This is a genomic window from Nocardia sp. NPDC059180 (genome assembly GCF_042754945.1).
Classification (GTDB): domain Bacteria; phylum Actinomycetota; class Actinomycetes; order Mycobacteriales; family Mycobacteriaceae; genus Nocardia.
Window position 1 is genome coordinate 320,912 of sequence record NZ_JBHZBU010000006.1, and the last position, 57,671, is coordinate 378,582.

The following is a 57,671-nucleotide window of genomic DNA, read 5'->3' on the forward strand; positions in this document are numbered from 1 at the left end:
GCTTGGATCGAGAGGCCCTGCACGATGGTGGCGTAGTAGCGTGCGACGGCGTCGATGTCGGTTTCGCCCGCGGCGAGCTCACCTTCGTCGATCCCGCGTTGCAGGCGATCCCTTATCGCGGTGAGCTGGGAGCGCCGAATGTCGGCCAGAAACTCGCGGATGGGCTCGTTCTCGATCGCTCCGGTGGGGGCAGCGAGGATGAGCATGCAGTAGTGCGGAGCGTCAGATCGCGTGATCTGGTCGACGGTCGCGCGCAGCATCGCGTGAATCGCCTCCCGGACGGCAGGCTGCTCCTGAAGTGCGTTCCGTGGCGGTGCGCCGGCAGTCGCGCCATAGCGGTCCATGACCTGGCGGAAGAGGCTCTCCTTGCTTCCGAAGTAGGAGTAAATGCTCGCGGAGGCGATCCCCATCGCCCGAGTCAGGTCGCTGAGCGAGGTGCCCTCGTAGCCGCGCTCCCAGAACACCTCGAGCGCCCGCTGCAAGGCGGTGTCAGGGTCAAACGTGAGCGGCCGCCCGCGACTGGCCATTTCGGTGCGCCTCCGTGCTTTGTTTGTCGTTCGATCAAGATTAGCTTGACCGGCTCCCGATCACCGTGGCAAGGTTTGTTTGTCAATCAGCAAACAAATCAGATCGGATGACCATGAGCATTCCTGCCTCGATGCGCGCTTTGCAGCAGTCGTCCCTGGACGGCCCCAAGGATCTACGCCTTGTATCCGATGCGCCGGTCCCGACTCCCGGCCCGGGCGAGGTGCTGATCCGAGTCGGAGCAGCCGGGGTCAACTTCGTCGACGTCTCGCAGTCCCGTGGAGTGTTCGCGGGTGGGCCGCAGCCTCCCTACTTGGCCGGCATTGAGGCTGCCGGCGAGGTTGTGGCGCTCGGCGAAGGAGCCGCCGGTGTCGAGCTCGGTGCTCACGTCATCGGCGTCACGATCATGGGAGGAGCCTTCGCGGAGTATGCCGTTCTGATGGCAGCTGGGACTGCGCCCTTGCCGCCCGGTTGGACCGACGAGCAGGCGCTCGGGATGGTCGTGTCCTGGCCGACCGCTTTGGCTGCGCTGAAACCGTTGGGGCAGATCGAAGCGGGGCAGACGGTTCTGATCCACGCGGCCGCCGGCGGAACCGGCCAGGTGGCCGTGAAGCTGGCCAAGCACTATGGGGCGACGGTGATCGCCGCGGCATCCCCCGACAAGCACGAGGCGGTCAAGGAGTTGGGTGCGGACTACCTCCTCGACTCGCACAGCAGCGAACTTGCTGCCGATGTCCTTCGCCTGACGGAAGGCGAAGGCGTCGATCTCGTGCTGGAGTCGGCTGGGGGCGCTACCTTCGAGGCGAGTTTGGCCGCCACTAAGCGGGTCACCGGCCGGGTCGTCGTGTTCGGCCTCGCCGGCGGCGAGGCCTCGATCACCAACTGGGACCTCGTTTACAAGCACCAGGTCCACCTCATCGGGCTGAACATCGGCATCCTGATCCAGTCCGCACCGCACATCTTCGGCCAGGTGATGGGCGAGATGTTCGGCCTTATCGCGAGCGGGGTCCTCGGCCCAGGCACTCCGACAATCCGCGAATTGTCAGACGGCCCGCAAGCGCTCCAGGACCTCGAGGCGCGCACCACATTGGGGAAACTCGCGCTCGTGCCCTCAATATCACTCTCGGCGTGAGCCCTCAGCGGGGGTGAAAGAACCGTTCCATGACGCACAAGAACGCGCCGTCGACTCCGGAGGGCCGCCGGCGGCTTGTGGAGCGCTTGCCGCACGCGCCCGATCGCTCATGTAGGGGACGAGATGAGAGTCTCACGTGCAACTGCATCGAAGTGGGTGAACCGTCACCGGAAGTTCGGCGAACTCGGGCTGCTTGATAGCTCATCTGCTCCGGGCCGACAGCCGACCGCGACGCCTGGGCAGCTTGTCAAGCGGATCGAGTCGATGCGACGCGATCGCAAGTGGTCGGCATCCCGCATCGCTTTCGAGCTTCACCAGGACGGCACTCCGATCAGCCGCCGCACGATCACGCGGTTGCTCGCGCATATCGGCTTGAATCGTCGGAAGTTCATCGACCCGAACGGCGTAAGCAACCGCGAACCGCAGAAGATCATCGCCGAACGGCCCGGCCACATGATCCATATCGACGTGAAGAGGACCGGCCGTATCCCGGACGGCGGCGGCTGGCACGTGCACGGCAAGAACAGTGCCGAGGCCAAGGCTGTGGCCCGAACGAAGACGCGCGGCGCGAAGGCCGGATACGTGTTTCTGCACTCCGCGATCGACGGCTACTCCCGGCTGGCCTACACCGAGGCGCTGCCCGATGAGAAAGCAGTCACAGCCGTCGCTTTCCTCGACCGGGCGAGGTCTTGGTTCGCCGCGCACGGCATCACCCACATCGAGCGCATCGTGACCGACAACGGCGCCTGCTACCGCGCGAACGCCTTTGCAAACGTGATCGGCGAAAGCCGCCATAAACGCATCACGCCGTACACGCCGCGCCGCAACGGGAAGATCGAGCGGTACAACCGCATCCTTGCCGAAGAGTTCCTCTACGCCCGGACCTGGCGCTCAGAACAGGAGCGAGCTGCCGCGCTGGACCTCTGGAATCGGCACTACAACGACCACCGGCCCCACGGCGCTCACGACGGGATGCCGCCAGCATCCGCGACGCCATCACGCGTCAACAACGTCCTGGCATCCTACAGCGAGCGGCGCTGGAAGTTCATGCCTGCCACGGGGTGCTGATCCCAGAATGTCGCCGAAAAACCCTCTGAACTGATCTTCGGCCACCTCGGTGAATCCTGGATTCCGCCCGGATTACCCCTGTGGCGGGATGACACCGGGCTGGTCGGTGGCCGGGGGAGTGCCTTCGGGGATCGGACCGGTGATGCCGGGTTGCCCCGCTGGGTCCGGTAGTGGGAGTGGTGGGTTCTCGGGTCCCGGGATCGGGGGTTGGGGCGGCGCTTCTGGTTGCGGGGGTGGTTCGACCGGAGCGGGTGGGGTCGGCGGCTCCGGGGCGGGCGCCGGCGGCTCGACCGGCGGGACGGGTACGGGGGGTTCTGGTGTTTGGGGAACTGGGAGCGAGGGATCGGCCGGGGGTGGTAGGGGTACTGGTGGCTCCGCCGGTGGGGGCACTGGAAGTGGGGGATCGGCCGGCGGGGGTACAGCGGCCGGTGGCTCTGTCGGTGAGACCTCCGGAATAGATGGTTCGGTAGGAGCCGGGGCTTCGGCAGACGGTGGCGTGGGGGCCGATGGCTCGGCCGGGGGCTGGACCGGTGCCGGTGGTTCGGCCGGCGGTGGGACGGACAGTGGGGGAGCCTGCTGGGTCGGAGGCGTGGACGGTGTGCCGTTCGGTGCGGCTGTATCCGGTTCGGCCCGCAATTGCTGCTGCGGTGGGCCGCCCAGCGGTGGCTGGGTGCCGGGTGCTTCCGGTGGCGCCGGCAGGGCGGGGACACCGGTGCCTGCCAGTCCATACGCCGGCTTGTAGATCATGTTCATCGCCAGGACGGCTTCCTGGCGCAACGCCTCCTGGGCCATCTGTGCGTCGATGACGTTGGCGGCTTCCAGAAGTTTGGCGATGGCGCCGATGGGGCCCGATCCGCCTGGCGGTACGACGGCCAGTTTGACCGCTTCCGCTGCGGCGGCGACCCCGCCGATCCTGGCACCGACCTGGCCGAGGACTCCGGCCAGCTCATCCACCGAGGCGGCGAAACTGCGGGCGCTGGCGTGGGCGGCGTCGGCGGCGGCGCCTTCCCAGTCCATCGAATCCATCACCCGATCCACACTGTCGCGAGTGAGTGGGAACGACGTCGACAGCCCTGCCGCGGCTTCCAGCCAGGCGGCGGAGGTCTGCAGGATCGCGGCCGCGTCGATCTCCTGGGTTTTGGCGTAGATCTCCTCGTGCCGCATCGACTCGAAGTGTTCCATCGCGCTGATGTATTCGGGGTCGGTGCCGCTCATCGGGGCAGCCTCGACTCGATGGCGCGGATCGCGGCGGCATTGGCGGCGTCGGCTTCTTCGTAGAGTCCGCCGCTGATCAGGAACGCCTCTTTCATCCGGTAGGCGGCCTCGATGTAATGGTCGAGCAGTGCGGCGGCATCGCGGGCCTTGTGACCGAATCCGGCCTGCAGCTGCTGCGCCGAGACGAATCCGCCGAAACCACGCGGTTCGGCCACCGATTCCAGCCGTTGTTGCAGGTGTAGCAGGCGATCGAGCTGATGGTCGTAGAGTTCGGCGCAGCGTCGCGCCGCGGCTGGATCGAACTTGACAGTGCCCGCGTGCGCCGCGTGCCGAAACCGGGCGATTTCGGTTCGGCTGGTCTCGATCGTCATCGCTGTCCCCTCCGTCGGTCCGATTCAGAGTAGCCGCAATCGAGGTCGCCGGTCAGGGGTCATGGCATCAGGAAGGCACCCGCTTCTGCAGTTGTGCGGCCAGTTGTTCGGCGCCCGCGGGCACGATATGCACCGTGTCACCGGCCTTGATCAAGTAGCGGCCGTCGCCCTCGACATCGATCCAGGTGTAGTGGACCGGTGGGGGCGGAGTCGGGCGGTCCAGGCGCGGCTCGATCCGGATATGTCCTTCGGCGGTGTGGGGTTTCAGCAGCAGCCGCCGGATCGGCAGCGCCGCCCGCGCGGTGGCGATGACGACCTCGTCGTCACGGATCGCGTCTGCCGCCGCGGCGCGTGCGGGTTCACGCCCGGCAGGCGTCTTGGGGAGCAGTGCGGCGATCCGCGCGCCGAGTTTCGCGCTGTGCCCGATAGAGATCCGCACCTGCCCACCGAAGTCCGGTGTGCGGCCGGGTTCCTGGACCGCGAGCACCGCGCGATCGAAGACCGCGGCGGCAAGCAGCCGGATCTCGCTGCCCGCGGAATGTCCACCGCCGACCGCGACGATTCTGGTGTGCGGTGCGGCGAGAATGCGCAGGCAGGCCGACAGATCCGGGTCCGTGCCCCGTGGCAGCCGGGCAGCCAGCTCGGCGCGCAGCGCCTCGGCCTCGTGTTCGGTGCGCGGTGTCTCCAGGATGCGCAGCGGATACGGATGACGGTCCTGGCCGGTGTCGCGCCAGATATGGGCGAACTCGTCCGGGGTGAACGTCCAACTCACGACCCGATCACATCCTCACCGCACCCACCGACGCTGTCCGACAGCTTAGTGGGCGCGACGGGTGAGGGCGCGATCGAAGCCGGACGGCCGGGCACTGTGGGGGCACTCGAGGATTGTGGGCTAACACCATGGTCAATTCTCGGATATACAGACAATGCTCGGATTAACTCGGTCGCGGGCCCCGCGACCGCGGGGCCCGAGAATATGAGCTGCCCGGCACTGACCGGGAGCGATGGGAGGAAGCGTGCAGCTGCTCGGACCGTGGACCGACTCGGGGGCCGTCACGGCCTTGGCAGGCGGTAAGGCCCGCGGATTGCACACCCTGCACAACAGCGGTTTCGCGGTGCCGGAGTGGACGGTGCTCGGCACCGATGTCTTCGACGCGTTCGTCGCCGGTGCGGGTCTGAAGGAGCAGATCGCGGAGTTCACCGCCGCCGACACGCCCGAGGCGGCATCGGCCGCAGGCGCGTCGTTGCGGGCGGCGATCGAATCCGCGGCCCTGCCCGCCGACGTCGCCGAGCTGATCGCCGACGGTTATCGCAGTCTCGGCGGCGCGGCGATCGCGGTGCGATCTTCGGTCGCGGCCGAGGACGGCCCAGCGCATTCCTATGCCGGTCAGTTCGATTCGTTCCTCAACGTCAACGGCGAGGACGCGGTGGCGAGACAGGTGCGGGCCTGCTGGGCCTCGGCGTTTTCGCAGCGGTCGATCCAGTACGCGTTCGCGCACGATCAGCCACCGGTCGCGGCCGTGGCCGTGGTGTTGCAGCGGCTGGTCCCTGCGCGGATCAGCGGGGTGATGTTCACGGCCAACCCGGCGAGCGGTTCGGCCGACGAGCTGGTGATCAGCGCCGTATACGGCTTGGGCGAGGGTTTGGTGTCGGGTGCCGTTGACGCCGATTCGGTGGTCGTGGACCGCTCGGGCGCGGTGCTGGATACCGTCGTCGGCGACAAGGACCGGGCGTTCCTGCCCGACGACGTCCAGGGCTCCACGACCAGCGAGGTCGACCCGCAGCGCCGCGCGCGCCTGGCCCTGACCGAAGCGGAGATCGCTACCCTCGCCGAGCTCGGCCGCAAACTCGAGGCCGCGCTCGGCGCACCGCAGGACATCGAATGGGCTATCGACGACGACGGCATCTGGTTCCTGCAGGCCCGTCCCATCACCACCGCATTGGCCGCTGTGGCGGAGGACCGGGCGGTGGTCGAGGCTGCGCTGATCCGTGGCGCCGGCGAGGATGTTGCGGACGGCGAGGCACGGATCTGGGACAACTCGAACATCATCGAAAGCTTCAGCGGCATCACCTCACCGCTGACCTACACCACCGCCGCAGACATCTACGGCCGGGTGTATCGCGGCTACGCCGAATCGCTGAAGGTGCCTGCCGAACAGTTGCGTCAGACCGACGAGTGGACGCCGGTGCTGCTCGGCTATTTTCACGGCCGCGTGTACTACAACTTGTTGCACTGGTATCGGATGGTCGGTATCGCGCCCGGCTACCCGCTCAATCGCAAGGTCCTCGAGGCCGCGCTCGGTGTGGACGAGCCGCTCGCGGACGAGATCGCGAAAACGCTGCGGCCGTATTCATTCCGCACCGGCGCCGCACGGGTCCGGTCTCGAACGGTCACCACCGTCACCTATCTGCGCAGACTGTTCGGCATCGACGAGATGGTCGAGCAATTCTTCACCGAGTTCTACCGCGTCTACGACGAATACGAGGCCATCGACTACACCACGCTGACCGGTGAGCAGGCCTACGCCGCCTACCGCCGGGTGGATCGCGACCTTGTTCAGCGCTGGGGGCCGCTCATGGTGCTCGACGCGATCCTGCTCACCTGCACGGGCGCGATGTTCCTGCTCACCAAGCTGTTCCTGCCGAAGGCGCCGGAATGGTTCCTGTACGCGGTAGTCGGACCGGGCGCCGACGTCGAATCGGCGGAACCGGCACGGGCGCTGACGGCGATGGCCGAGACCGTACATGCCGACCAGGAACTGACGACGCTCATCAATTCGACCGAGCCGCAACAGATCTACCAGAAGCTGCACACCTCCGACGCCTACGCCGGATTCCGCGCCGAGGTCGACGCCTACATCGACCGCTACGGCTACCGCAGCCTGGACGAACTGAAACTGGAAACTCCCGATCTGCGTGAGGACCCGGCGAGCCTGTTCGTGATGCTGCGCAGCGCCCTCGGCCGGGTGGGGCAGGCGGGGCAGCAGCCCGATCGGGGTGCCGAGGCCGACGACTACCTCGACGCTCATCTCAACGGGTTCCGCAGGCGGATCTATGAAAAGCTGCGCGCCAAGGTATCTCGGTGCGCGGCACACCGCGAGCGGTTGCGTTTCTGCCGGACCAGGGCGTTCGGCATGGTGAAGCGGATGATCCGGGTGATGGGTCGCGACCTCGCCGCGCGCGGAGTCATCGACGAGTTCTCCGATGTGTTCTACCTGACGGTCGAGGAGCTGCGCGGAAGCTACGAGGGCGCCGATACGGCCGGCCTGCGCGATCTGGTCACCGCGCGAAAGGTGCTGCGCGCCAAGGATGCCGAACTCGTGGCTCCGGCGCGGTTCACCACGATCGGATCCACTTTCAGCCGACAGGAGCTGACTTCCCAGGGCTGGGTTCCGGTGACCGACACTCCGCCCGCGACGGCGGGTACCGTCCTGGCAGGCACGCCGTCGGCCTCCGGTGTAGTCGAGGGCGCAGCGGTTGTGGTGGACGAGCCCCGTGACGTTGCCGGTGGCATCCTGATCGCCTACCGCACCGACCCCGGCTGGGTGGCGGCGCTGCCGTCCGCGTCGGCGCTGGTGATCGAACGGGGCAGCCCGCTCACCCACGTCGCGATCGTGGCACGGGAACTCGGCGTGCCGACGGTTGTTCAAGTCAAAGACATCACCAAGCGGATACGGACGGGCATGCACATACGGGTGGACGGAACCAACGGGACGGTAACGGTGCTGTCCGGAGGAGAATCCGGCGATGAGTGAGGCCGAATACGTTGCGACGGTTCGCCAGTGGCTCATCGACCCGGATGCCGACACCGGTATTCATTTCGCCGATGAGGCCGACGGCTGGGACTACCGCAGCTACGCCGAACTGGCCGACCTCACCTGGTCCATCGCGGAGCTGATGCGCGAGCACGGCATGGGCAGCGGCGACGGCGCCTGCGTCGTCATGCCGACCGGATTCCCGTGTACCGCCGCGTTCTACGCGGTGTGGGCATGCGGCGGGGTGTTCACACCGGTCGCACCGCCGATGTTCGGTGATATCGACCAGTACATCAGCCATGTGGCCTCGATCCTGGCGCAGGCACAGCCGCGGGTCGTGGTGACCTCGGTGGAGTTCGAACAGCTCGCGCGCCGCGCCGCGGTGGAAGCGGGCCGCACCGACGAGCCTGTCGTCATCGACCCGAAGACGTTGCCGCCCGCGCCTGCCGAACGGGTGTTCGGCGCGCCCGACCCCTGCGCGCTGCTGCAGTTCACTTCCGGTTCCACGGGCACCCCGCGCGGGGTGCGGGTGAGCTGGCGCAGCCTGGCCAACAACATCGCCATGATCTCCCGGCTGATCGACTGGCAGCCGGGCGAGGCGATGGTGTCGTGGCTGCCGCTGTACCACGATATGGGCCTGGTCGGGGCGTTCCTGACCACAGTCACCAACCAGGGCGAGCTGTATCTGATGCGGCCCGATCAGTTCGTTCGTGATCCGGTCCGGTGGTTGCGGGCGATGACCCGCGCCCAGCATTCGCCCTCACCGTCGTTCGCGCTCGGCTATGTAGCCCATCGGGTGCGGCCGGAGGACATCGCCGACCTGGATTTGTCGGGCTGGCGGACCCTCGCCGTCGGCTCCGAGCCGGTAGAGGTGGCCGATCTGCAGTCCTTCGCCGAACTCACCGGTCCTCGCGGCTTTTCGATGAACGCCTACACCCTGGCCTATGGGCTGGCGGAGTCGACGCTGATGGTGACGTCCTCGACGCGGTGGCGTCCGGTGACGGCACTGCGGGTGGACAACGCGGCCCTGCGGTTCGGGATGCTGGTCTCGGTGCTCGCCGAAGAACCGCTCGACGACACCCACCGAGTGGATGGGGCGGGCTGGATTACCGGCCTCGGCTATTCGACGCCCGAATCGACCGTGCGCGTGGTCGACGAGGAGGGCAATGACCTGCCTGACGGCACCCTCGGCGAGATGGCGGTGGTCGGTGATTCGGTCGCGCTCGGCTACTCCGGCCCGCCGAGCCCGGGATCGTCCACCCGCATCGAGGACGGCGTGCTCTACACCGGTGACGCCGGATTCTTGCACCGCGGCGAGGTATTCGTGCTCGGCCGGATGGGATCGAGCCTGAAGGTGCGCGGTCGCTCGGTGTTCATGGAGGACATCGAATCGCGGGTCGCGCAGGAAACCGGGATCACCAAGGGCAAACTGGCCGCGGTGGCGATCACCGAGGCGGGCTCGCAAGGGATCGCGCTGTTCGCCGAATCCAAGGTGGGTGAGTGGATCACCGAGGCCCGCAAAATCATTCGCGGCGAACTCGGTCCGGCGCAGACGGTCACCGTCGTCACCGGTCCGCGCGGTTTGATCCGGCGCACCTCCAGCGGTAAACCACGGCGCCGTCATATGTGGCAGCTGTTCGCCGATGGTGCCCTCGAGGGCGCGGTCGTGCACGAGGCCGACGGCACGGCGTCGGTGGTTTCGAGCGGTGACGCCGCCACCCCGGTCGATGCCGAGACGCCCACGCCGACGTTGCCCGCCGATCGCACCCGCGAACTTCTCGACGCCGCCTTGGCGCAGGTATCCGTACCGGCCGATTCGGCGGTGCTGTTCGAGGGCTCGTTGGCCGAGGGTTTCGGTAACGAAGGCTCCGACGTGGATTTCCTGGTCGTCGCACCGGGGTCCGAACCGATGCCGACACTGCCGACGGTGCTGTTCATCGACGGCCGCCGGGTCGAGGTCCGCACGCGCTCGTACGCCCAGCTGCGGCAGCAACTGGAGACCGTGGTCGCGGCCGCGGACGTCACCACCCTGGACGAAGACCTGCTCAACCGGTGCCAGCGGTTCCTGCGCGCCACCATCGTGCGGCCCGGCACTCTCGATATCGCCGAACTGCGCGCGCTGCTGCCACACGCCACCTTCGCCACACACCTGGCCGACTGGTGGGCCGCGCGTGCCCGCCAGGCACTGCGCTATGCGGTGGCCTTGCGCACCCTCGGCGCCGACGCCGAAGCTTGCGACTGGGCCGAGGACGGTCTGCGCCAGGCGATGAAGGCCTGGGCCGCGGGCGTCAACGAGACGTATCTCGAAACCAAATGGCTGCCACAGCAATTGACCCGGATCGGCAACGAGGACCGAATTACCCGTTTCAACGATCTGCTCACTCCCGCCGGCCGCTCGGCGATCGCCTGCGCGACCGGTGAACAGGCCGGCACTACGGATGCCGAATCGGCGCGGCCGCAGGGCATTCTCGGTGCGGCGACCGAACGCGCACTCGAGCAGCGTCTGTGGTGGGATCAGGTCCTAGAACTGGCCGCCGACCTCGGTGTCACCGGTGTCACCGACGACGCGGACCAGATCGTGTTCGCGCGCGTCCCCGGGGTCACCACGTGGAAGATCGGTGACCGCATCCACGTCATCCGCGGCGATCAGGACGTTTTCGTGCTGTCCGAGCGCGGCGGCCGCGCCTGGCGGTCGGTGGTGTTCCGGCATTCCCTCGCCGCGGTCCTCGGCCGTGCGAGCACCGATATCCGCACCGAACTCGCGGAGTTCCTTCGCCTCGGTGTGGTCGGATTGCAGTGGCGCGGTGAGGCACCCATCGAACCCGCGCTGGCGATGTGTAAACCGTTGCGGCCCTATACGCCCGTGCCGTCGTGGGCGGCGCCTGCGCTGGGGGTGACCGGTGCGGTGAGCATCGATCCGGTAGCGACCTTGTCGTCGCTGCCCGCGCCGCGGTTCACCGAATGCGCGTTGAATCTGGTGTGGTCGAACATCGTGCTGGAGAACGCCCGCGAAGACCTCGCGGGCGCGGTGAAGAACGCGCAGGGCGGGGTCGCCGATATCGCCGCGCACCGGATGATCGCCATGGCGGTGCGGGTGCTGTTGTCGGCGTTCGGTATCCATCCGTTGCCCGCCGATGTGGCGCCCATCGACACGGTGCGGCGGTTGCTGCCACCACACGCGGGACGCCGAGGTGAGCTGCTGGACGCGCTGGAAACGGCGCAGGCGGTGCGGTTCTCGGCCACCATCGCCGCCGGTGCGGACATGATGGCGGGCTTCGCCGCGATCGACGATTTCGTGGTCCTGGTGCGCGCGGTGGCCGGCGGCGCCGACTTCCCGGCCTCCTTCGATTCGCGGGAACAATGGCGGCGCACCCTTGCGATCGGATACGACTGGTTGCGCATCGCCGGCTACCTCGACACCGATCTGCCGCTGGACGAGGCCCGTGACCTGCTGACCACCGGCGGTCAGCAACCCCACCTACGCGAAAGCGAGCAGTCATGACCGCCACCGACACCGCCGTCGCCGACCGGGTGCGCGCCCTCATCCGCGCCATGGCGCCGGACCAGGACGCCGCCATGGCCGACGACCAGCGGCTCATGGAGGACATGGGTTTCGATTCGCTGCGGTTGATGGAACTGACCGTCGTGCTCGAGCGCGCCTTCGACCTGCCACGGTATCGGCCCGAAGAACTGGCCGGTGTCCGCCGCGTCGGTGAGGTCATCACCCTGATCAGCGACAGTCTGGACAGCCGATCATGAGCGACCGTGATACCGCCCTGGTCACCGGCGCGACCGGTCTGGTCGGCGCCGAAGTGGTGGCCAGGCTCGCCGCGGCCGGCCGGCCCATCGCCGCGGTGCTGCACCGCAACGGCGAGATCATCCGCAACGACGGCACCCCGCTCGAACCGGGAACACAGGTTACCGGCGATATCCGCACCGCCGGATTCGGGCTCGCCGACCGCGACGCCGACGACCTGGCCGAGCGGGTCGGCGTCATCGTGCACTGCGCGGCGACCACCGCCTTCGACGCGACCGACACCGACTACGAGCAGCTCAATATCGCGGGTACGGCCAACGCGATCGAACTCGCGCTGCGCTGGCAGGTGCCGCTGGTGCACGTGAGCACCGCGTATGTGTGCGGGATGCGGGGCGGCACGATCTCCGAAGACGAACTCGAGACCGGGCACGGATTCGGCAACGGCTACGAGGACAGCAAGTTCCGCGCCGAACAACTCGTGCACGCGGCCGGCGAGCGCGGTCTGCAGTGGGCGATCGTGCGACCGGGCATCGTCACCGGAGCGAGCGATACCGGAGTCATCCGCGAGTACAAAAACCTCTACACCGTGGTGAAACTGATGGTGGAGGGCAAACTGCGGTCGCTACCGGGCCGCTACGACGCGACGCTGTCGCTGGCACCGGTCGACCATGTGGCCGACGTGGTCGCGGCAGCAGTACTCGATTTCGATTCGGCGTCCGGACGCACCTTGCACGCGCTCGGCCGCGACACCTTGTCATTGCGCGAGGTCTCCGATGTGCTGGCCGAATACCCGTCGTTCGAGGTGGCGACCTTCGTGCCGGAGACGAGCTTCGCCGAATCCGATCTCGCGCCGATCGAACGCGAGTACTACCGGCGTATCGGCTCGCTCTACACCAGTTACTTCCGGCGCAGGCTGGTCTTCGACACCGAGCACGCCGATGTCCTGCTCGGTCGTCGGTCACCGGCCACCGGCAAGGAATACCTGCGCACCCTGCTCGACTACTGCCTGGAATCCGGCTATCTCGGTGTGCCGCTGCCCTCGATCGAGGATGTGCTGGCAGGCAAAGGTTTCGGCGGGGCGGCCCGATGAGCGAACAACTACGCGAGCTGCTGAGCTCATTGACCACCCAGCCGGAGAAGGTACAGGCGTACCTGGGCGATACCTATGTGCAGGAAAGTGTCGATCAGCTCGACCGTGCCGGAGTGGACGCGGCGAAGTTCGCCAGAGAGCACTCCCTGCTGTTGCTCAAACCCGATGCCATCGTCGCGCGTTCGGTGGAGCCGACCCTGGCGTGGCTGTCCGGCAACGGCTTCCGGGTCGTCGACGCCGACCGCGTGCCCGCCGACCGGCTGCTGGCGCGTGCGCTCTGGTACTACTCCTGGAACATCGCCTCGACCGAGCGGAGGCGGCTGGCCGATCTGCTGGTCGGCATCTGCGATGTGCTGGTGCTCGTGGTCGCCGCCGAGGACGCCGAGCTGCCCGTCCCGGTCCGGCTGACCGACGCCAAGGGCCCGACCGACCCGCGCAAACGTCAGCCGGGCCAACTGCGGCACCTGCTCGGACGGCACAGCTACCTGCTGAACCTGGTGCACTCGCCCGACGACCCCGCCGACGTGCTGCGTGAACTGTCGATTCTGTTCGACGAGACTCGCCGCGCCGAGGTGCTCGCACGCGCGGCCGGCGGCGCGGACCGATCCGCCGACGCCGCCGCGCTGGCCGTCGAACTCTATGCGAGCACCCCGGCCCGCGATTTCGGCCGGGTCGAGGCCGCACGCCTGCTGGCCGCCGAACTGGAGCGCGCGAGCGTCGCGATCCCCAGCGGATTCGATCCAGAATCCGACACCGACTGTGCACGGTTGCTGGCCACAGCATGGGATCAGGGCGTTGCGCTCGATCCGTGGTCGGTGATCGTGCTCGGGTCCTATGTACTGCCCATGCGGGTGGGGACGCAACCACAAACGTTGCGCCCGGTGTCCGCATCCGACTGGTTGGAGGGCCGGCCGTGAGCGTCGAGACAGTGAACGCCGACAACACCGCATCGCATATTCGCACCATCTCCCGGGAGCTGGCGCACCGCTGCGCGGTCTCCGAGGTGTTCGTCACCTCGCTCGACACTGTCGGCGAGGACCAGTTCGTCGCCGGTGCGCAGCTGCCGCGCATGCACTCCTATTACGGCGACCATGCGGGCACCCTCGCCCTGCGCCACGATCCGCTGGTGGTGATGGAGGCCGCGCGCCAGGCGGCGATCGCGTTGACCCACGAGTTCTACGGCGTTCCCACCGACCGGGCATTCCTGGTGCGCACTTTCAACGGCGCCGGCGCCGATACCGAGGCCTGGGATGTCGGCTTCGCGCCCGCGGATCTGGTGATGGCCGTGCGGGTTCCGCGCAAACATCACGACGGGACCGATATGCACGGCGTCGATATGGTGCTCGACATCTCCTGTGGTGGCGTGCCGATGATGACGGTCGACGGTTCGTTCTCCTGGACCACCGGCGGGCGTTGGGACCGGATGCGCAGCGCGTTCCGCGACAGCCTCGGTCTCGGTCCGTTCGTCGGTGCGTCCGCGCTGACCGAGCGGGCCGAAGCAGCCGCGGTGGGCCGGGAGAGCTGGCGCAATGTGGTGGTCGGTCCGATCCGGCGCGACGGCGACACCGCCTCCGCGACGTTGGTGCCAGATATCGGCCACCCGATCCTGTTCGATCACCCGCTCGACCACGTGCCCGGCAGCCTGCTGATCGAGGCGTGCAGACAGACCGCGCTGGCCATGGTGCTCACGCAGGCGCCTCGGCTCATGGGGGTATCGAGCACCTTCGACCGTTTCGTCGAACTCGACAGCCCCGCCGAATGCCGGGCCGAGATCATCGCTCGCACCGGCGACCGGACGGTAGTGCGCAGCGAGATCCACCAGGCCGGCGCCGTCGCGGCTCGCGTGGACGCCGAATTCGCCGACGATGTCGTCCTGGGCGAACCGGACGCGTCGATCGATGGGGCCGGCCTGTGAAGGGTGTCGCCGAACTGCTCACCACCACACGCGCTTTCCGGCGCAGACTGGATCTGACCCGGCCGGTCGACCGTCGAGATCTGCTGGAGTGCCTCGATATCGCGGTGCATGCGCCGAGCGGGACGAACCGGCAGCCATGGCGGTTCCTCGTCGTCCAGGACGCCGCGACCAAACAGCAGATCGCCGAGTACTACCGCAAGGGGTTCGCCGCCTACCTGTCCGCGCGCACCCCACGCCCGGATCAGCTCGGTGACCTGGCTTCCGGACAACACCTGGCCGCGCACCTGCACGAGGTGCCCGCGCTGGTGGTGGTGTGCTCGCTCGGCCGTCCACCGGCCGAGGCGTCGTCGTTGCTGTTGGCCAGCTTCTACGGGTCCATCTATCCGGCGGTCTGGAATTTCCAGCTGGCGCTGCATGATCGGGGTCTCGGTTCATGCATGACCACCGCGCATCTGGCCTACGAACGTGAGATCGCCGAGCTGCTCGGCATTCCGTTCGAGGAGGTGACCCAGGTGGCGATGCTGCCGGTCGCGCATCTGCTGCCCGGAGGCACGAGCCCCGGTCGGCGGGCACCTGCGGCCGAGGTGACCATGTGGGACCGCTGGGGTGCGGAGTGAGCCAGGCGGCTGAGGGCGGGAGCGTGCGTGACCGGGCAGAACCTCCCGGCCCGGCTGTCGTGCCCTCGCCGACGGGACCGCTCGGCACCGTGATCCGTATCGCGCGCTTCACCGCCGTGATGTACAAACCGCATTACTTGCTCTACGGCGTGCTGTGGGTGCTGGCGCTCGAAGGCACGGCCGCGCTGGTCACCCAACCGGATTCGAGCTGGCACCCCACCTGGGCGACGGCGCTGCGGATCGTGGTGGTCGCGTTCGTGCTGCTGTATCTGCGGATGGTCGACGAGCAGAAGGATCTCGACTACGACAGGGTGCACAACCCGGATCGACCACTGGTGACGGGTGCGGTCACCGCGCTGGATCTGCGCGCCGCGATGGCCGTCATCGCGATCGGTGCGATCGCGGCGAGCCTGCTGCTGTCGGTAGGTTCGGCTGTCGCCATCGCCGCGGTGCTCGCGTACGGGCTCGGGCTGTGGGGCCTGGAACGGCTCTCGGAACCGATCCGCACCAGTATTCTGCTGAATCTGCTGGTGACCTATCCGGTGCAGTTGCTGGTCACGGCCTATGTCGTGGTGTCGGCGATCGACACCGGCGAGGTCGAATCCGGATGGCAGGCAGCGGCTGCCGCGGTGATCTTCGCCGGTGCGTTCTTACAGTTCGAATTCGCGCGCAAGACCTCACGGACACCGCGGCCGGGAGAGATGTACTACTCCAACGCCCTCGGCACAGTCGGATCGGTGGCCGCGGCACTCGGCTGCGCGGTGGTCGCTGTCGCCGCCGATCTGTTGCTGGTCCGGCCCTGGGAACACGAGGGCGCCCGCGCGGTGATCGGCTGGATTCCGCTGGTGCTGCTGGTGGTTCCCTTTCTCGGCGGTGGGCGTTTCCTGCGTTCGCAGGACGGGGACTATCCGGTGATACCGGCCGTGCTGTTCATCCTCACGCTCTATCTGGCCCTCATCGCGCAGGCGGCCGTGCCGGGCTGAGCGCGCTCGATCGGCCGGTGCTCAGCTCACCGGGACGGCTTCGAGCACGTTCTCCGGGGACAGGGTCGGGGTAACCGAGGCGAGGGTGAGACCGCATTCGGCCAGCAGCGCACGGTATTCGGCCTCGGTGCGTTCGCGGCCACCGGTGTTGACCAGCATCTCCAGGTCGATGTATTTGCTCGGATGCGGGCGCGTGTCGTCCGGCAGTACCAACTCGATGAGCAACAGCCGCGCCTGCGGCGACATGGCAGCGCGCACGGTGCGCAGAATCCGCGTGGCCTGATCGATGGGCCAATCGTGGATGACGTGCTTGAGCAGGTAGGCGTCGCCGCCTTCTGGAACGGTGTCGAAGAACGAACCCGCCACCACGGCACACCGGTCGGCCACTCCGAGTTCGGCCAGCCGGGGCCGGGCCTCGGCCACCACCTCGGGAAGATCGAACAGAATGCCGCGCGCCTGCGGCGCCCGCCGCAGTATCTCGGTCAGCAATGCGCCCTGCCCACCACCCACATCGACGAGGGTGCGGTAGCGGCCGAAGTCGTAGGCCGATAGCAGCGGGAGCCTGCCGAGATCGTCGATACTGGTCATCGCGCGGTCGAAGAGGGCACCGAGTTCGCGGTCGGTGCGCAGATAGTCGAACAGCGGAACTCCGTCGACGGTGCTGCCCACCGCGTCACCGGTGCGCACCACGTCCACCAGCTGCGTCCAGTTGTCCCGGTGGATCTTCGTCCCGAAGAACAGCGCGGCGTCGCGCAGTGAGACCTCGGAGTCGGCCCGCAATGCCCGCGCCATCGGCGTGAGCGCGTACCGGCCGTCGCGGCGCCGGGTGAAGATGCCGTGACTGATCAGCAGCCGGAGCAGCCGGTGCAGCGCATCCTCATCGGCCCCGACCGCCTTCGCCAGGTCGGCGCCGTCGCGTGGTCCGTCGGCCAGCGCGTCGGCCACTCCGAGGTCCGCGGCGGCATGAATGGCCTGGGTCAGCCAGCCTGCCGCCAGCATCTCCAGCAGTGCCACATGCCCCGGCACCATCCGCCGGTGCGCCGCAGCCATCACATTGCGTGCCCGTTCGGCCACCCGCACCAGCGCCCGCGGTGGCATTTTCGCTCGATCGGAGGTCATGAGACTCCATTCGTCGGCGTCGGCTTGCCGAAGACATTACGGTCGCGATGGTCCCGACATGCGGAAATGCCGAACCTCGAGCGCAGTCCGCTGTTCGTGGGGGCTACTACGGGTCGGTGACGAGGGCGGCGGTGTAGTGGGGCCGCTCCCCGGCGGTGCGATCGCACCCGACCAGGACGGGATGGGTGCCCAGGTCCCGCACCTCGACGACGTGCCGGTCGGTGCTGCCGGAACGCCCGTCGTGCACGGTGGCGAGGTAGCGCATATCGGTGTCGGATTCGAGGCTCAGCTGATGGGTGATCCAGTCCCAGCCGTAGCCGCGGAAGAGCTCTCGTTCGATGACCTGCTCCCGCGGGTCGCGCAACGCCGACCACCCGCGATACGAGCCCATCAGATCGGCGGGATGGCCGGTCCGATCGACCAGCTGTGGAATCAGCTCAGGACCGAGATTTCCCCAGTATCGGCCGTCCGGGAAGTCGACAAGGGTCGGCGCGAACCGATGGCCGCCGAAACTGCTGACCCGCCACACCCGGACCGCGTCGGAGCTGCCCCCGAAACGGCGCAATCGCTCGTAGAACGGATAGCCGCGGGTGCCGCAGCACCCGTCGACGGAGGCGTGGGTGCAGACGACGAGATCGCGGTGCTCGCCGTGGATACGGTAGCGGGCGAAGCCGGTGAGCTGGTCGCGATCGTCGTCGAACAGCGCGGTGATCAACTCGGGTGCCAGGTCCTGGGGAACATGGTGTTCGATGCGTTCGAACGGGGCCGCCGCGCCGGGGCGCCGGTCGAATCTGATGACGCGCATCAGCCCGGGCACGGAGTACTCCGGGTCGGGCGCCGCGGCAAACGTTTTCATGGTGAGCCCACATTCCTGGGTGCGCTGGGTCGCGGTACGCAACGCGGCGCGCAGCGGCGCAGCCACCCGATCGGTCTCCCAGACCGGTGTGCCCATGCCCGGCGGCCAGGGCAAGGGCAGCTCGAGCATGAGGAATCGGTCGAACGGGCGAGCAGTCCCGATCGGGTCCTCATCCGCCGCGCGTGCGATCACCGAGCAGGAACGCTGTCCGCGCACCATGGGTTCGCGCCGCGGAAGGCTCGGTGGGTGACCCGCCATCGCGTCCAGGACATTGAGACGGGCCCGCGATGCCTCGGACTCGAGTTCGCCCGCAGTGCCAAGCTTCGTCACGCTCTCGACGGCGCTCGGACCGCTGAAACCATGCGCGGCCAGCGCGCGGTACAACTCGGCGAAGTCGACAATGCCGTCACCCGGAGTGATCGCGGGCGGCATGGCGCCGCTGACGGCCCGGTAGCGTGCGAGTGCCGGATGGTCGCGGATCCCGACAGCGTGGATGTAGGGCACCACCTCACCGAGCCCCCGCGCCGGTGGTTCACCGCCGTAGTGCACGAGATTGCCCGGGTCCCAGCAGATCCGGAACGCCGGATGGCCGACGCGCTCGACCACCGACAGCGTATCGGCGGCGGTGCGGGTGAGTCCGCCGTGCGGTTTGACGGCGATGGTCACTCCGTGTGCCTCGGCATACGGCGCCGCGGCGGCCATCAATCGCAGATAGCGGTCGTTGTGCGCTGGTTCCGCGCAGCCCATATCGATCAGCGTCGATACACCGAGGCGCATGCAATGATCGAGCTGTCGGCACAGCGTCTCGAACGCATGGGTATCGCCGCGGTCGAGATCGGCGGCGTGGGCGAGCATCACCAGCCGCAACCCGTGATCGGCGATCACCGCGCCGATCTCGGCCGCCGCCGTCGGCGAGGTGACCGGGGTGATCACCTCGGTGACACCGTGCACCGGCAGTGCCACCGCCGTGTACCCGGCTGCCCGGATTCCGGCCAGCGCACGCGGTAACGCGAACTGTGCCCACGGCCGGACGGTGCACGCGAGCTCGAGGTCAGCTGTCACAGATCGTGCCCTCTCTCAGTGGTTCTCGGCCATGCCGGGTGGCCGGTCGTCACGGGTGACGATCACCCGGCGTGGTGGCAGCTCGGGGCCGGTGTCGAGCATCAGCGAATGCGCACGCACGCCGTACAGCGCGCCGACCGTGTCGTCGGTCAGCAGTTCGGTCACCGGGCCGATCCGGACGTCCGTGCCGCCGAACATCAGCATCGCGGTATCGGCGATCTCCATCGCATGATCGGGGTGGTGGGTGGTCAGCACCACCGCGCGGCCCTCATCGGCGAGCTCGCGCAGCAATCGCAGGATCCGGCCCTGGTTGCGCAGATCGAGTGCGGACGCGGGCTCGTCGAGCACACAGATCGCGCTCTGGGCGGCGATCATGCGCGCGATCAGCACGAGTTGGCGTTCTCCGCCACTGAGGCTTGGATAGTCGCGGTCGGCGAGCTCGCCGAGGCCGACGCGATCCAGCGCCGCCAGCGCGATCTGCTGATCGCGGCGACCGGGCACGGCCAGCGCACGCAAATGCCGCGCCCGGCCCATCAGCACCATGTCGAACACCGAGTACGCGAACGTCGACCGATGGCTTTGCGGGACGAACCCGATCGGGCCGTCCGCGCGCACGCGGCCCTCGGTCGGTGCGGTCAGGCCGGTGACGCAGCGCAGCAGCGTCGATTTTCCCCGGCCGTTCGGACCGAGCACCGCGAGCACCTCGCCGGGGCGGCAGCGACAGTCGACGTCGCGGAACAGCCACCCCGCGCTGCGCTCGTGGGAGAACCCGAGCCCGTCGAGCACCAGGCCGGACGACTCGGTCACTCCGACCACATCCGTTTGCGGTTGCGCTGCAACAGGACGAGGAACACGGGCGCGCCGACGAGGGCCGTGAGCACCCCGAGCGGTATCTCGGCGGCCCCGAGGTTGCGGGTGACGGTGTCGATCACCGTGAGGTAGGCGGCCCCGAGACCGATACTCACCGGGATCAGCAACCGATGGTCGGGGCCGACCCACAGCCGCGCCAGATGCGGTACCACCAGCCCCACCCAGCCGATGACCCCACTGACCGCGACCGCGCCCGCCACGATGGCGGCCACCGCCACCAGCAGCGTCCAGCGCAACCGGGCAGGACGCACACCGAGCGTGGCCGCGTCGTCATCGCCGAGGGACAGCAGATTGATCCGCCAGCGCAACGCACAGATCAAGGCCCCACCGAGCAGTACCGGCACCGCGGCGATCGCCACCTTGCCGTAGGTCGCGGTCGCGAGGCTGCCCAGCAGCCAGAACACGATCGACTGCAGTTCACCGTAGGGGTCGGCGAGATAGGTCAGCAGGGAGACCAGCGCGGAGAAGAACGCGCCGACCACGATTCCGGACAGCACGATCGTCAACGGTGGTGCGGGCCCGCGCGTGCGGCTGGTCAGGAACACCGCGACCAGAGCCACCAGGCCGAAACCGAACGCGCCCAGTACCAGTGCCGCCGAACCGAGCCCGAGCACGATCGCGAGCGCGCCGCCGAACGACGCACCCGAGGAGACACCGATGATCTGCGAGCTCACGATCGGGTTGCCGAACACCGCCTGCAACACCACCCCGCACACCGCCAATCCCGCACCGATCAGCATCGACAGCAGCACTCGCGGCAGGCGCACCCGCAGCACCGCCGCTTCCTGAGCTTGCGACCAGCTCGGATCCAACGGCAGCACCTGGCCGAGCAGGATCCGGGTGACATCGACGACTCCGATCGAGTACCGGCCGACTCCGAGTGCGGCGATCCCGATGGCGACGACGGCCAAGGGCAGGCAGATCGTGGCGGCGCGACGTCGTTTCCGCGGGTCGCTGCCCGCTTGCCGCGGCGCCCGCTCAGCGGCCGAAATCTGCATAGCCCCGCGATTCGGCATTGGCGCGGACCTGCAAGATCGTGTCCAATTGCGCATCGCTGGGTTCAGCGCCGTACAGGAACCCATAGTCGCGCACGACCTCCGAACGCAGACCAGGCGCACCCGTGCCGTGCACGAGCCCGGCGAGCCATTCCCACATCAGCGGTGACTCCTGGCTGGGCGGGTCCCACCGGTAGCCGCCGAGCGGAACCTTGTAGACGCGACGCTCCCGCACCGCGCGCAAGCTCGCCAGCGCGGCGTTGCCGTAGAGGTCCTCCGGCAGCGTCGGACCGAAATTGCCGACCAGGATGATGTCGGGGTCCCAAGCCAGCAGTTGCTCTATTCCGACGACGGCGCGCTGCTGTGCGATCGCGGCGGCCGGATTCCGCGCGCCGACCAGTTCGGTGACGAAATGGTTGTAGGACCCGGCGCCTGCCACGTGCAGCCCGTCCGCATCGCCGAACAGGTACAGCACCGACGGCGGCGCACCCACCGGACGGCGCTCGGTCAGCCGGTCGCGCCGCTGACGCATGCCGTCGACGATCCGAGCGGAGCGGTCGGTGGCGCCGAGCAGTTCGCCGTACAGCGCGACGGCGCCCTCCAGATCCTCTTGCGTGCCATAGGTGAGCGACACCACCGTCAAGCCCGCATTGCGCAGCGGGTCGAGAATGCCCGCACCGCGATCGCCCCACTGCACCACCACATCCGGCTCGGCGGCGAGGATGCTCTCCACATTCGGCGCGAACTCGGCGCCGGCCACATCGGTGCGGACCGACAGCAGCTGCGGATGCACCTCGCCGAGGAAACCGTCACGGATGGCGGTCGCCGAGGCGGCGTTCATGCCCGCAAGCACATCCGGACGTCCGGCCACCGCGATCATCATCGAGGCGGCGGGCATGGGGATCGTGACGACCCGGCGCACCGGGCCCGGCAGGACGACAGTGCGGCCGGTCAAGTCGGTCACTGTCGGTCCGGCACCGGTATTCGCGGAACCGGCGTGAGCGCACGCGGCGATCGCGGGCAGGGTGGCGGCGGCGAGCAGCCCGGTCAGCAAACTACGGCGGGTGATCTCGACGCGGGTGACCCTCGTATCCGGCAATGTCGTTCCTCTCGCGTCGAAGGTGGGACACGAGAACAGCATTCGCGGGGTGCGTGGCGCGGTATTGCCGCGTGGTGCACGAGTCGCCGACCGGCCGCCGGTGGTGACGACGCGGATGAATGGCCGCCCCCGGGGTCCTCGCCCCGTGGTGGTGTTCCGCGGCGGGTCAGTCTCCTGACTCCCGGATCGACGCGGGCCCCGACCTTCCAGCCTTGCGGCCGTGGTCGTCGTTGGGGCCGACTCCCCGATAACAGTGGCGGGACCGTGCCGGATTCGCACCGGCTTCCTGGCTCCCACCGCGGGTTTTCGAGCTCATGCTAGCCAACACCGCGTAGCCGTGGGGGGCTCGGGCTACCGGCGCCTCTCGGATTCGTCGGAGTTGGCCGGGGTGCGTTTGCGATCGCGATCGGCGGCGGTTTCGAGGTATTCACCCAGTTCGCGGCGCAGATTGGTGTCCAGGGAGCGGGCCAGAGTGCTGTGCACCGACGCGACGCTCAGTTCGCGCATCTTGTTGAGCATGGCCGTCGTCTGCGCGATCTCCTCGCTGGTTTCCGGTAGCCAGCCGGGGCCGTGCTCGTCGACGATGTGTTTGCGCGCCGCGGTGATCATGATCTTGGTGATGTCGTCGATGTGAGCGGCGACCTGGGTGTGCACGCTGATCAGGGTGCGTAGGTCGAGCCCGTATTCGTCGAGTTCGGCGAAGGAGGTGAGCAGCTGGGTGTCGGTGAAGACGACGGTGTCGTTCTCGATGCGGACCAGATCCATCCGGCGCAACTGCTCGACGAGGTCATCGGTATCGGGCCCGAGGATAGAGCCGATCAACTCCCGCGACACCTCGAACGGCTCATCTTTGGCCCAAGTCGCCGTCACCGCGTGCTGCAGCCCGAGCACCTCGGTGAGATCCTTGCCGGTCTCCCAGCTAGTGATGAAATCGGCGATATGGGCGGTGGTGAAACCGCGCTGCAGCAGCGAGTCGATCAACCGCAGCCGTTCCAGGTGGGTGTCGTCGTAGATGCTGGCGCGGCCGTTCTTGCCGACCGGCGGCGGCAGCAGCCCGCGTTCCTGATAGGCGCGGACATTGCGGCTGGTGGTGCCTGCGGCGCGCGCGAGATCGTCGATGCGGTAGTTCGGCATCGCTGCACCTCCCTCGCAAACCCCACCCGCGCCGGACCGGCGGGCGCCACGGCCGTCGACCGCCCGAGTGTAGCGCCCACCGGCCGATGCGCCGGACACCGCCGCGTGTCATCGAAGTCGGGAGCGATGGTGATCGCGGACTCCGGTCGATGCCCTCCCGTCGGGTCGGCGAGCGGCCGGGCGCGAGCGGTCGCGTGGTCGCGGTGGGAGCAAGCTGGTCGCCGCCGCGTGAGGTCAGTAACCGCGCTGCGGGTCGATCGGTGCAAGCAGGTCCGCACCGGCTTCGAAACGGGTGACGTTGTCGGTCACGTGTTCGGCGAATGCCGCCATGCGCAGCTGCGGTGGATTCGAGTCATGCGGGGTGACAATGGCATTGGGAAGATTCCAGAGCGGATGACCGTCTGGTAGCGGTTCGGGATCGGTGACATCGAGCCCCGCGCCGCCGATAGCGTTCGTGCGCAACGCCTCGACCAGGGCATCGGTGTCGACGAGGCTGCCGCGCGCCACGTTGATCACCCACGACGTCGGCTTCAGTTGCGCCAACTCCTTCGCGCCGATCAGATGCCGGGTCTCGGCGGTGGCCGGGGCCGCGATCACCACATGATCGGTGCGGGACCACACGCTCGCGAGATCGTCGGCGCGCACCGTCTCCACCGAATCGGTGATACCCGGCCCGGTGACCGGGCGTCCGGAACGATTGACCGCGATGATCTGTGCGCCCAGCGGCGTCAGCATCGGGATGAGCGCGCGTCCGATTCCGCCCGCCCCGACAATGGCGACGGTGGCGCCGCGCAGCGAACCGACATGCGGGAAGAACTCCCGCTGCCGCCAGCTCGCGGCCCGCAGATGCTCCGGGAGATAACGCACTCCGGCCAGCAGCAACATCAGCGTGTGCTCGGCAACGCTAGCGGCGTATGCGCCTGCGGCGGAGGTGAATCGGACCCGAGGGAACCGGTCGAAGACACCGGCGTCGAACCAGTCCTCCACGCCGGCCGCATTGAGTTGCACCCATTCGATACCGGAAGGGAGCCGGTCCGGGAATTGTGTCGGCGGTCCGTTCCAGACCAGGGCGCGGGCGTTTGCCAAGTCGACGATGCGGGCGCCGGCCTCGGTCACCGCCTGCTCGAGTATCGGCTGTTCGCCCGGGCCGATCGCGATCGCCACGTCTGTGCCGCTCATCCTCGGACCTCCTTCGCTCACCTCGGCCGTCTTCGGACCGAACGTACTCGACGAGCGCCAGGCTCCGGTCAGTCCTCGTCCTCGTCCAGCTCGACCTTGTCCCGGTCGGCCCACTCGATCAGGCTGTCCAGTTCGAAGACGGCGTCGTCGATGCCCGCATGCAGGTCTCCGAGCTGCTGGTAGCGGGACGGCACGGTGGCGATGGTGAAATCGCGCGGGTGGATATCGGGGATCTCGTCCCAGGTCACCGGGGTGGAGACGGTGGCTTCGGGCACTCCGCGCACCGAGTACGCGGCGGCGATGGTGTGGTCGCGGGCGTTCTGGTTGTAGTCGACGAACAGCAGTTTCGGATCGCGATCCCGACGCCACCAGGTGGTGGTCACGTCATCGGGTGCGCGCCGCTCGACCTCATGGGCGAAAGCGAGCGCGGCACGCCGGACATCCTGGAATCCCCACTCCGGCGCGATCCGGACGTAGACGTGCAGCCCGTGCCCGCCAGAGGTCTTCGGCCAGCCCACCGCCCCGATCTCGTCGAGCACCTCATGCACCACACCGGCCACGTGCTGAACCCGAGACCACGGGCAGTCGGGCATCGGATCCAGATCGATCCGCCACTCGTCCGGACGTTCGGTATCGGCGCGACGCGAATTCCACGGATGGAACTCCACCGTCGACATCTGCACCGCCCAAATAACATCCGCGAGTTCCGACACACACAGCTCGTCGGCATGCCGACCATAGCGAGGGAAGAACACCCGCACCGTCGGCACCCAATCCGGTGCCCCCGCAGGCAACCGCTTCTGATGCACCTTGTCGCCGGCCAGCCCCTTCGGAAACCGGTGCAGCATGCACGGCCGATCCCGAAGCGCATTGACGATCCCGTCCCCGACGCTCAGGTAGTACTGCACCAGGTCGAGCTTGGTGGCACCGGATTCGGGGAAGTAGACCCGATCGGGATTGGAGACACGAACCAGCCTGTCCCCGACATCGAGCTCGATAGCCGCCCCCTTGCTGCTGGCCACGTTCCCGACCATAACGTGTGCTGCGAGGATCGTCCGGGCGAACCACGCCGCGCCCCAGAACTGTGCTGGAACCATCGGCTCGATGGGGGGTCAGAATCGCTGCCTCAGGTCGGGATGGCGAGCGCGAAGGGCAGCACTGCCGGAGCTCCGGCAGCGCGTAGCTGATGTGCGGCAGCGGTGAAGGTCCATCCGGAGTCCGTGAGGGCGTCGACCAGCAGGATCGGGCCGTCCATCTCCCCGAGATCTGGTAGTTCCCACAGGTTGTGCAGGGCAGCGACCCGATGCGCGGAATTGACCGCGGACACCGGTGGCCGGTCGGGCCGCACTCGCATCGTGCCGAGGTCGCGGAGTTTGCCGATCTCGGCGAGCCGGGCCGCGACGCTTGCGGCCAGCGCCGGATGCGTCGGCGATTCCAAGGCCAGTACGGAGGTGGGCCGGGTATCCCAATCCCAGTCGCGCAGTACGGCGATGCACGCCTGAACCACCGCGTCCGGAACGGGCCCATCCGGGCCGTCGAGCAGGGCCCGCAATCGCTGCCCCCAACCGAGCGCACTCAGCCTGCCGAGCACCCGGCCGGTTTCTGCGCCACCGGAGATCTTGCCGGACAAGGGGATACCGAGCTTGGCCATCCCGGTCGGCCACATCTTGCGCGGCGCCAGGTCGATGCCGGGGCGATCGAGGCGGGCACGGGTGGAGGCAACCTCGTCGGCGTCGACGGCGGTGTCCGGACGTGTGCCGGTGCAGTTGTCGCAGCGGCCGCAATCGGCCGTGCCGGGTGCCGCGGCCTGCAAGCCCGGGTCGTCGAGCTGGCCGCGGAGGAACACCATGCGGCATCCGGTCGTCGATTGATAGTCGATCATCGCTTGCTGCTCGGCGGACCTGGCCGCCTCCAACCGCTCGTAGCGTTCGGTGTCATAGGCCCACTCCTGGCCCGTGGACAACCAGCCGCCGCGCACTCGCCGCACCGCACCGTCGACGTCGAGCACCTTCAGCACCATCTCCAGCCGCGACCGGTTCAACTCGACCAACGGCTCGAGGGCAGCCGTGGACTGCGGACGGTCGATGTCGAGCGCCGCGAGCACCGAACGCACGATGTGCTCGCTGGGGAAAGCGACGGAGGCGAAGTAGCTCCAGATGCGCGCGTCCTCGGGGCCGGGCAGCAGCACGACCTCGGCGCGCTCGGTGCCGCGTCCTGCACGCCCGACCTGCTGGTAGTAGGAGATCGGGGAAGAAGGCGCACCGACGTGCACCACGAATCCCAGGTCCGGCTTGTCGAATCCCATACCGAGAGCCGAGGTGGCGATCAGCGCCTTGACCTCGTTGTTCAGCAGCGCGGCCTCTAGCATCTCGCGCTCGGCCGGATCGGTCTGCCCGGTGTAGGCGGCGACGGTGTGCCCGTGCGAGTTCAACACGTCGGCCAGATCCTGTGCGGCGGCGACAGTGAGTGTGTAGATGATTCCCGAGTCGGGCAGTTCACCCAGATGGCGGCTCAGCCACGCCGTGCGCTCGACGGCGTCGTCGAAGCGCACCACCGACAGATGCAGCGATTCACGATCGAGGGTGCCGCGCAGCACCAGGGTGTCGGTGCCGATCTGGGTGGCGACATCGGTGACCACACGGTCGTTGGCGGTGGCGGTGGTGGCCAGCACCGGCACATCGGACCCGAGGTCGGCGATCAGTGTGCGGATACGTCGGTAGTCGGGCCGGAAATCATGGCCCCAATCCGAGACACAGTGCGCCTCATCGATCACCACCAGGCCCGCGTCGGCAGCGAGTTTCGGTAGCACCTGATCCCTGAAGTCGGGATTGTTCAGCCGCTCCGGACTCACCAGCAGAACATCCACCTCACCTGCGGCGACCCGTGCATGGATATCGTCCCATTCGGTGACATTGCCGGAGTTGATGGTCGCCGCCACCACCCCGGCACGTTCGGCAGCGGCCACCTGATTGCGCATAAGCGCGAGCAGCGGCGACACGATCACCGTCGGACCACGCCCGGCCGCACGCAGCAGCTTCGCCGCGATGAAATACACCGCCGATTTACCCCAGCCGGTGCGCTGCACCACCAGCGCCCGCCGCCGGTGCACCACCAGCGCTTCGATCGCGGTCCACTGGTCCTCACGCAACCGCGCCCCGCCACCGGCCAGCTCCCGCAGCAGACCCTCGGCCCGCTCACGCAGCCCGGCAACGTCGATACCCGTCGTTGTCGTCCCCTCAGCTGTGTTCATGAGGGCCATGGTGCACCAACCCGCCGACAAGATCACGGGAGGGCTGCGAGTCCGAGCCGTAACGGGCGGATCTGGGTACTCCTGGGGACAATGAGGTTGATGACGAGGGGCCACCGGGCTCGTAGGACCTGGTAGGAGGACGTGATGCCGGATAATTTCCAGTCGCCCGCGGGGTGGTCGCCGCCGGGAGCCCAGTTCCAGAACCGTGGCTCGTTCGGCCGCACTCTGATCGGGACCGTGGTCGGGTTGGTGGTGACGCCGATCGGCATAGGAATCGCCGCACACGGCTCGCTGACCACCAGCCGATGGTGGGATTCGGTCGACCGCTGGAGCGCACCCGGTCAATCTGTGCTCGGCGCGATCCTGCTGCTCCTGGTGGCGGTACTGGCCGCGTACTCACCTGCGGCGACCATGATCGCCGGCCTGATCTGGGGCATCATCCCCGGCATCATCCAAATCCTCTTCCCCGACGACACCTTCCGCCTCATCGGCGACATACCCGTCCTCACCGCCGAACTCCACGTAGCCCTACACGCCTGGCTGGTCAGCGGAATGGTCCTCATCGTCGGAACCCTGCTGTTCGGCGCGGGAGTGGTCGCGACCCTCAAACGCCGCTGAGCGGTTCCCGGCTGGACCTATACGGCCCGGTCGGGGGAGCTTCTCGCTCTTTGACCCAGAGCACTTGACGCAGGTTGCTGCGACATTTCACAAGTATCAGGGTGCGGTAGTTCCGTGACGTGAAGTGAGTCCGAAGCGACGGAACGGCACGTCGGCCAACCTATAGCGCGGCTCTCTGCGCACGGGTATTCTTGTGTGCGAGGGTATCTCGTAACAGCACATCATAAGGCTGAGATCGCGCCTGCCTTTCTGCGTTCCGAACTGCGATAGCCGATAACGGATAACGATGGCGCCGTTGAGTTTGCGCTTTAGGGGGAATTTTGCCTGCACTTGACCCAACAGTGCCTGGTGTGGCGTACATGATCGGACTATTGCAGACCGACGGATCGCACGAGGGAAGTATCGAAGCCAAAGGGAGGGTTTCGCTCGAATTGGCGATTCGAGACGAGCGAATTCTGGCGCGCATTGCCGAGATTCTCCCTTGCTACTCGTCCATCAAGTACCGAACTCGCACAACCAACTTCGCGGAAAACCATCAGACGGCCACCTTGTGGTTCTTCGATAAGGAAGTACGGCGGTCGATAGCAAGCCTGGGTGTGTCCGTAGGCCCGAAGTCGGGGATTATTCAGCCACCGGGCGAACCGTTTGCCGAACCGGACTATCTGCGCGGACTGCTCGACGGGGACGGCTCGGTCGGATTCACTTGTAAGGGTGAACCATTCATCAGCTTCGTGACTTCCAGCGCTGCAGCAGCCGAGTTCTTTTGCTGGATAGTAAAACGAGTCTGTGGGGTGACGAGAACGGCCAGGCGCAACAAACGGGACGGGGTCTTCAATGTGATGGTGAAGAACATTGCGGCAGCCCAGCTCGCGGCGTGGGTGTGGTACTCACCTGGAGTGATCAGCATTGATCGCAAGCGAGCGGCCGCGACGAAGGTCGCCGCCTGGGCTCCCGCTGCCGAGAAAGCCGGTCGATACGGTGTGACGAGGCGGGCGTGGACAGCTCACGACGATGAGATCATTTTGACTCACGAGCAGACGATGGCCGCAGAGATCTTGGGACGCACCATGTCCAGCGTATCGGTTCGCAAATGTAGGCTCCGGCAGATGAAGCTGAGAATGGGTACCACGGGGGTCTCGAACTCCGAATGATGCCCGCATCTCCGGCCGAACCGCAGTGGCTCGGCTGGAGCGTAGCTCACCCCTTGATGCAGACCACCTGACGCAGGGTCGCCACCACGTCGACCAGGTCACGCTGGGCGGCGATGACCTCGTCTATGTCCTTGTAGGCGGCGGGGATTTCATCCACGACACCGGCGTCCTTGCGGGACTCGACGCCTTCGGTTTGGGCGATCAGATCGGCGACGCTGTACCGCTTCTTGGCCGCAGTACGGCTCATCCGCCGCCCCGCGCCGTGCGAGGCGGACTGGAACGAGTCCGGGTTTCCCTTGCCCCGCACGACATATGAGCGAGTGCCCATCGATCCGGGGATCAACGCGAGATCACCCTTACCTGCCCGTACGGCGCCCTTTCGGGTCACCAACATCGGCATGCCGTCGATGATCTCCTCGGCCACATAGTTATGGTGGCATGAGATCGGCGCATCGTACCGGACCGAGCGATCGGCGAACTCGTCGCGGACTGCGCGGCACACCAATGCCAGCATCACCGCACGGTTGCGGGCGGCATATTCCTGGGCCCAGGTTAGGTCGCGGCGATAGGCGTCCATTTCCGGAGTGCCCGAAAGGAATACTGCAAGATCACGATCCGGCAGGCCGACATTGTGTGGCAGCGCCCGAGCTGCAGCCATATGCCGCTCGGCGAGTTCCTTGCCGATATTCCGGCTTCCGGAATGCAGCAAGATCCATACCGCGTCGTCCTGATCCAAGCAGAGCTCAATAAAGTGATTTCCTTGGCCTAGCGTTCCCATCTGCTTATGAGCTTTGGACTCACGCGACCACACGCTCCTATCGAGGTCCGCGAACGACCCCCAGAACCGATCCCACCCCGAACGCAGCGTCGCGGTGCTCGCACCGAGAGCGGAGACCTCCGCACCGATCCTGCCGACATTCACCGGGTCGTCGTGCCCGTGGAACCCCACGGGTACCGCGGCCTCGATGCGGCTGCGCAGGGAATGCAGGTTGTCGGGTAGGTCGGCGGCGGTGAGGTCGGTCTTCACGCTTTCCATACCGCAGCCGATGTCCACGCCGACGGCGGCGGGTGCGACGGCGTCTTTCATGGCGATTACCGAGCCGACTGTTGCTCCCTTGCCGAGGTGCACGTCCGGCATGACGCGGACGCCGTGGACCCATTCCAGTTGCGCGATATTGCGCAGCTGTTGCAGCGCGGCGTGTTCGATATCGTGCTCGGAAGCCCACATCAACGTCCGCGCCCTGGTACCGGGCAGCTCGACGGGAAACATCGTCTCGGTCCTTTCATTACTTGCGAATTCGCTTCGCCTTACACATTCAACGGTAGGCACGGCAGCGCTTCGCCGCATCTGAATATCGGTGGGAAGCACTATCGCCAGCGGTTCGAGGGTCGCGCCGAATCGGCGAACAATCAGGCAGCAGCCGAGCGCGCCCGCGCCCTCGGTAGGGCGGAGCATGCACGGTGCTCGCCGTGAGCGACGGGCTCGTCTCGGTCAGACGAGGGCGGGAGGCACGAAGGCCGTAGATGGCGGATTACGGCGCCGGGTGGGCGTCTCCGAGTGCGGCGTTGATCTCGGCGCGATGGGGAATCGAGGCGCTCGCACCCAGGCGGGTGGTGGCCAGCGCTCCCGCCGCGCAGGCGAAACGCAGGGCCTCGGCCGGGCCCCGATCCCACGACACGGCGAGCGCTCCGGTGAAGGTGTCGCCGGCGCCGGTCGTATCGACCACCTCGACTGCCGTGCCGGGTACGGAGAGTTCCTGGCCGTCGGGACCACGGTAGCGAGCACCGTCCCCACCGAGCGTCACCACGACGTGGGGGACCGGGTCGAGCGCAGCTCCGAGCGCGGTGAACTCGCCGGAATTGACCACCGCTACGTCGACGTCGGCCCACAGCTCGGGTGGCAGCTCACGGGCGGGTGAGGGATTGAGCACGACGATGGTCCCGTTCGCCCTCGCATGCCGAGCCGCAGCGGCCACGGTGGGCACCGGAATCTCCAACTGGCACAGCAGGATATCGACGGAAGCGATCACCGCAAGATCGTCATCATCGAGCTCGGTGAGCGCGGCATTGGCACCACCCACCACGATGATGCTGTTCTCCCCGTCCGCATCCACCACGATCGCGGCGATCCCGCTCGGCCCATCAACCGACCGTAGCCGCGCGGTCCCCACCTCGGAGTCCCGCAATACCGCCCGCAGCCCGTCGGCGAACACATCCCCGCCGACCGCGCCGATGAACTCGACCTGTCCACCGCTCCGCCCCACCGCAATCGCCTGATTCGCGCCCTTACCGCCAGGAACCATCGCGAATCCACTGCCGAGCACCGTCTCACCCGGTTGCGGCCGCCGGTCGGTGGTGGTGACCAGATCCATGTTGATGCTGCCGAGTACCGCGATCACGGGCGCACGTCCGTCGGTCATACCGGCACGGTAGCCGCAGGCGGGTGACCCGCGCCGCCCATGTGACGGGGAATCGCGGAGTTGAGATCGACACCGCGAACGCCGGTCCGATGGTGAATCCGGCCACTTGCTCGAGTTGACGCGCCCGAGCCGACGTCATGAGCGCCGCGGAACGTGGACCTGCGGCGCGGACGAGTTCAACGGCAACTGTCAACGCGTCGCCGACCGTCTCACCAGCGGACGTCGTTCACCACCGCACCGTGATCCCCGCTTCGCGGGCCAGGCTCGCGGCCAAGCCGAGGAGATCGCCGCCGTCCACCGTGGCGCCGCGCAGGCTGGTCACCCCGTTGATGTCGGCCAGCGTGCAGTCGGTGAATCGGAGGTTGTGCCGTGCTCCGGTCCCGGTGAAGCGGGCGCCGGTCAGATTGCACCGTTCGAAGGCGACGTTGCGGAATTCGACACCTTCGAAATCGGTCTGGCGCAGATCGCAGTCGCGGAAGACGACGGTGCGCAGCTTGGAGTAGCGGAACGAAGTGAGGTCGGCGCGGGTCCCTTCGAGCAGGACGTCACGCCAGGTACCCGCGGTCCACGACATGCCGGTCAGCCTGCTGGTGCTGATCACGCATTCGGCCATCGAGCATTCGTCGGCCTCCAGGTTGGCCAGATCGCAGATCGATAGTTCGGATTCGTAGAAGGTGACCCCGCGCATGATCCCGCCGAGTCGGCAGCTGTCGAACCGGCACCCTTCGAGCCCCAGCGCGTGGGTCTGCGGCCTGGACAGATCGCTGTCGGAGTAGGCGACGTCGTCGATGGTGGTGTCATCGTCGAAATCGTCGCGCGGTGATTGCGCGGGCCGCCGCTCGCGTGGTTTCGGCGCGCTGGGCACGACAGGGACGTCGCTGTTGCGAGGGACTGCCACCGTTTCTCCGCTCCTGTGTCGTGGACTATGGACCGCACCCGGCAACGTACGGGAAGCCACCGACAGCCGCCGTGACCAGCGGCGTCCGTAGCCCGCGGCGCGATGATCCGGAGTCGTTGCGGCTGCGTAGTCTGTAACCCATGACGTTAGGACAGGCAGCCGAGCTCGATATCCGTGAGGCCGTGCACGACGCCGCGCGTAAGGCTCGGGTCGCGTCACGTGCGCTCGCCCAGTTGACCACCGCCGAGAAGAACGATGCGCTGCACGCAGCCGCCGATGCGCTTCTCGCCGCAGCCGACCGGGTGCTGGCCGCCAACGCCGAGGACATCGCGACCGCGCAGGCCGCGGGCACCGAGGAATCTCTGCTCGACAGGTTGCGGCTGACGAAGCCGCGCATCGATGGCATCGCCTCGGGCCTGCGTCAGGTCGCGGGCCTGCCGGATCCGGTCGGTGTGGTGGTGCGCGGTTCGACGCTGCCGAACGGGCTGGAGATCCGCCAGGTGCGGGTGCCGCTCGGTGTGGTCGGCATGGTGTACGAGGCGCGGCCCAATGTCACCGTCGACGCGTTCGGGCTGGCCTTGAAGTCGGGTAACGCCGCGTTGCTGCGTGGCTCGTCGTCGGCTGCCCGATCGAATGCCGCCCTGGTCGAGGTGCTGCGTGAATCGCTTGTCGAGCAGGGTATCCCCGCCGACGCCGTTCAGCTGCTGCCCAGCGAGGACCGTTCCAGCGTCACCCATCTGATCCAGGCGCGCGGCCTGGTCGATGTGGTCATTCCGCGCGGTGGCGCCGGACTGATCAACGCAGTCGTGCGCGACGCGCAGGTGCCGACCATCGAGACCGGCACCGGCAACTGCCACGTCTACGTGCACGCGGGCGCCGATCTGGATATGGCCGAGCAGATCCTGATCAACGCCAAGACCCGCAGGCCGAGCGTCTGCAATGCGGCCGAGACCGTGCTCATCGATGCCGCCATCGCCGAGACCGCCGTACCGCGGCTCACCAAGGCGCTCGAGGACAACGGCGTCACCATCCACGGTGATCTGCCCGGTCAGGTGCCCGCCACCGACGCAGATTGGGGCGAGGAGTACCTCACCCTCGATATTGCGCTGAAGGTCGTCGACGGTCTGGATGCCGCGGTCGAGCACATCAACACCTGGGGGACCGGCCACACCGAGGCCATCGTCACCGCGGAATCGGCCGCTGCCCGCGAGTTCACCAGCCGGGTCGACGCCGCTGCGGTCATGGTGAACGCCTCCACTGCCTTCACCGACGGCGAGCAGTTCGGATTCGGCGCCGAGATCGGCATCTCCACCCAGAAGCTGCACGCACGGGGCCCGATGGCGCTGCCCGAACTCACCTCCACCAAGTGGATCGTGTGGGGCGACGGCCAGGTCCGTCCGGTCTGAGCCGGGGCACCGATCCGCCGTCCCGTAGCGTGGGGCTGGTAGTCGCAGGAAAGGGACGCGGTGGTGGATCGCTCGAATTCGGATCAGGTTCAGGAGCCGATCTTCGCGTCGGTGGACGAGGTGATCGATCGGCTCGCCGAAACCGGTTACCTGGCCGACAAGGCCACCGCCACGTCGGTGTTCCTGGCCGATCGGCTGGGCAAACCGCTGCTGATCGAGGGCCCGGCCGGTGTCGGCAAGACCGAGCTGTCGCGTGCGGTCGCGCAGACCGCCGGTGCGGAGCTGGTGCGCTTGCAGTGCTATGAGGGCGTCGACGAGGCCCGCGCGCTCTACGAGTGGAACCACGCCAAGCAGATCCTGCGGATCCAGGCCTCCAGCGAGAACGACTGGGAAGAGACCAAGGCCGACGTCTTCACCGAGGAATTCCTGCTGGCGCGGCCGCTGTTGACCGCGATCCGCCGGACCGAGCCGACGGTGCTGCTCATCGACGAAACCGATAAGGCAGACGTCGAGATCGAGGGCCTGCTGCTCGAGGTGCTCAGCGATTTCGCGGTGACGGTGCCCGAACTGGGGACCATCACCGCCGCGCACAAGCCGTTCGTGGTGCTCACCTCCAACGCCACCAGGGAACTGTCGGAGGCGTTGAAGCGCCGCTGTCTCTACCTGCATCTGGATTTCCCCGACGCCGACCTCGAGCGTCGCATTCTGGCCAGTCGGGTGCCTGAGCTGCCCGAGGCCGTCGCGCAGCAGCTGGTGCGGATCGTGCACGTGCTGCGCGGTATGCCGCTGAAGAAGCTGCCCTCGGTGGCCGAGTCCATCGACTGGGGCCGCACGCTGCTGGCGCTCGGCATGCAGGATCTCGACGACACCACGGTGCGCGCGACTCTCGGTGTGGTGCTCAAACATCGCAGCGACCACGAGCGTGCGCTGGCCGAGCTGAAACTGGCCTGAGCCGATGTCCGCGCGATCGGCACCCGCGCAGTCGCCGAGTTTCCAAGCGCCGCACGGGATCGCGGGCCATCTCGTCGGTTTCGTCGAGGCGTTGCGGGCCCGCGGTGTTCCGGTGGGTCCGTCGGAGACGGTGGACGCAGGCCGGGTCCTGACTGTGCTCGATCTGATGGACCGCGAGTCGGTCCGGGAGGGTCTTGCCTGCGCGCTGCTGCGCCGCTCCACGCACCGCAGTACTTACGACGGGCTGTTCGACCTCTGGTTCCCCGCCGCGATCGGCGCTCGTACCGATTCGGTCGACGATGTCGAGATCCCGCGCACGCCATCGGGCAACGTCGATATCGAGGCGCTGCGTGAGCTGCTGGCCGAGCTGTTGACCGAGGAGGGCGCCGCCGCCCAGCTGGAATCGCTGGCCGGCCAGATGGTCGAGGAACTGGGGCAGTATCAGTCCGCGCGCGGCCCGTCGTTCTCCACTTATCAGGCGCTCAAAGAGGTGCAGCCGCAGACGTTGCTGGCCAAGATCCTGGCCGGCTTGGCGCGGCCCGACGCGAGTGCCTTCGATACCGAGGTCGCGCGCCGCGCCGCACGTCAGCGCATCACCGGCTTCCGTGCCACCGTGGACGCCGAGACCCGCAGGCGTGTCGCCGAGCGGATCGGCCGGGAGCGGGTCGCCACTTACGGCGTCGCCCGTCAAGCCGAAGAGGTGGATTTCCTGCGCGCCTCGGAGTCGGAGTTGGCCGAGCTGCGTCGCAGTACCCAGCGGCTGGCCCGGATTCTGGCCTCGCGGTTGGCGGTGCGGCGCAAGCATTCCCGGCGCGGGGAGATCGATCTACGGCGCACATTGCGTAAGTCGATGTCCACCGGCGGGGTACCGATCGATCTGGTCAGTCGTAAGCCGCGGCCGGGCCGCCCGGAGCTGGTGCTGCTGTGTGATGTCTCCGGTTCGGTCGCCGGCTTCAGCAATTTCACCTTGCTGCTGGTGAGCGCGTTGCGGGAGCAATTCTCCCGGGTGCGGATCTTCGCCTTCGTCGATCAGACCGATGAGGTGACCCGGTTCTTCGATGCGCGAACGCAATTGGACGAGGCGATGAAGCGCGTGTTCACCGAGGCCGACGTCGCCGGGTTCGACGGGCATTCCGATTACGGCAGCGCGTTGGCCGGGTTCGCCGAGAAGTGGCCCGATGCCGTCACCAGCCGCAGCTCACTGCTGATCCTCGGTGACGCGCGCACCAACTATCGTGATCCCGACCTGGAGACGCTGCGTGGTCTGGTGGAGGTGGCCAAGCATGCGCACTGGCTGAATCCGGAGCCGACAACCCAGTGGGGATCGGGTGATTCGGCGGCCGATAAATATCAGCAGGTGATCGAGATGCACGAGTGCCGGTCGGCAGCACAGCTGACGGCGGTGGTGTCGCGGCTGCTGCCGGTGTGACGATGAGCGCTTGTTAAGCGAATCTTATGGTGTTGCCGCGACAATGCCCGAATGGTCAACACAGCTCCGGCGGACAACAACTATTCGTTCCAGGTCGATCTGCGCGGCATCGTGGATCTGCTGTCGCACCACCTGTACTCGAGTCCGCGGGTCTACATCCGGGAGCTGCTGCAGAACGCCGTCGACGCCGTCACGGCCCGCACGAAGCTCGACCCCACCGCGCCCACCGCGATCCGGCTGAGGCTCGACGACAGCGGTCTGCGCATCACCGACCCCGGTATCGGCCTCACCGAGGCTGATGTGCACCGGTTCCTGGCCACGATCGGCCGCTCGTCCAAACGCGATGACATCGAGGGCGCCCGGCGGGAGTTCCTCGGCCAGTTCGGTATCGGCTTGCTCGCCTGCTTCACCGTCGCCGAAACGATTCGCGTAGTCACCCGTTCGGCCGCTGATGCCGAGGCCGCGCCCGTGGAGTGGATCGCCGCGGCGGACGGCACGTATGTGCTGCGTGCGCTCGAACCAGGCGAATACCCCGAACCGGGGACGACCGTCGAACTGACGCCCCGTCCGGGTTCGCAGCCGTGGTTCACCGCCGAACGCGTGCTGGAACTCGTCGCCGACTACGGTTCGCTGTTGCCCTATGAGGTGACCGTCGAAGCCGACGCAACGGTGGTCCGGGTGACCGATCCACCGCCCATCTGGCGGCGCTCGTTCGACTCGCCAGCGCTGCGGCGGGCCGCGCTGTTCGACTACGGCGAGCGGGTTCTCGGTTTCCAGCCGCTGGACGTCATCGACCTCAATGCCGAGCTGGCCGGGGTCAGTGGTGTCGCGTATGTGCTGTCGCAACCGGGCAATCCGGCCGAGTCCAGCGCCCACCGTGTGTATCTGAAGGGGATGCTGCTCGGCGACGCGGTGCGCGGGGTGCTGCCGGACTGGGCGTTCTTCGTGCGCTGCGTCATCGATACCGATTCGCTGCGCCCGACCGCGTCACGCGAGGGTCTTTACGAGGACGAGCGACTGGCAATAGTCCGCGACGCGCTCGGTGAGCGTGTGCGGGACTGGCTTACCGAGATCGCCGCCGAGCAGCCCGAACGGCTGGCCGCGTTCCTGTCGGTGCATGCGCTGGGCGTCAAGGCCATGGCCAGGCATTCGACCGAACTGCTGCGGATCATGTTGCCGCATCTGCTGTTCGAGACCACGGAGGGGCGGATACCGCTCACCGAGTTCGTCCGCAAGCATCCGGTGGTGCGCGTCAGCGCGTCGGTGGAGGAGTTCCGGCAGGTCGCCCAGACGGCGTCGGCGCAGGGCATCGGCATCGTCAACGGCGGCTACACCTATGACGCCGAACTGGTCGCGCTGCTGCCGCAGGTCGTGCCCGGTGTGGAGGTGGTCGAGCTCGATGGCGCCGCCGTGACCGCCGCGCTCGACTCGGTGGATCCGGCCGAGGAGCTGGCGCTGGCGCCGGTCCTGGCGACCGCACGCATCACACTCGATCCGCTCGCCTGCGATGTGCTGCTGCGTGCCTTCCATCCGGTGTCCGTGCCTGCGCTCTATCTCGACAGCCGTGGCGCCAGGAACGAACGCGCCCGGGCCGATACCGCGGCCGATGCCGACGATCTGTGGTCCGACATCCTCGGCGCGCTCGAATCCGCGACACCACGCGCACAGCTGGTCCTCAACTATCACAGCCCGGTGGTGCGCAGGCTGGCCCGCATCGGCGATCCGGCGTTCCTGAAAACCGCCGTGGAATCGCTGTACGGGCAGGCACTGCTGATGACCCACCGGCCGCTGCGGCCCGCCGATACCGCGCTGCTCAACCGCGCGTTCGGCGAGTTCCTGAGCTGGGCGACCGAGCGCGCCGTCGACGGCGGGGAGAACTGACATGGAACACGCCGAGATCGACACCGAACTGCGCCGCTGCCGCTCGCTGCCACACGGACGTGCCCGCACTCAACGCCTGGAAACGGCGGCCGCCGCCGCACGCAACGGCACCGACCGCGCGCTCGAGGGCAGCGTGCTGCTGGAGCTGGCTCGGTCCTACATGTACGCGGGCGAACGGGATCTGTCGCCGGTGGCCTACGGCAGGCTGCTGGGAATCTATGACGCGAACCCGGCCGAGCTGGGTCATCTGACCCACTCGCTGCATTGGCAGCTGAAGTGGATGACCTCGGATCTGATCTGGAATCCGGCGATCGAGCTGCCGACGGTGCATCGCTGGCTCGGCGAACTGGAGAACCGGTACCGGCAGCGTGGTTACAGCGCGCGTCCGGTACTGAGCCTGCGCGCCGATATGGCCTGTGCGCTCGGCGACCACGCGGAGGCGGTTCATTACCGAGACGCTGCGCTCGCCGCCGGGCGGGACAGCATGGCCGACTGCGACGCCTGCGAACGCAACAGCTGGGGTGTCATCAGCGAGGCGGCCGGTGACGACGAAGCGGCGCTCGACCATTGGAAACCGGTGCTCGACGGTGAACGCACCTGCGCGGAGGAGCCGCATCGCGTGCTGGCCAAGGCGCTGCTGCCGATGTTGCGCAGCGGCCGGACCGCCGAGGCGCGTAATGCGCATCTGACCGGATATCCGCTGGTCCGGCACAATATCGAGTTACGTGCGGCGGTGGGACAACACATCGAGTTCTGCGCACTGACCGGAAACGAGGCCCGTGGGCTGGAGATTCTGGCCGAGCACAGCGGCTGGATCACCGAACAGGCCGCCGATATCGCGAACCGGCTCTCGTTCATCACCGGGGCGAGCGTGCTGCTGCGCCGGTTGACGGCGTTGGACATGGGGGAGTTGCCGCTCGGCGCGGGAACCGTGGCATCGGCGCTGGCCGAGCTGGAACCCGAGATCGAGCGGCTGACGCGGCGCTACGACACCAGGAACGGCACCGGCGAGTTCAGCCTGCGCGTTACTGCCCGCTTGACCAGGCAGCCGCTGCTCGAGCTGCTGCCGCTCGGCGTGCGTGGGCGCCTGTCGGCCGACGCGCCACTGCCGGTGGTCGCGGCGGCCGCAGGGTCGAACGGTGCTTCCCGGGTGCAGGCACCACAGGGGGGCGATCAGCCTGTCGAAGCAGTCGTCGACAGGTCGGCCGAGGCGACGCGGCTGATCGAAGCGGCCACCGCGCGTCTGCACACCGACGCGGCGGCCGCCGAGACCCAGCTCCGGCGCGCCCTCGCGGTCGGTTCCGGTGCGCTGCCCCGCGAGGATCTGGCCCGGTTGAACTCGCTGCTGGTCTCGGCCTTGGCCGGACAGCCGGGACGCGAACTCGACCTGGCCGACGCCGCGCTGTACGCCGCGGCTCGCTGGTCCGGATTGTCGGAGGCCGACGCAGCTCACCACAGCTGTGTCGCGGCCCGCGCCTTCCATCGCGCGGGGCAGCACGGGCCTGCGGCCGCCCTGTTCGAGCAGGTCGTCAGCGACCCCGATCTGGGGTACCCGGCCTCCGAGCTGGCCGTGATCGGCTCGCAGTACGGCGCTTCATTGTCCAAGCTACGCCGATACGCCGACGCCGCGCACCAGTACGTTTCTGCCGCGATCCTGATCGAGAAGGTCGCAGGCCACGATGAACTCCGGGCGGAATTGGCCGGATCGGCAGCACAGGCGCTCGCGCGCGCCGGACGCAGCGACGAGGCCAGGGCCGCCTATGTGCGTGCGGCCGAACTGTGGGGTGGGCTCGGCAAGATCGCCGCGCGCGCCGACTGCCTGCGCCGAGTCGCATGGATGCAGACCTGGGACGACGACGCGGGCTCCGAGACGCCGGCCTGGCTCGCGACCATGAACGCCCTGGTCGCGGAGCTGACCGCGGCGGCCGACGCGGACGAGCCGACCGACGCCGCCGCTGAGCTGGACATCACCCGTTCCCACCTCGCCGACATGCGCCAGGAGTTCGAGAGCGGGGAGCCGGAGGACGCCTAACCGCTATCACGACCACGGTGGTCACCCGCCTACCCGTTAAGCTCGGCACTCATGCACACGACAGGCCGGCCCCGACGCAAGCTCGGGGTGATGGGCGGAACATTCGACCCCATCCACCACGGCCACCTGGTCGCCGCCAGCGAGGTCGCCAACCGGTTCGACCTCGACGAGGTCGTCTTCGTGCCAACGGGACAGCCATGGCAGAAGGTGGACAAGCTGGTCAGCCCGGCCGAGGACCGCTACCTGATGACCGTCATCGCGACGGCATCCAATCCGCGGTTCTCGGTCAGCAGGGCCGATATCGACCGCGGCGGGGTCACCTACACCGTCGACACCCTGCGTGACCTGCGATCACAGCATCCGGATGCCGAGCTGTACTTCATCACCGGAGCGGACGCGCTGGCCAATATCCTGACGTGGCAGGATTGGGCGGAACTGTTCGACCTGGCGAGGTTTGTCGGGGTGAGCCGTCCGGGCTACGAACTGCACACCGATCATCTCGAGGAGCATCTGCGTGATCTTCCGAATGATGCGGTGACCATGATCGAGATCCCGGCCTTGGCGATCTCGTCGAGCGAATGCCGCCGCCGCGCCGCTGAGAACCGGCCGGTCTGGTACCTCGTCCCCGACGGCGTCGTGCAATACATATCGAAGCGGCACCTGTATGTGCCTGCAGGAGCGGAAGGTAGCTGAGCGTGAGCGAGCGCAGCGAGGTGCGAGCATGACGGCCTCTGTCGAAGCGGTGGAGATGGCGCAGGTGGCCGCACGGGCAGCCGATGAAAAGCTGGCTTCCGATGTCGTGGTGCTCGATGTGTCCGAGCAGTTGGTGATCACCGACTGCTTCGTGATCGCGTCCGCGCCCAACGAACGTCAGGTCAACGCGATCGTCGACAACGTCGAGGAGAAACTGCGCGCCGCCGGACACAAGCCGGTGCGGCGCGAAGGCACCCGCGAGGGCCGCTGGGCGCTGCTGGATTACGTCGACGTCGTCGTGCACATCCAGCACAACGACGAGCGCAACTTCTATGCGCTGGAACGCTTGTGGAAGGACTGCCCGGTGGTTCCGGTCGACGGCATCGCCGTGCCGGCGGCCACCGACGCGGCGACTTCCGAGGATGGCGAGTGAGTTCGAAGTACAGCCATGTGCGCAAGCTGATCCTGTTGCGCCACGGGCAGACCGAATGGAATGCCATCGATCGGATGCAGGGCCAGATCGACACCGATCTCACCGAACTGGGCCGCCGCCAGGCCAAGGAGGCGGCGCGAGAGCTGGTGACACACAATGCGATCGCCATCGTGTCTTCCGATCTCAAGCGCGCCTACGAGACCGCGGTGGCGTTGGCCGATCACACCGGGATCGAGGTGGTCCGCGATCCACGTCTGCGTGAGACCAACCTCGGTGATTGGGAGGGGCTCGACCACATCGAGGTCGACGCGGGCTATCCCGGTGCGCGGGTGGCGTGGCGGCTCGATGCGAGCTTCACCCCACCCAATGGCGAGAGCAAACTCGAGGTCGGCGCGCGATCGCTGCCGGTGGTGCGAGAACTGTTCGCCGAGCGGCAGGATTGGCCCGGCGGGACTATCATCCTGGTGGCGCACGGCGGGCTGATCGCCGCCCTCACGGCCGCGCTGCTCGACCTGCCGCCACGGAGCTGGCCCGCCCTCGGTGGCCTGGCCAACACCAGTTGGGTGCAGCTGAGCAGCCACGGTCCGAGCATCGACCAGCCCGGCTGGCGCCTCGATGTGTGGAACGCAGCGGCGAAGGTAGCTCCCGATGTCCTCTGAAGAGCCCCTCCGGCAAGTGCCGGACGAACTGTTCCGGAAGGTTTCCGCCAAGCCGGAACGTGCCCTCCCGGATGCCCTGTTCGGGCCGCCGCCGACTCCGCCACCGGTGCCAACACCGGAGAACGTCCCCGCAGCCGATAGGTCCGGCGCGGGCGCGGAGGTCGTGCCGGAGCCCCCGACCGAACCGCCGGATGCGGTCGACGGAGACGTGAATTCTGCGGCCGAGCAGGGGAATCCGGGTGAGATCGCTGCGGCGGTCGCCGGTTTGCCGGTGAGCTCGGCCGAGGCGGACGGGGTTGCGCCTATCGCGGACGGACCGTCGGAAGATGCGATTGCGGCCGTCGAATCGGTGGCTCTGGCGGCCGACTCCGAGCCGAAATCGTCGGTCGTGGACGACGCGGACCGATCCGATCTCGCACCTGGCGACGCGGTGAGTCCTGTTGTCGCGGTGCCGGACCAGGCTGCGGCGGACATTGTCGATGCCGATACGGTGGCTGAGGCGAGTGCATCCTCGAACCGTGATCGGCCCGAATCTGCGTCCGGCTCGCTCCTGACGGAACCAACGACTGGTGATTCCGGTACCGCGATCGAGCAGGCAGCAGATGCCGAGGTTTCCGCCGACGGCGCGACCGTTGCTAACGCGGAGACCGACGAGCCCGCGGTCGATGACGCGGCCGATCCGGTTGCTGGGTCGATTGACGCCGAGGCCGAAGCTGCCGGATCGACCGAGCCCGTGGGCGATGTCGAAGGCGCCGATATCGCGCAGATCGAGCCCACCGCCGACGCCGAGACCGACTCTCCGGCGAACGGGGAGCTCGCGACGGCTGGGACAGAGCGCGCCGTTGCGACATCGCGGGACACTCCGCGTCCGGTCCTGCTGGTGATCGCGGACTCGCTGTCCTACTTCGGGCCCGAAGGTGGCCTGCCCGCCGACCATCCCCGCATCTGGCCGAATCTGGTGGGTGCCGAACTGGATTGGGATGTCGAGCTGGTCGCGCGGATCGGCTGGACCTGCCGCGACGGGTATTGGGCCTTGATCGGTGATCCGCGGGTGTGGGCGGCCGTGCCGCGTGCCGGTGCTGTGGTATTCGCCGTGGGTGGCATGGACAGTCTGCCCTCGCCGTTGCCGACGGCGCTGCGGGAAATGATCCGCTACGTGCGTCCGCCCGCCCTGCGGCGCGGGGTGCGGTCGGCCTACCAGTGGTTGCAGCCCAAACTGTCGAAACTCGGTCGGCCCGTGGCACTTCCGCCGAAGATCAGCGTGAGCTATCTCGAGCAGTCGCGGGAGGCGCTGGCGCAGTTGCGTCCGGAACTTCCCGTCGTGGCTGTGCTGCCCTCGGTGCACAACTGCGATGCGTACGGGCGGGTTCATCGCGGCCGTGAGCGCGCGGTGCGTGCCCTGCGGGCGTGGTCGGGCCGGACTTCGGTGCCGCTGGTCGACCTCGGGGAAGCGGTACGCGAGAACATCTTCTCTGATGCTGCCAACCCCGACGGCATCCATTGGGGCTGGGATGGGCACACCGCCGTGGCGAATGCGATGGTGAAGACCCTGCAGGAGGTTCGGTAGTCCGTGGCCGTCGTGGTCGTCACCGATTCGTCCGCGAGCCTGCCCGCCGACCTCGTGAGCGAGCTGGGCATAGGCGTTGTGCCGCTGCATGTTCTGGTCGGCGACCGAGCGGTCCGCGAGGGTGTCGACGATCTGGACGTCGATTACGGCTCCGACACCGTGACCACCTCGGCGCCCTCGCCCGGCGAGCTGCGTGCCGCCTATGAATCGGCATTGGCCCGCAGTGAGGGCGACGGTGTGGTCGCCGTGCATCTGTCGCGCCAGCTGTCGGGCACCTGGGAAGCGGGCAGGCAGGCCGTACGCGATATGGATGCCTCCGACCGGGTGCGGCTCGTCGATTCGCTCGGTGCCGGATTGGCCACTGGTCTGCCGGTATTGGCGGCGGCCCGGCGCGCGTGCACCGGCGCAGCCTTGGACGTGGTCTACGACGCCGCTGTCGCCGCGGCGGCGCGGGCAAGGACCTTCATTCTGGTGAACCGGACCGAGCAGTTGCGCCGGGGCGGACGGCTCAGTTCCGCGGCCTCGTTCTTCGGCAGCGAGCTGGTCACCAAGCCGTTGTTGCAGATCGTCGGGGGCAAGCTGGAACTGCGCGAGAAGGTGCGCACCCGTTCCAAGGCCTACGCGAAGCTGATCGCCGCCGCCGTGGATGCGGCGGGCGAGGACGGTGCGGCGGTGGCGGTGCAACATCTGGGCGCCCCGGATGCCGCCGATACGCTGGCCGCGCAATTGCGCGAGCTGGTCCCAGGCGTGGATGAGGTGATCACCGCCGAGTTCGGGCCGGCGCTGGCCGTTCATCTCGGCGTCGGGGCGGTAGGTGTGCTCGTCTTGCCCGGTGGGTGCTGACACGGGCGAATCGTCGCATCCGGTGAACGATCGGAAATCTGTGTCCGGCCGCTGAACCGGCGTGTCCGCGCGAGTTGTGCACAGCCTCGCAGTTATCCACAGGTTTCTCGAAATACCTGGTCGGCCCCGGTCGACCGTGTGTGGCCGGCCCTAGCGTTGCCGCCATGTCACGACACGAGGAACGCGAACGGATCCGGGAACGACTCGGCGTACTGACCGCGCGGGTCGGAGCCACGCGTGCAGCGGCGGGATCTGCCACATCGATGCCAGCGGGAAGTATCGCGAATTCGGTCGCGACATCCCACCCGGAGTGGGAGGGGAATTCCGGGCGGGAGCGACGGCCGGCAACCGGTGCACGGATGGGCGGAGCCGGGCCAGACGCACCGGATCGGCCGGGCAATTCAGCAGAACGCCCGGAAGGCGCAGGGGGCTCTCCGGATTCGGTAGCCGACGCCAAGCCTGGGCGATGGAACTTCGATGAGCTCCCACCCGACGACCCGCCGAAAGAACTCGATGACCTCGACGAGGTGGGCGAGGTGAAGGCGCCCGGTTGGCTGGACGATCCGGGCGGGCCAGGCGGTCGCCGGCGGGACCGCCTGGTGCCGTCGCGTTCTCGGCGGACGCGGATGGACCCGGGTCGCCGTGGGGTGTTGGCGATGGCCGGGGTGGGCCTGGTGGCCGCGCTGGTCGCGGTCGTGGTGGTGCTGTGGGAACGGCCCGTCGCGCAACAGGTCCCGTCGGTCGCGGCGGTGTACACCGCCGCGCCGGTACCGGGGGCACCACCGTATGGCGGCGGTCCGGCTACACCCGCGGCCGCGACATCGAATTCCGCGCCGGATGCTGCCACTACCGAGCTGGTGGTGAGCGTGGTCGGCCTGGTACACAACTCCGGGTTGGTGCGCGTCCCGCCCGGAGCCAGGGTCGCCGACGCGGTGGCTGCCGCCGGCGGGGCTCGTGAAGGCGCCGACCTGGCCGGGATCAACCTCGCCCAGCGGCTGGCCGACGGCGATCAGGTGATAGTCGGAACCGTCGCCGCCGAGCCCGGCGTACCCCGTCTCGGCAGCACCACCATTGGGGCATCCGACCGTGGACCCGGGACCGCGAGTTCGACCGCGCCCGGCTCTACCACTTCCTCGGGCCCGGCCATGCGGGTGAACCTCAACTCCGCCACCGAATCCGACCTCGATGCCCTCCCCGGCATCGGCCCCGTCACCGCCCGCGCCATCATCGCTTGGCGCACCACGAACGGCCGCTTCACCGATCTCGAGCAACTGGGTGACGTGGATGGTATCGGCCCCGCCCGCCTGGCCCGGCTCCGCGACCTGGTGACGATATGAAGCCATCAGCCGGGGCGGCCGCCGAAGCAAGCGGTAGACCAGTGCGCTTCGCCGGCGGCGCAAGGCGGGCGGTTCGGGACGGTCCAGGTCGAGTTACCGGCCGCGCAGAGACGACGGAGCCAGGTTTCGGGGAGTACGGCCCAGAGAGGCGGGACAGTGAGGCGTTCGGTCGCGGAGACCGGGGCAATGGGAAGCCAGGTGTCGGGGAGTCGGGGGACGGTGCGGCGGCGGAGACCAGGCTCGACGCCCGATTGCTTCCGGCGGCGGTGTGCTGCTGGGGAGTGACCGTGCTGGTGCTCAGCGCCGGGTGGCAGGTCGGGGTGATGGTCGCGGTGGGGGCGACAATGGCGGCGATCGGGTTGTGGGTCGGGTTGATGTGGGCGGTGGCGCATCGGCGGGAGCGGTGGCGGGCGGTTGCGCTGGTCGCGCTGGGTGCTGTGGTGCTGGGAGCGGGGTTCGCGGTGGCCGCCGCCTGGCGCGATCACCGGGTTCAGACGCATCCACTGCGGGCGGTGGCGGCGGGCGCGTCGGTGCGAGTGGTGGTGACGCCGGTCGATGATCCGAAACCGGTGCGGGGTGCGACATTCGGAGGTGAACGCACGTGGCTGGTGCGGGCGAGCCTGCGGGAGTATCAGCATGGTTCGACCGTCGTGCGGGCCGGTGGCGCGGTGGTGATTCTGGCTACCGGGCAGGCGTGGTCGGAGTTACTGCCTGGGCAGCCGATCGAATTTCGTGCCAGATCTTCCCCACCCCGGATGCGAGATCTGACCGTGGTGACTTTGCGCGCCCTCAGCGATCCCGCCGCCGCGGGTCCACTGCCTTGGTGGCAGCGGCTCGCGGGTTCGGTGCGGGCGGAGCTGGTCGCGGCGTCTGCCGCGGCGTTACCCGCTGCGGCCGCCGGGTCGCTGCCCGCGCTCGTCGTCGGGGACACCTCCGCACTCTCCGATGACGTTCGCCGTGACTTCGAAACCGCTGGTCTGCAACACTTGACGGTCGTCAGCGGCGCGAATTTCACAATCCTGTTGTCGGTCGCGCTGTTCCTCACCCGACTACTCACCCTCGGTCCGCTGATGACAGTGGTTGTCGCGGCTGTCGCCTTGCTGATGTTCGTCGTCATCGCGCGGCCGGACCCGAGTGTTCTGCGGGCCGCAGCCATGGGTGGGGTCACGTTGCTGGCACTGCTGACCGGCAGGCGGCGACAAGCCTTGCCCGCCTTGTGCGCGGCGGTGATCGGACTACTTGCGGTGTGGCCGGCACTGGCGGTTTCGGCGGGGTTCGCTCTCTCGGTAGTGGCGACCGGCGCGTTGATTCTGCTGGCACCCGGTTGGGCAGAGTGGTTGCAGACCAAGGGATTGTGGCGATTGCCGGCGGAGATCGTCGCGGTGTCGGCGGCCGCGTTCGTGGTGACCACACCGATCATCGTGGCGTTGAGCGGCAAGATCAGCCTGGTAGCCGTGGTCGCGAATATCCTTGTCGCGCCCGTCATCGCGCCGATCACCGTGATCGGCGCCGCGGGCGCGGTGCTGGCGTCGGCTTGGATGCCGCTGGCCGAACTCGCGCTGCGATGTGCGGCGCCGCCGATGTGGTGGTTGCTGTGGGTCGCCGAGTATTGCGCCGCGATACCTGGCGCGACGGTCGCGGTGCCGGGAGGTTCGAGCGGTGGACTGATCGCCTGTGCGATCGTCGGCGTGGGGATCTGGCTACTGCGGTCCGTGCTGGTACGCAGACTTGCGGCGGCGGTCGTGCTGGGTGCGGCCGCGGCCCTGATCCCGGTGCGGTGCTGGTTCTCCGGCTGGCCGCCCGACGGATGGGTCCTCGCCGCCTGCGACGTAGGTCAGGGTGACGGCCTGGCATTGGCGACCGGCCCCGGCAGTGCTGTCGTCGTCGATGCCGGGCCCGACCCGCGCACGATCCGTACTTGCCTGGACCGGCTCGATATCACCCGAATACCGCTGCTGGTTCTGACCCACCCGCATGCCGACCACATCGGCGGGCTCGATGGTGTGCTGGAAGGCCGCGAGGTTGCTGCTGTCGCGGTCGGTCCGGGGGAATTTCCCGCCCGGAGCCGTGCTGATCTCCCGAACGGCCGGGAAGCGGCCGAGCTCAGGGAAGCGCAGACGCCGCAAGCTCCGGTGCCATGCGGCATGCCACCCGACCACTCCGCGAGGCAACCGAGAACAGCAGCCGTGCAAGGGTTCCGATCATCGCACCACGGGCCCGACCGCTCGTCCGATCCGCCGCTGACCCAGCCGCCGAATTCGAGCAATCCGATCGATGCCCGTCGATCGGCCCACGAGGTCGACCGCAGCGAGCCGGGCCGCAGTGAGGATGAGCGCAATGAGGCGGGCCACGACGAGTCGGGCCGAGACGAGGGCAACCAGCGTGACGGCGGCAATCACGAGGGCGACACCCAGGAGGGCGGTGCCGCCGAGGTGGCGCGAGCCGTGCAACGGGCGGGCATACCGGTGGTCGAGCTGACCGCCGGCTGTCGAGTCGCTGTCGGCGCGCTCGTCTTGGAAGTACTCGCACCGGCAGCACCATTCACTCGACGGGCGGGTCCGCTCGACCTCGATACCGCCAACGATCGCTCGGTCGTCCTGGCCGCGGACACCGCCGCCGGTCGTGTCCTTCTCACCGGTGACATCGAAGCCGGCGCCCAGAAATCACTGATCAGCGCAGGTGTGCAGCTCCGAGCCGACATCCTCAAGGTCCCACACCATGGTTCGCGCACCACCGCACCCGAGTTCTTGCGCGTGGTGCGCCCGCGCCTGGCGATCGTCAGCGCCGGCGCCGATAACACCTTCGGGCATCCACATCCGGACGTGCTCGCGAACCTGGAATCACTGGGCGCCACCATCGCGCGCACCGACCGCGACGGCGCCATTGCCGTCGGCGTCGACGGTGGCAATCTGGAAGTCCGCACGGCGGGTGCCGCCCCCGCGCGACGATCGCGACGACCTCATCATCGCCTGGTCGGGGCACGGCAGGTTCCCGGTGGGCGTGCGCCGCCGAGGAAGTTCAACGGACTCCGGGTGTCCCGACAGCGAATCGACTCCACGTAGACTGCCACGCCTTTGCCGTGTCCCGTCGGTAGGCTTGTGCGCTCCGGCCTGAACGGGCTGCATCAGCCCTCGACTGCTGTCGGCCACGAACCCGCTCGGCCACGAACCCGCTCGGCCACGAACCCACTCGGCCACGAACCCGCTCGGCCACGAACCCGCCCGGCCGCCGGACCCTGTCGGAGGCCGACCGTAGGATCGGGGGCGTGAGCGAACGACCTGCGGCGGTCCACCTGGTGCTCGGGGACGAGGAGTTGCTGATCGAACGTGCGGTCGCGAGTGTGACCGCGCAGGTCAGGGCTGGGTCGCCGGATCCGGAGGGGGTGCCGGTGGATCGCCTTCGAGCGGGCGAGGCCAGCACCGCCGAACTGGCCGAGCTGCTGAGTCCGTCGCTGTTCGCCGAGGACCGGGTGATCATTCTGGAATCCGCTGCGGAGGCGGGTAAGGATGCGGTCGCGGTGATCACCGAGGCCGCGGGCGACCCACCCGACGGGGTGGTGCTCATGGTGCTGCACTCCGGTGGGGGGCGTGCCAAAGCGCTGGCACCGGCCTTGCAGAAGGCAGGGGCCGAGGTGCACAACTGCGCCAAGCTCAGTAAGGCGTCCGAGCGAGCCGAGTTCGTCCGCGCGGAGTTCCGTGCCGCCGGCGCACGGGTCTCCGGTGAAGTCGTGCAGGTCGTGCTCGAGGCGGTCGGTTCGGACCTGCGGGAGTTGGCGGCGGCCAGTTCACAGCTGGCCTCCGACACCGGCGGCAAGATCGACGTCGCGGCGGTGCGGCGCTACTACTCCGGCAAGGCCGAAGTATCCGGGTTCGATGTGGCAGAGCTGGCGGTGACAGGTGATCGGCCGGGCGCGATGGAGGCGCTGCGCTGGGCCGATGATCGGGGTGTGCCGCATGTGCTGCTGGCCGACGCGCTGGCCGATTCGGTGCACACCATCGCCAAGGTCGGTTCGGCCGGACGTGGAGACCCGTTCAAGCTGGCCGGTCCGCTCGGCATGCCGCCGTGGAAGGTGAAGAAGGCCCAGGCACAATCGCGCGGCTGGACACCCGCCACCATCGGCACCGCACTGCAGGTAGTGGCGACGTTGAACGCCGACGTCAAAGGCGGAGCGGCGGATTCATCCTTCGCCCTCGAGCATGCGGTCATGCAGATTCTCGACCTGCACGGTCGGTGATCCGCGGTATCGGAGAGGAAAGGCCCGCCGCCTCGGTAGGTCGCGGTGGTGTGTCGGCGCCGGCGCGATCGCGCTGAGCCGCGGCAGGCAGCTACGTGCCGCGGCCGACAACCCTGTGCGCCAGGCCTTTACGCTGTCCGCACGACCAGCATGGTGATCCGCCGCACGATCGGCAGCACCAACAGCAAGGTCGGAAATGCGATCGGCCAGGACACTGCCCACGACCGCAGCCAGAGCCCGACCGCGAGGCCGTCGCTCATCACTGTGCTGATCAACGAGACGATGCAGGTCATCAGCAGCGACAGCAGCAGTGGCAGGACGAAGGATGCGGCGCGGGCGGGCAGCTTGACGCGCTCGAAGATGGTGCGAGAAGAGGGATTCGCGGAATTCATCGGTACTCCGTAAACGTTCGTCGGCAACGACCACGCCAGCGGGCGGGGCCGGTGCGTTGATTCACGTGAACGCTTACGGCGACCGGATGTCGCGGGACCGAGCCTAACCAGGCCCGGCGCCGCGACGCAACCCGTCACCGCTCAGGCGGCGCCCTCGATCTTCAGATCGCCGAAAGTGACGCCGCGGGTCATCGGCCTGGCCAGGAAATCGTGCGGGAACCCGAGTTCGACAGCGCTGGCCTGTTCCAGCCGGGCGAGCTGCCCGGCGTCGAACTCGACATCCAGCGCGCCCAGGTTGTCCTCCAGCTGCGCGGCGGTGCGGGCACCGACGATGGGGGAGGCCACGCTCGGATTACGCAGCGTCCAGGCGATGGCCACCTGCGCAGGCGACCGACCCAGCTCACCGGCCACCGCACCGACCACGTCGGCGATTGCCAGCCCACGTTCGGCCAACGCACCACTGGCCGCGGCGACGTTCTTGCGTGACCCGGCGGGCGACGCCGACGCTGCATCGGCGAGATCCGCGCGCGTGTACTTGCCGGTGAGCACCCCGCTGCCCAGCGGTGACCAGGGAATGACGCCGAGTCCGAGTTCGGTAGCCATGGGAATCAGCTCGCGCTCGACGGTGCGTTCGATGAGGCTGTACTCGATCTGCAACGCGATCAACGGAGACCACCCACGCAGATCGGCGATGGCCTGCATGCGCGCAACCTGCCAGGCCGGTGTGTCGGAGATGCCCACGTAGAGCACCTTGCCCGCGCGCACCAGATCGTCCATGGCGCGCAGGATCTCCTCCACTGGGGTCAGGAAATCCCAGGCATGCAGGTAGAGCAGGTCGATGTAGTCGGTGTTCAACCGGCGCAGGCTCGCCTCGACCGAGGCGAACATGCTTTTGCGGTGGTTACCGCCGGAGTTCGGGTCGCCGGGGCGGCGGAGCATGGTGTATTTCGTTGCCAGTACCAGCGATTCCCGGTTGGCAGTGGTGAACTCACCGAGCAGCTGTTCGGAGCTGCCGTCGGTGTACTGGCTTGCGGTGTCGATGAAGTTGCCGCCTCGATCGAGGTAGGCATCGAAGATCTTGCGCGCCTCGTCCTTGTCGGCGCCCCAGCCCCAGTCCGCGCCGAAGGTCATCGTTCCCAGTGACAGCGGCGATACCCGCAGGCCCGAACGGCCGAGGGTCCGGTAGGTGTCGAGGGTGGTACTCATGCGGGCTCCTGTCGTGTGCGTTGTGCGTCGACACGAGTCTGTTGGTCTGCGAACCCTGCGGAAAGGGAGAGCTCTTCCTGGGAAAGCCGGTCCCACCCTCGGCCGGCCGTAAGATCGAGCACGATGACGGGGACGATGAACGCGACGCAGGAACTCGGCGCCTTCCTCCGTGTACGGCGGGAACGGTTGACGCCCACCGACCTGGGTTTGCCGATCCGCAAACAAGCTCGCCGTACACCGGGCCTGCGCCGCGAGGAGGTCGCGGAACTGGCGGGGGTGAGCACCGACTACATCGTGCGGCTGGAACAAGGGCGTGGGCTGCGCCCGTCCGCCGAGGTACTGGAAGCCCTGGCGCGGGCGCTGCGGTTGAACCTCGACGAGACGGCCTACCTGTTCGACCTGGCCCAGCAGCGGCAGCCCTACGCCGACAAACCGAGCACGGTCCCGGCTCCCGCGCTGGCAGTGCTGGTCGAGGATCTCTCGCCGCTGCCCGCGATGCTGGTCGACCATCGCTACGACATCCTGGCCTGGAACCGAGAAATGACCAGGTTATTGGTCGATTTCGATGAGCTACCGCCCGCGCAGCGCAACACCATGTGGTTGTGCCTGTTGCATCCGGGCATGCGTGATTTCTATGCCGACCGCGAACAGATCATCCGCGAGGGCATCGCCGACTTGCGTGCGGCTTGGGCGGCGCATCCAGAGGATCAAGCGCTGGCTGATCTGGTCGCCGATTTCAGCGCCCGCAGCCCCGAGTTCGCCCGGGCGTGGGCCGAACGCGACGTGCGGGTGCGCGGCCGCGGGCGCAAACGGATGAACCATCCGGTGGCCGGTCTGGTCGCGGTCGATTTCGAGGTGCTGATGCCACTCCAGGAGACCGATCAGCGGCTGATCATCTACCGGGCCGCCGATGCCGCGTCGCAGCGGGCCCTCGACCGCCTCGCCGCTGCCGACCCGAGCTGAGAACGGCGGTCGGCCCGCTGTGCACGACAGCGGGCCGAGGGGACAGGGGCGGAGGGGTACGCGCTATTCGACGACGATGAGTTCGGCCGGATCCTCGTCGTCGGCCTCCTCGTAGCGGCCGTCCCACTCCTCGTAGGCGGGCGCTTCCTCGTCGCGGGTGACGATCCATTCCATCGAGTAGGTGTCGTCGCCGAGGGGCACGGCCACGTTCTCGATCTTCACCCCGATATTGAGCACCTCGGCGGCGCGGATCACCTCCGGGAGGTCCTCGGCACGCACCACGGTCTGATTCGCATACAGGGTCACCATGGGGCGAATCGTACGTCAGCTAACCGACAGCATGCCGCGCACCGCGAGTAATGCGGGGTCGAGCTGCGCAGACAGCGAAAGCCGCCGCGGTCGTCGTGGCCGCGGCGGCTGGAGCGTCGAGACGGTACCTGGCGGTACCGGGAAATCAGATCTTGTTGAAGGCCACCGAGAGCGCGGACTTCTTGTTGGCGGCCTGGTTGGCGTGGATGACGCCCTTGGAGGCGGCCTTGTCGAGCTTGCGGCTCACGAAACGCAGGCGCTCACCGGCGGCTTCCTTGTCGCCTGCGGCGGCGGCCTCGCGGAAGCTACGGACGGCGGTGCGCAGCGCGGACTTCACCGACTGGTTGCGCTGACGCGCTTCCTCGTTGGTCCGGATCCGCTTCATCTGGGACTTGATGTTGGCCACGCCTGTATCCTCTGGTTTCCTTTGTCGCTGATGGCTGTCTTTGAAGTCTGGTAGCGCGCATCGTGCCCTGCGATTACGCCGGGTATGGGTAACGCTGCGCCGAAGATCGAGGGTACCAGCACCCTCGCGGCACACGAAATCGGTGTCGACCACCGAAAGGCCGTGGTGAGCGCCATCGCGAGATCCGTCATCGGGATGCGAGAAGTTTACGTGTGTCTCACCCGGCATCGCCGCTGGGTGATGCACGATTTCGGAATGACCCGTATCTCGCCGCCCCGCCCGGCTCGACCCGTCGCGCAGGTCCGCCCGGTCCGGGCAGGCAGACGGGTAGGTGGTCACAGCCGACGAGGCCCGGCCGTGTTGTTCGACGGTTATGGGCCGGGCCGGTTCGCCGCCGCGTTCGACGAGATGTTCGCCGCCGACGGCCGGGCGCGATCGCCCTACAAAGGGATCCATGCGGCGCTGGCACCCATCGATGCCGCGGATCTGGCGGCGAGGTCCGATGCGCTCGACCGCGCGTTCATCGACCAGGGCATCACGTTCTCGCTGTCGGGCCAGGAACGCCCGTTTCCGCTGGATCTGGTGCCACGGGTGATCGCGGCCGCGGAGTGGGCCAAACTCGAGCGCGGCATAAAGCAGCGGGTGCGGGCGCTGGAGATGTTTCTGGCCGATGTCTACGGCGAGCAGAACATTCTGCGTGACCGGGTCATCCCGAAGCGGCTGGTCAGCTCGTGCCGCCACTTCCATCGAGAGGCGGCGGGCCTGGCCGCGCCCAACGGCGTGCGCATCCACGTGGCGGGTATCGACCTGATTCGTGACGAGCGGGGCGCGTTCCGGGTGCTGGAGGACAATCTGCGTTCACCGTCGGGGGTGTCCTATGTGATGGAGAACCGCCGCACCATGGCGCGGGTCTTCCCCGACCTGTTCGCCTCGCATCGAGTGCGCGCGGTCGGCGATTACGCGAGCCACCTGCTGCGGGCGCTGCGTGCCTCGGCGGCGCCGAACGAGGCCGATCCCACCGTCGTCGTGCTCACCCCGGGAGTGCACAACTCCGCCTATTTCGAACATTCGCTGCTGGCCAGCCAGATGGGTGTCGAACTGGTCGAGGGACGTGACCTGTTCTGCCGCGACAACGTCGTCTACATGCGGACCACCGCCGGCGAACGTCAGGTCGACGTGATCTACCGACGCATCGACGACCCCTATCTCGACCCCATGCATTTCCGGCCGGATTCGGTGCTCGGCGTCGCGGGCGTGCTGAACGCGGCGCGCGCGGGCAATGTCGTGATCGCCAACGCGGTGGGCAACGGCGTCGGCGACGACAAACTCAGCTACACCTACGTGCCGGCGATCATCGAGTACTACCTCGGCGAGAAGCCGATTCTGCCCAACGTCGACACCTACCGCTGCTGGCTCGACGACGAACGCGCCGAGGTCCTGGACCGGATCGCGGATCTGGTGGTCAAGCCGGTGGAAGGCTCCGGCGGCTATGGCATCGTCATCGGGCCGGATGCGAGCGCACGGGAACTCGAGGCCGCCCGCCGCAAGATCAGAGCCGATCCGCGGGGCTGGATCGCGCAACCGGTGGTGCAGCTGTCCACGGTGCCGACGAAGGTCGGCGACGAGTTGGTGCCGCGGCATGTGGATCTGCGGCCCTTCGCCGTGAACGACGGCGACGACGTCTGGGTGCTGCCCGGCGGCCTGACCAGGGTGGCCTTGCCCGCGGGCTCGCTGGTCGTCAACTCCAGCCAGGGCGGCGGCAGCAAAGACACCTGGGTGCTGTCGCCACGGACCTCGCGCGCGGACCGGGAACTGGCCGGAGCCGAACTGGTCGGTGACCCGCCGCAGGCCGACGCGTTCGAATCGGGCCGCGAACTCACCGCGGCTCAGGCCACCCTGCAGCAGCAACAGCAGCAGCAGGAACAGTGATGCTGGCGCGCAATGCGGAATCGCTGTACTGGATCGGCCGCTACGTCGAGCGCGCCGACGACACCGCTCGCATCCTCGACGTCGCCGTGCATCAGCTGCTCGAGGACGCCACCGTCGACCCCGACCGCACCTCGCGGGTGCTGCTTCGCGTGCTCGGTATCGAGCCACCGGCCGGGACGCTCGATGTCTGGTCGGTGACCGATCTGGTGGCGTTCAGCCGCGATCACGGTGGCTCGATCATCGACTCGGTCGCCAATGCCCGCGAAAACGCCAGGGGTGCACGGGAAGTGACATCGAGCGAGATGTGGGAGTGTCTCAACGCCACCTACATCGGTCTTGCGGCCACCGAGAAGGCGGCGCGTGGCCTCGGCCCGCACGAGTTCTTCCACTACATCTCCGACCGTGCGGCCATGTTCGCGGGCCTGTCGGATTCAACTCTCAGTCGTGACGACGGCTACCGCTTTCTGCTGCTCGGACGGTCGATCGAACGCGTCGACATGACGGTGCGCCTGCTGCTCTCGCGCGCGGGTGACCGCACCTCCTCACCCGCCTGGGTGACGGTGCTGCGGTCGGCGGGCGCGCACGACACGTATCTGCGCACCCACCGCGGTGCCCTGGACGCGCATCTGGTCGCAGAGTTCATCCTGCTCGACCGGTTGTTCCCACGTTCGGTGTTTCATTCGGTGCGGGTGGCCGAAACCTGCCTCGCCGAACTCGACCAGCGGCCCAACAGCCGGTTCGGCACCAGGCATGAGGCGCAGCGGTTACTCGGGCGGGCGCGCAGCGAACTGGAATTCGTGCCGCCGGGAGCGCTGCTCGAGGATCTGCAGGATCGGCTGCTGCTTTTGCAGCAGACCTGCCGTGAGGTCAGCGAGGCCATCGCGATGCAGTACTTCCATGCCGCGCCTTGGGTGGCGTGGACGGATCTGCGCAGCAGCCGGGAGCAGATGCAGGAGGTGGGCGAACTATGAGCTGGCGGATGCGGGTGGTGCACACCACCGGATATGTCTACGACGCGCCGGTGACGCGGTCGTTCAATGAGGCGCGGCTGACTCCGCGCGCCGACAGCAGGCAGAACGTCATCCTGAATCGGGTCGAGACGGTGCCCGCTACCAGGTCCTATCGCTACACCGACTATTGGGGAACCGCGGTGACCGCCTTCGACCTGCACGCGCCACATACCGAACTGGAGGTCACCGGCGCGTCGGTGGTGGAGACCGAGCCGTTCACCCGACCGGCCCAGGAACTGTCCTGGGATCAGCTGGGTGATGAGCGGATCCGCGATCGTTTCGACGAGTTGCTCGCCGCCACCACTTACGTGCCACGCGAGCGCAAGCTCGCCGCTGTCTCCCGGCAACTGTCCCGTGGTGTCGCTCCCGCGAAAGCCGTAGTGCGCGCTGCGGAATGGGTGCATCGGGAAATGCGCTATCTCGCAGGCACCACTTCGGTGCACACCTCGGCGGTGCAGGCGTTCGCCGAACGGCAGGGGGTGTGTCAGGACTACGCGCATCTGACCTTGGTGCTGTTGCGCAGCATGGGAATACCCAGCCGATACGTTTCGGGCTATCTGCATCCGCATCCGGACGCCGAGATCGGGGCGACTACCGCCGGGCAGTCGCATGCCTGGATCGAGGCGTGGACCGGAATGTGGTGGGGCTACGACCCGACCAACAACATTGCGGTCAATGAGCAGCACGTTTCGGTCGGTGTGGGCCGCGATTATGCGGACGTGCCGCCGTTGAAAGGCATCTTCTCCGGCGGCGGCTCGACTGATCTGGAGGTTGTTGTGGAGATCACTCGGCTCGCGTAAGTTCGTTTTCACTTCGGCCGTACCAGTTTTTCCCGCGGGACCCAGGATTATCCGGCGTTCTCCGCCGTGGCGGGGACGATCCTCTCGGAAGGCGGACGTCATGTCACCTACT

The 57,671-nt window shown here is 67.8% G+C and carries 49 protein-coding genes, 1 pseudogene and 1 riboswitch (2 of these 51 running past the window's edge); of the genes and pseudogenes, 30 read left to right on the top strand and 20 right to left on the bottom strand.

Features of this window, described 5'->3' with window-relative positions:
* On the bottom strand, window positions 1-482 hold the 5' portion of the coding sequence (locus tag ACFXNW_RS20760; RefSeq protein ID WP_379419351.1) for a TetR/AcrR family transcriptional regulator. 85 nt of this gene lie to the left of the window's left edge; 482 of the gene's 567 nt are visible here — the first part of the coding sequence; it begins with the start codon at window positions 480-482; the stop codon falls past the left edge of the window.
* A gap of 158 nt (window positions 483-640) precedes the next feature.
* On the opposite strand from ACFXNW_RS20760, the gene ACFXNW_RS20765 reads away from it, so the two are divergent.
* Both ACFXNW_RS20765 and ACFXNW_RS20770 read left to right on the top strand, forming a co-directional pair.
* Window positions 641-1,657: an NADPH:quinone oxidoreductase family protein gene (locus ACFXNW_RS20765; RefSeq protein WP_379419352.1), complete on the top strand. Its 1,017-nt coding sequence runs from the start codon at window positions 641-643 to the stop codon at window positions 1,655-1,657.
* Between the two features lie 29 nt (window positions 1,658-1,686).
* A pseudogene (locus tag ACFXNW_RS20770) lies at window positions 1,687-2,725 on the top strand (IS481 family transposase).
* Window positions 2,726-2,797: 72 nt separating this feature from the next.
* Here the strand turns inward: ACFXNW_RS20770 and ACFXNW_RS20775 are convergent.
* From ACFXNW_RS20775 to ACFXNW_RS20785, 3 genes are all read right to left on the bottom strand, one after another.
* A complete protein-coding gene (locus tag ACFXNW_RS20775; protein WP_379419353.1) occupies window positions 2,798-3,940 on the bottom strand; it encodes a hypothetical protein in 1,143 nt (380 codons plus the stop codon).
* Window positions 3,937-4,311 carry a hypothetical protein gene (locus tag ACFXNW_RS20780; RefSeq protein ID WP_379419354.1) on the bottom strand — a complete coding sequence of 125 codons (375 nt, stop codon included), beginning with the start codon at window positions 4,309-4,311 and terminating at the stop codon, window positions 3,937-3,939. The genes ACFXNW_RS20775 and ACFXNW_RS20780 overlap by 4 nt, the downstream gene beginning before the upstream one ends.
* Window positions 4,312-4,378: 67 nt before the next feature.
* Window positions 4,379-5,083 (bottom strand): ESX secretion-associated protein EspG, encoded by a 705-nt coding sequence (locus tag ACFXNW_RS20785; RefSeq protein ID WP_379419355.1) that lies wholly within the window; start codon window positions 5,081-5,083, stop codon window positions 4,379-4,381.
* 244 nt (window positions 5,084-5,327) lie between these two features.
* Between ACFXNW_RS20785 and ACFXNW_RS20790 the strand changes: the two genes are divergently transcribed.
* From ACFXNW_RS20790 to ACFXNW_RS20825, 8 genes are read left to right on the top strand one after another with little or no spacing between them, the layout of a single operon-like run.
* Entirely contained in the window at window positions 5,328-8,066 is a 2,739-nt protein-coding gene (locus ACFXNW_RS20790; protein ID WP_379419356.1) for a phosphoenolpyruvate synthase, read from the top strand.
* The gene (locus ACFXNW_RS20795) at window positions 8,059-11,568 is read left to right on the top strand and encodes an AMP-binding protein (protein WP_379419357.1); all 3,510 of its coding nucleotides are present in this window, start codon (window positions 8,059-8,061) and stop codon (window positions 11,566-11,568) included. The genes ACFXNW_RS20790 and ACFXNW_RS20795 overlap by 8 nt, the downstream gene beginning before the upstream one ends.
* Entirely contained in the window at window positions 11,565-11,825 is a 261-nt protein-coding gene (locus ACFXNW_RS20800) for an acyl carrier protein (protein ID WP_379419358.1), read from the top strand. Before ACFXNW_RS20795 ends, ACFXNW_RS20800 begins: the two co-directional genes overlap by 4 nt.
* On the top strand, window positions 11,822-12,913 hold the full coding sequence (locus tag ACFXNW_RS20805; RefSeq protein WP_379419359.1) for an SDR family oxidoreductase: 1,092 nt from the start codon (window positions 11,822-11,824) through the stop codon (window positions 12,911-12,913). Before ACFXNW_RS20800 ends, ACFXNW_RS20805 begins: the two co-directional genes overlap by 4 nt.
* Window positions 12,910-13,830, top strand: coding sequence for a nucleoside-diphosphate kinase (locus tag ACFXNW_RS20810; RefSeq protein ID WP_379419360.1), 921 nt, complete (start codon window positions 12,910-12,912; stop codon window positions 13,828-13,830). The genes ACFXNW_RS20805 and ACFXNW_RS20810 overlap by 4 nt, the downstream gene beginning before the upstream one ends.
* A complete protein-coding gene (locus tag ACFXNW_RS20815; protein WP_379419361.1) occupies window positions 13,827-14,828 on the top strand; it encodes a ScbA/BarX family gamma-butyrolactone biosynthesis protein in 1,002 nt (333 codons plus the stop codon). The genes ACFXNW_RS20810 and ACFXNW_RS20815 overlap by 4 nt, the downstream gene beginning before the upstream one ends.
* Entirely contained in the window at window positions 14,825-15,445 is a 621-nt protein-coding gene (locus ACFXNW_RS20820; protein WP_379419362.1) for a nitroreductase family protein, read from the top strand. The genes ACFXNW_RS20815 and ACFXNW_RS20820 overlap by 4 nt, the downstream gene beginning before the upstream one ends.
* A 23-nt stretch (window positions 15,446-15,468) precedes the next feature.
* A complete protein-coding gene (locus tag ACFXNW_RS20825) occupies window positions 15,469-16,428 on the top strand; it encodes a hypothetical protein (RefSeq protein WP_379419363.1) in 960 nt (319 codons plus the stop codon).
* A 21-nt stretch (window positions 16,429-16,449) separates the two neighbouring features.
* Here ACFXNW_RS20825 and ACFXNW_RS20830 read toward each other — a convergent pair whose 3' ends face one another.
* The 9 genes from ACFXNW_RS20830 to ACFXNW_RS20870 all read right to left on the bottom strand — a co-directional run bounded on the left by ACFXNW_RS20830 (window position 16,450) and on the right by ACFXNW_RS20870 (window position 28,001).
* Window positions 16,450-17,547 carry a methyltransferase gene (locus ACFXNW_RS20830; RefSeq protein WP_379419364.1) on the bottom strand — a complete coding sequence of 366 codons (1,098 nt, stop codon included), beginning with the start codon at window positions 17,545-17,547 and terminating at the stop codon, window positions 16,450-16,452.
* 106 nt (window positions 17,548-17,653) lie between these two features.
* On the bottom strand, window positions 17,654-19,465 hold the full coding sequence (locus ACFXNW_RS20835) for a TIM barrel protein (RefSeq protein WP_379419365.1): 1,812 nt from the start codon (window positions 19,463-19,465) through the stop codon (window positions 17,654-17,656).
* 15 nt (window positions 19,466-19,480) lie between these two features.
* The gene (locus tag ACFXNW_RS20840; RefSeq protein WP_379419366.1) at window positions 19,481-20,272 is read right to left on the bottom strand and encodes an ABC transporter ATP-binding protein; all 792 of its coding nucleotides are present in this window, start codon (window positions 20,270-20,272) and stop codon (window positions 19,481-19,483) included.
* On the bottom strand, window positions 20,269-21,333 hold the full coding sequence (locus ACFXNW_RS20845; RefSeq protein ID WP_379419367.1) for a FecCD family ABC transporter permease: 1,065 nt from the start codon (window positions 21,331-21,333) through the stop codon (window positions 20,269-20,271). Before ACFXNW_RS20845 ends, ACFXNW_RS20840 begins: the two co-directional genes overlap by 4 nt.
* A complete protein-coding gene (locus tag ACFXNW_RS20850) occupies window positions 21,314-22,429 on the bottom strand; it encodes an ABC transporter substrate-binding protein (protein WP_379419368.1) in 1,116 nt (371 codons plus the stop codon). The genes ACFXNW_RS20845 and ACFXNW_RS20850 overlap by 20 nt, the downstream gene beginning before the upstream one ends.
* 167 nt (window positions 22,430-22,596) lie before the next feature.
* Window positions 22,597-22,718: riboswitch (cobalamin riboswitch) on the bottom strand.
* Between the two features lie 62 nt (window positions 22,719-22,780).
* The gene (locus ACFXNW_RS20855) at window positions 22,781-23,563 is read right to left on the bottom strand and encodes a MerR family transcriptional regulator (RefSeq protein ID WP_379419369.1); all 783 of its coding nucleotides are present in this window, start codon (window positions 23,561-23,563) and stop codon (window positions 22,781-22,783) included.
* A gap of 234 nt (window positions 23,564-23,797) precedes the next feature.
* The gene (locus ACFXNW_RS20860; protein WP_379419370.1) at window positions 23,798-24,742 is read right to left on the bottom strand and encodes a D-isomer specific 2-hydroxyacid dehydrogenase family protein; all 945 of its coding nucleotides are present in this window, start codon (window positions 24,740-24,742) and stop codon (window positions 23,798-23,800) included.
* Window positions 24,743-24,810: 68 nt separating this feature from the next.
* Window positions 24,811-25,776: a non-homologous end-joining DNA ligase gene (ligD, locus tag ACFXNW_RS20865; RefSeq protein ID WP_379419469.1), complete on the bottom strand. Its 966-nt coding sequence runs from the start codon at window positions 25,774-25,776 to the stop codon at window positions 24,811-24,813.
* A gap of 92 nt (window positions 25,777-25,868) precedes the next feature.
* On the bottom strand, window positions 25,869-28,001 hold the full coding sequence (locus ACFXNW_RS20870; protein ID WP_379419371.1) for a RecQ family ATP-dependent DNA helicase: 2,133 nt from the start codon (window positions 27,999-28,001) through the stop codon (window positions 25,869-25,871).
* 135 nt (window positions 28,002-28,136) lie between these two features.
* On the opposite strand from ACFXNW_RS20870, the gene ACFXNW_RS20875 reads away from it, so the two are divergent.
* Both ACFXNW_RS20875 and ACFXNW_RS20880 read left to right on the top strand, forming a co-directional pair.
* Complete coding sequence (locus tag ACFXNW_RS20875) at window positions 28,137-28,610, top strand: hypothetical protein (protein ID WP_379419372.1); 474 nt, start codon at window positions 28,137-28,139, stop codon at window positions 28,608-28,610.
* Window positions 28,611-28,960: 350 nt separating this feature from the next.
* Window positions 28,961-29,761 carry a hypothetical protein gene (locus ACFXNW_RS20880; RefSeq protein WP_379419373.1) on the top strand — a complete coding sequence of 267 codons (801 nt, stop codon included), beginning with the start codon at window positions 28,961-28,963 and terminating at the stop codon, window positions 29,759-29,761.
* A gap of 46 nt (window positions 29,762-29,807) precedes the next feature.
* Here ACFXNW_RS20880 and ACFXNW_RS20885 read toward each other — a convergent pair whose 3' ends face one another.
* From ACFXNW_RS20885 to ACFXNW_RS20895, 3 genes are all read right to left on the bottom strand, one after another.
* A complete protein-coding gene (locus tag ACFXNW_RS20885) occupies window positions 29,808-31,031 on the bottom strand; it encodes an RtcB family protein (protein ID WP_379419374.1) in 1,224 nt (407 codons plus the stop codon).
* A 262-nt stretch (window positions 31,032-31,293) separates the two neighbouring features.
* Window positions 31,294-32,181: a ribokinase gene (locus ACFXNW_RS20890; RefSeq protein ID WP_379419375.1), complete on the bottom strand. Its 888-nt coding sequence runs from the start codon at window positions 32,179-32,181 to the stop codon at window positions 31,294-31,296.
* Between the two features lie 226 nt (window positions 32,182-32,407).
* Window positions 32,408-33,079 (bottom strand): pentapeptide repeat-containing protein, encoded by a 672-nt coding sequence (locus ACFXNW_RS20895; RefSeq protein WP_379419376.1) that lies wholly within the window; start codon window positions 33,077-33,079, stop codon window positions 32,408-32,410.
* A gap of 140 nt (window positions 33,080-33,219) precedes the next feature.
* On the opposite strand from ACFXNW_RS20895, the gene ACFXNW_RS20900 reads away from it, so the two are divergent.
* From ACFXNW_RS20900 to holA, 13 genes are all read left to right on the top strand, one after another.
* Window positions 33,220-34,485, top strand: a complete 1,266-nt coding sequence (locus ACFXNW_RS20900; protein WP_379419377.1) for a glutamate-5-semialdehyde dehydrogenase — start codon at window positions 33,220-33,222, stop codon at window positions 34,483-34,485.
* A gap of 60 nt (window positions 34,486-34,545) precedes the next feature.
* Complete coding sequence (locus tag ACFXNW_RS20905; protein ID WP_379419378.1) at window positions 34,546-35,436, top strand: AAA family ATPase; 891 nt, start codon at window positions 34,546-34,548, stop codon at window positions 35,434-35,436.
* A 4-nt stretch (window positions 35,437-35,440) separates the two neighbouring features.
* Window positions 35,441-36,865 (top strand): VWA domain-containing protein, encoded by a 1,425-nt coding sequence (locus ACFXNW_RS20910; protein WP_379419379.1) that lies wholly within the window; start codon window positions 35,441-35,443, stop codon window positions 36,863-36,865.
* A 51-nt stretch (window positions 36,866-36,916) separates the two neighbouring features.
* Window positions 36,917-38,746 carry an HSP90 family protein gene (locus ACFXNW_RS20915; protein WP_379419380.1) on the top strand — a complete coding sequence of 610 codons (1,830 nt, stop codon included), beginning with the start codon at window positions 36,917-36,919 and terminating at the stop codon, window positions 38,744-38,746.
* Between the two features lies 1 nt (window position 38,747).
* Window positions 38,748-40,778 (top strand): hypothetical protein, encoded by a 2,031-nt coding sequence (locus ACFXNW_RS20920; protein ID WP_379419381.1) that lies wholly within the window; start codon window positions 38,748-38,750, stop codon window positions 40,776-40,778.
* A 51-nt stretch (window positions 40,779-40,829) separates the two neighbouring features.
* Complete coding sequence (gene nadD / locus ACFXNW_RS20925; protein ID WP_379419382.1) at window positions 40,830-41,471, top strand: nicotinate-nucleotide adenylyltransferase; 642 nt, start codon at window positions 40,830-40,832, stop codon at window positions 41,469-41,471.
* 28 nt (window positions 41,472-41,499) lie between these two features.
* The gene (rsfS, locus tag ACFXNW_RS20930) at window positions 41,500-41,904 is read left to right on the top strand and encodes a ribosome silencing factor (protein WP_379419383.1); all 405 of its coding nucleotides are present in this window, start codon (window positions 41,500-41,502) and stop codon (window positions 41,902-41,904) included.
* Complete coding sequence (locus ACFXNW_RS20935) at window positions 41,901-42,563, top strand: histidine phosphatase family protein (protein ID WP_379419384.1); 663 nt, start codon at window positions 41,901-41,903, stop codon at window positions 42,561-42,563. The genes rsfS and ACFXNW_RS20935 overlap by 4 nt, the downstream gene beginning before the upstream one ends.
* Window positions 42,564-43,437: 874 nt before the next feature.
* Window positions 43,438-44,130 carry a diglucosylglycerate octanoyltransferase gene (gene octT / locus ACFXNW_RS20940; protein WP_379419470.1) on the top strand — a complete coding sequence of 231 codons (693 nt, stop codon included), beginning with the start codon at window positions 43,438-43,440 and terminating at the stop codon, window positions 44,128-44,130.
* Window positions 44,131-44,133: 3 nt separating this feature from the next.
* A complete protein-coding gene (locus tag ACFXNW_RS20945) occupies window positions 44,134-44,973 on the top strand; it encodes a DegV family protein (protein WP_379419385.1) in 840 nt (279 codons plus the stop codon).
* Window positions 44,974-45,332: 359 nt separating this feature from the next.
* Entirely contained in the window at window positions 45,333-46,310 is a 978-nt protein-coding gene (locus ACFXNW_RS20950) for a ComEA family DNA-binding protein (RefSeq protein WP_379419386.1), read from the top strand.
* A gap of 287 nt (window positions 46,311-46,597) precedes the next feature.
* Window positions 46,598-49,372 (top strand): ComEC/Rec2 family competence protein, encoded by a 2,775-nt coding sequence (locus tag ACFXNW_RS20955; protein WP_379419387.1) that lies wholly within the window; start codon window positions 46,598-46,600, stop codon window positions 49,370-49,372.
* Window positions 49,373-49,575: 203 nt separating this feature from the next.
* Window positions 49,576-50,544, top strand: a complete 969-nt coding sequence (holA, locus tag ACFXNW_RS20960; RefSeq protein ID WP_379419388.1) for a DNA polymerase III subunit delta — start codon at window positions 49,576-49,578, stop codon at window positions 50,542-50,544.
* 128 nt (window positions 50,545-50,672) lie between these two features.
* Here holA and ACFXNW_RS20965 read toward each other — a convergent pair whose 3' ends face one another.
* The gene (locus ACFXNW_RS20965; protein WP_379419389.1) at window positions 50,673-50,936 is read right to left on the bottom strand and encodes a DUF2798 domain-containing protein; all 264 of its coding nucleotides are present in this window, start codon (window positions 50,934-50,936) and stop codon (window positions 50,673-50,675) included.
* 141 nt (window positions 50,937-51,077) lie between these two features.
* Window positions 51,078-52,142, bottom strand: coding sequence for an aldo/keto reductase (locus tag ACFXNW_RS20970; RefSeq protein WP_379419390.1), 1,065 nt, complete (start codon window positions 52,140-52,142; stop codon window positions 51,078-51,080).
* Window positions 52,143-52,265: 123 nt separating this feature from the next.
* Between ACFXNW_RS20970 and ACFXNW_RS20975 the strand changes: the two genes are divergently transcribed.
* Window positions 52,266-53,105, top strand: coding sequence for a helix-turn-helix domain-containing protein (locus ACFXNW_RS20975; protein ID WP_379419391.1), 840 nt, complete (start codon window positions 52,266-52,268; stop codon window positions 53,103-53,105).
* Between the two features lie 63 nt (window positions 53,106-53,168).
* On the opposite strand, the gene ACFXNW_RS20980 is transcribed toward ACFXNW_RS20975, so the two are convergent.
* Together ACFXNW_RS20980 and rpsT are read right to left on the bottom strand one after the other, a co-directional pair.
* On the bottom strand, window positions 53,169-53,414 hold the full coding sequence (locus ACFXNW_RS20980; RefSeq protein ID WP_379419392.1) for a hypothetical protein: 246 nt from the start codon (window positions 53,412-53,414) through the stop codon (window positions 53,169-53,171).
* A gap of 145 nt (window positions 53,415-53,559) precedes the next feature.
* Window positions 53,560-53,820, bottom strand: a complete 261-nt coding sequence (gene rpsT / locus ACFXNW_RS20985; protein ID WP_379419393.1) for a 30S ribosomal protein S20 — start codon at window positions 53,818-53,820, stop codon at window positions 53,560-53,562.
* Between the two features lie 255 nt (window positions 53,821-54,075).
* Here rpsT and ACFXNW_RS20990 point away from each other — a divergent pair, with 255 nt between their 5' ends.
* The 4 genes from ACFXNW_RS20990 to ACFXNW_RS21005 all read left to right on the top strand — a co-directional run.
* On the top strand, window positions 54,076-55,749 hold the full coding sequence (locus tag ACFXNW_RS20990; protein WP_379419394.1) for a circularly permuted type 2 ATP-grasp protein: 1,674 nt from the start codon (window positions 54,076-54,078) through the stop codon (window positions 55,747-55,749).
* Entirely contained in the window at window positions 55,749-56,720 is a 972-nt protein-coding gene (locus ACFXNW_RS20995; protein ID WP_379419395.1) for an alpha-E domain-containing protein, read from the top strand. The genes ACFXNW_RS20990 and ACFXNW_RS20995 overlap by 1 nt, the downstream gene beginning before the upstream one ends.
* Window positions 56,717-57,559 carry a transglutaminase domain-containing protein gene (locus ACFXNW_RS21000; protein ID WP_379419396.1) on the top strand — a complete coding sequence of 281 codons (843 nt, stop codon included), beginning with the start codon at window positions 56,717-56,719 and terminating at the stop codon, window positions 57,557-57,559. Before ACFXNW_RS20995 ends, ACFXNW_RS21000 begins: the two co-directional genes overlap by 4 nt.
* A 100-nt stretch (window positions 57,560-57,659) precedes the next feature.
* Window positions 57,660-57,671: the 5' portion of an aquaporin gene (locus ACFXNW_RS21005; protein ID WP_379419397.1), read on the top strand. 777 nt of this gene lie beyond the right edge of the window; 12 of the gene's 789 nt are visible here — the first part of the coding sequence; the start codon lies at window positions 57,660-57,662; the stop codon falls past the right edge of the window.

Excerpts from the sequence above, each read along its gene's own strand:
- ACFXNW_RS20765 (WP_379419352.1), top strand. The coding sequence starts at position 641 with ATGAGCATTCCTGCCTCGATGCGCGCTTTGCAGCAGTCGTCCCTGGAC.
- ACFXNW_RS20775 (WP_379419353.1), bottom strand. The coding sequence starts at position 3,940 with ATGAGCGGCACCGACCCCGAATACATCAGCGCGATGGAACACTTCGAG.
- ACFXNW_RS20780 (WP_379419354.1), bottom strand. The coding sequence starts at position 4,311 with ATGACGATCGAGACCAGCCGAACCGAAATCGCCCGGTTTCGGCACGCG.
- ACFXNW_RS20795 (WP_379419357.1), top strand. The coding sequence starts at position 8,059 with ATGAGTGAGGCCGAATACGTTGCGACGGTTCGCCAGTGGCTCATCGAC.
- ACFXNW_RS20800 (WP_379419358.1), top strand. The coding sequence starts at position 11,565 with ATGACCGCCACCGACACCGCCGTCGCCGACCGGGTGCGCGCCCTCATC.
- ACFXNW_RS20805 (WP_379419359.1), top strand. The coding sequence starts at position 11,822 with ATGAGCGACCGTGATACCGCCCTGGTCACCGGCGCGACCGGTCTGGTC.
- ACFXNW_RS20810 (WP_379419360.1), top strand. The coding sequence starts at position 12,910 with ATGAGCGAACAACTACGCGAGCTGCTGAGCTCATTGACCACCCAGCCG.
- ACFXNW_RS20830 (WP_379419364.1), bottom strand. The coding sequence starts at position 17,547 with ATGACCTCCGATCGAGCGAAAATGCCACCGCGGGCGCTGGTGCGGGTG.
- ACFXNW_RS20845 (WP_379419367.1), bottom strand. The coding sequence starts at position 21,333 with ATGCAGATTTCGGCCGCTGAGCGGGCGCCGCGGCAAGCGGGCAGCGAC.
- ACFXNW_RS20855 (WP_379419369.1), bottom strand. The coding sequence starts at position 23,563 with ATGCCGAACTACCGCATCGACGATCTCGCGCGCGCCGCAGGCACCACC.
- ACFXNW_RS20860 (WP_379419370.1), bottom strand. The coding sequence starts at position 24,742 with ATGAGCGGCACAGACGTGGCGATCGCGATCGGCCCGGGCGAACAGCCG.
- ligD (WP_379419469.1), bottom strand. The coding sequence starts at position 25,776 with ATGGTCGGGAACGTGGCCAGCAGCAAGGGGGCGGCTATCGAGCTCGAT.
- ACFXNW_RS20870 (WP_379419371.1), bottom strand. The coding sequence starts at position 28,001 with ATGGCCCTCATGAACACAGCTGAGGGGACGACAACGACGGGTATCGAC.
- ACFXNW_RS20875 (WP_379419372.1), top strand. The coding sequence starts at position 28,137 with ATGCCGGATAATTTCCAGTCGCCCGCGGGGTGGTCGCCGCCGGGAGCC.
- ACFXNW_RS20885 (WP_379419374.1), bottom strand. The coding sequence starts at position 31,031 with ATGTTTCCCGTCGAGCTGCCCGGTACCAGGGCGCGGACGTTGATGTGG.
- ACFXNW_RS20890 (WP_379419375.1), bottom strand. The coding sequence starts at position 32,181 with ATGACCGACGGACGTGCGCCCGTGATCGCGGTACTCGGCAGCATCAAC.
- ACFXNW_RS20900 (WP_379419377.1), top strand. The coding sequence starts at position 33,220 with ATGACGTTAGGACAGGCAGCCGAGCTCGATATCCGTGAGGCCGTGCAC.
- ACFXNW_RS20910 (WP_379419379.1), top strand. The coding sequence starts at position 35,441 with ATGTCCGCGCGATCGGCACCCGCGCAGTCGCCGAGTTTCCAAGCGCCG.
- ACFXNW_RS20915 (WP_379419380.1), top strand. The coding sequence starts at position 36,917 with ATGGTCAACACAGCTCCGGCGGACAACAACTATTCGTTCCAGGTCGAT.
- ACFXNW_RS20920 (WP_379419381.1), top strand. The coding sequence starts at position 38,748 with ATGGAACACGCCGAGATCGACACCGAACTGCGCCGCTGCCGCTCGCTG.
- nadD (WP_379419382.1), top strand. The coding sequence starts at position 40,830 with ATGCACACGACAGGCCGGCCCCGACGCAAGCTCGGGGTGATGGGCGGA.
- rsfS (WP_379419383.1), top strand. The coding sequence starts at position 41,500 with ATGACGGCCTCTGTCGAAGCGGTGGAGATGGCGCAGGTGGCCGCACGG.
- ACFXNW_RS20950 (WP_379419386.1), top strand. The coding sequence starts at position 45,333 with ATGGGCGGAGCCGGGCCAGACGCACCGGATCGGCCGGGCAATTCAGCA.
- ACFXNW_RS20965 (WP_379419389.1), bottom strand. The coding sequence starts at position 50,936 with ATGAATTCCGCGAATCCCTCTTCTCGCACCATCTTCGAGCGCGTCAAG.
- ACFXNW_RS20970 (WP_379419390.1), bottom strand. The coding sequence starts at position 52,142 with ATGAGTACCACCCTCGACACCTACCGGACCCTCGGCCGTTCGGGCCTG.
- ACFXNW_RS20975 (WP_379419391.1), top strand. The coding sequence starts at position 52,266 with ATGACGGGGACGATGAACGCGACGCAGGAACTCGGCGCCTTCCTCCGT.
- ACFXNW_RS20980 (WP_379419392.1), bottom strand. The coding sequence starts at position 53,414 with ATGGTGACCCTGTATGCGAATCAGACCGTGGTGCGTGCCGAGGACCTC.
- ACFXNW_RS20990 (WP_379419394.1), top strand. The coding sequence starts at position 54,076 with ATGACCCGTATCTCGCCGCCCCGCCCGGCTCGACCCGTCGCGCAGGTC.
- ACFXNW_RS20995 (WP_379419395.1), top strand. The coding sequence starts at position 55,749 with ATGCTGGCGCGCAATGCGGAATCGCTGTACTGGATCGGCCGCTACGTC.
- ACFXNW_RS21000 (WP_379419396.1), top strand. The coding sequence starts at position 56,717 with ATGAGCTGGCGGATGCGGGTGGTGCACACCACCGGATATGTCTACGAC.